The organism is Lentimicrobium sp. L6 (genome assembly GCF_013166655.1).
Lineage (GTDB): Bacteria > Bacteroidota > Bacteroidia > Bacteroidales > UBA12170 > UBA12170.
Genome location: NZ_JABKCA010000051.1, coordinates 1 through 43399, shown reverse-complemented (window position 1 = coordinate 43399; position 43399 = coordinate 1). Strand labels below are relative to the sequence as shown.

Here is a 43399-nt window from a genome sequence, read left to right as displayed (position 1 = left end):
GCTTTTTTGAGTGAAGCAGGTGGAGTCTTGACTTTTTTTGCTTCGTTTTTTGTGTTAAGACAAAAAATGATGAACCAAAATCACAAGGAATTCAAAAAAAAGTATTCTTGGGGCAACTATTACCAATAAAACTACGACTCCATAGATATGGAGTGGAACCAGTCTGACATCATTAAAGCATGTCGGAAACAAAATAAAACAGCACAAAAGGCTTTATTTCAGCGCTATAGTAAGCAATTCTATGGCCTGTGTCTCCGCTATGTCAATAATCGAGAGGTGGCTGAAGAAGTATTAATGGACGCTTTTATGGATATATTTAAGAATATAAAAAAGTATAAAACCAAGTCTTTTGAGGCCTGGATGAAGTCTATTGTGGTCCATAAATCTATCGATTATTATAGAAAACACAAAAATGACCCTATGTTTTCTGATGTGGATACTGTTTATGCTGGTGGTCTTTCGAACCCGCAAACCAATGATGTGGAAATGGATGAATTACTGAAAATGCTCTATACTTTGCCTGCTGGATATCGAATGGTTTTTAACCTTTTCGCTATTGAAGGTTACCAGCACAAAGAAATAGCTAAACAGCTAGGTATCTCTGAAAGCACATCGAAGACACAATTTTTAAAGGCTAAACAAAAATTACAAATCATAATGGAGAAAGGAGGATATCATGGATAAGAAACAAGATGTTGAAATGCTATTTAATGAAAAGTTCAGCCAATTTTCTCCTGAACTATCTCCTGATGCCCTCACTACTTTGGATGCTAAGCTCAAAACGGCCATGTATTTTCGTTGGGCAAAATATATTTTGATTGCCGGAATCATCTCTGTTTCTTCTTGGTTGGTTTATGAGGCCTTGCAAAATGAGGAACGACCCAATGAGGGAACTCATCTAGAACTCCCACTCTCAAATACTCAAAACACCATTACTAAAAGTGTTATAAAGGAAGAGAATGCAGAACCTATAGCTGAATCTCAAATGATAGACTCCCCTAAAATATCTGATGAAGAAATGATAACTCTACAAGAAGAGCAGTCAAATCCCTTACAGAAAAATGAAGAGAATATTTCCGAAACTATTATAGTGGATTCTGAACAAAAAGAAATTATTTCATCTAGTGAAAATCATAAAGAGCCTCAAGCTATTTTGCTAGATGAGGAACTTGATATTGAAGAAAAAACCTCATCTGAAATTCTGATAGCACCGGAGTTGACAAATGAATCAGAAGAAAAAACCAAAGAGAATACCAAGCCTGAAACTCCAATTTTTGAAGAAAATGAAAGCATTTCTTTAGAGGAGGCCATTCAAGAAACATTAGCAGAAGAATTAGGAATAGCTGTGAGCATTGAAATTGGAGAAGAAAGTGCTTTAACAAGTGAGGAGAGTAATACAAGTATAGATGGAAACAATAAAGAAATAGATTCAAAAGATAAAAAGAAAACAAAGCCCAAGAAGAAAGCTAAGAAGACAAAGTTTGCCAAAACTACAGATAGGAGTGCTCAAGGTACAAAAACAAAGAAACTAAATGCCTTTCTTGATATTCATGTAGGTGGATTTATGTTTGATAATACCGCATCTTCTCCTGCTTTATATAGTGATAGTTTAACATCAACAGCTTATACTCAAACGCCTCAGTTGTCCTACGAATTTGGAATGGGATTTCAGTTAAAATTAAAAGATAAACCTTGGTTATTATATACCGGAATCGATTATCAAGTTTTTAAAGAGAAAATAGACTATAAATGGTCACAGAGCTTCGAAGATATCGAACTGAGTTATTGGAATTACGATTCTACTTTTAGCATAGAGCAAGTAATTGATACCTTTTATATCATAGTCGATACCAATCACTTTGTAATAGATACCATTTTCAGGCAAGATACGCTTCTTTCTCATGTAGATTCAACCTATAACAAAGTGATGTCCACTGACGAAAATAGCAAGAAGTATACCAATACTTATACTTATTTAAACATTCCTTTGATGATAGGTTATGAGTTTAAAACCCATAATAAAAAATGGAGTTTCCAGGTATTAGGAGGAGCGGCTATTGCACTTAATCTGAGCAATGAGGGTTATTATTATAGCAAAGATGGAGGTATTCAGGAATATAGCGGAAAGGTGAATCCATCGCTTACCTGGCGATTAATGGCCGCAGCAAATATCAACTATCAATGGAAGAAGTGGCAGTTCTATATTCAACCCGAATATCAATATCAACTGAACGAAAGCCAAGTCCTCAATCAAGATATGAGAAGGAAATACCAATTATACAAAGTAAAAGCGGGTATTCGATTTAAATTGTTTTAAAATAGTTGTTTTAGGAAGCTCAGACTTTGTGGATTGATTAAGCCTCATAAAAAATAATTATAGAGGGTTTTTAATTATTTGCTTAGCTTAATGGGGTCTAACAAACTGTAGAACTAATTATTTTTGAGCATGCTTTTTTCGCTCCCCTTGGGGTTGGGGAAAATGAAAAAAGACTAAAAATCATTATGTTAGGTGTTTACCTTCTAGTTTTGAATAAGCACTTATCTAAACACCTCAATTAAATTAAATAGAAAATATTTTTAGAGACAGGCAACTATTGTGAGCAAATCCACGATTACCCCTTTGAAAAGGCAAAATGCCTAAAAGAGTGGCTTCACAATTTTAATTTAAAATAATTAATCATGAAACGTATTTATTTATTCTTTGTCCTAGTTTTTTTAGGAACGCAAATCATGGCATTAGATTTAGTGGTCAACGGAACGGTAGTTGATGAAAATGGAGATGCCATCTCTGGCCATATGGTCAATATTTATAGCAGCGACTCAATTGCTGGATTTTTCTATTCTAATTCTGTATTTACCAATAGCGATGGTTATTATATTGATGAAATTACTTTAGACGATGAAAATACTCAAGGAGAAATCATCCTCTCCACAGAAACTTGTAATGACTATTTAGTGGTTTCACAGTTTTTCAATCCTGGCAATATGGAAATCTATTATGATTTTGAAGTTTGTACAGATACTTCTGGTGGAGGTGGAGGAAATGATACCACCAACTATAGTTGTGAAAACTTCTTCTATTACATAGGTGAAGGTCTAGAATATCAATTTGCAGGTGAGATATTTAGCGAAGGTGATGCCATATTCTCATGGAACTTCGGTGATGGAACAACAGCTGAAGGAATGGAAGTGAACCATACTTTTGCAGAAGATGGAACTTATTCAGTAAGCCTAGAAACTGTTCTTAACGATACTTGTGAATATATTTCTACACAAACTATTTATGTGATGCAAGACACCACAGGTGGAGGAAACGATTCTACCAATTGTCAGAATGCATTTGAATTTGAAGTAGATGATATGACGGTTACCGTTTGGGGTTACGGACTCGATAATACTGAAATCATAGACTTTGCATGGAGTTTTGGTGATGGTACAAGTGCTGAAGGTCAAGAAGTCACTCATGAGTATGCCAATGGTGGTGATTATATGATTATATTGACTACTACTAATGTTGAAGGCTGTGTAGCAACATCTAGCCATTGGGTGAATATTGTAGGTGGTAGCTCTGGAGAATTCCTATGGGGGCAAGTATTTGCAGAAAACATGCCTCTTGACTCAGGAATAGCTAGCCTATATGGTATTATGAACGATACTGTTTCTGGTCAAGACTTTGTATTAATAGCTCAGTGTGTAATAGATTCTATTGGGGCTTACTATTTTGCTGATATACCTCAAGGTAGCTATTTAATTTTAGCAGAAGCTGACCAATCTTCATTACATTTTAATACTACTTATCCGACCTATTATGGCGATGCTATCTATTGGTTAGATGCAACTATTATTACTCTTGGTGAACTAGAGAACCCATATGATATTATTCTTCAGACTACTTCTGGTGCCAACTCTGGCGACGGTGTCATCAATGGAGATATTATAGGGGATGGTTTTAAAAGTCAGTTGTCAGCTGATGATATTAGTTTATTCTTATTATCTGAAACTGGAAATCCATTAGAGATTACATCTAGTATTGACGCAGGATTCGATTTCTCTAATATCGCTTTCGGCACCTATATGGTATATGCTGAAGTAATAGGTTTAACAACTCAGCCAGCTATTATTACCTTAAGCGCTGACAATCCTACTTCTCATGTGGAAATCAATATTACCGAAAATGGAGTCACCACAGGATTAGAAGATATCGCATCAAGATATATCGCTCGTATTGGTGATATTTATCCTAATCCAGTAGGCAATATAGCTTATCTCGAAGTAGAAGCTCAAGAAGCTACTCAAGTTGAGGTTTTAATTATCAATCAACTAGGACAAGTGATGTATGAAGCCCAAGAGCAATTAAGTATGGGAACACAAAGATTAGAAATCAATACCAATCAATTAAAATCTGGTTTATATTTCCTACAGCTAAGAAACGATGGAAAGAATATGATAAGCCAGAAGTTTATTAAATAATAAATACTCAAACTCTTTTATAATCCACTCTATCATTAGAGATAATGATGCACCCTTGCCAATTTTGGTGGGGGTGTTTTTTTGTTTTCAGTAGATATTTTGAAATTAATGTATTGGCAAGAAAAGTATTTTCTCTTAAAAACATTCTGGCCAACTATGCCAAGGGAATATATCTCAATCAAATGAAGGTATTTTAGCCACAAAAAAACTTATTGTTCAATAAAACCAATCTGCCAATTTCTGCTTCAAAAATCATCAAGAAAAACTCAAAAAAAACCCGGGCAAAGACATTATTTTCCTTTGTGCCTCTTTATGAAATCCTCTGAGTCAATTTGTGGTACAGCTATTCAATAACTTGTCCCGCAAAACAAGAAAGTTTCACAACTTGTCTCGAGAAACGGGAAAGGGGATTCAATTATATTGAAACGATTTATAGTACTCAATATGGTTTTTAATTGGTATAGTTGTACATTTACTTTTCCAAAAAAACACACAAACAAATCGCATGAAAAAAGTACTCTATTTCCTATCACTAATCTTATTATTATCCTGTGGAACATCAGTAAATAAAGAAGAACAACAAAAAGATTTACCTCGCATTGCCATAGCTGGAATTGCCATTGAATCGAGCACCTTTTCTCCGGCTCAAACCCACAAAGAAGCTTTTCATGCTCGTCGTGGCGAGGAGGTATATACCTATTATAATTTCCTTTCGCCAGATTCCATCAACAGAAAAAGAGCAACCTATTTCCCTAGCCTTAGAGGTCATGCCATCCCTGGTGGAATTGTTACCCGTGAAGCTTACGAATCATTACTCAAAGAAACGCTAGAAAGACTCAAAGAAAACCTTCCCTACGATGGTTTATTCCTCGATATTCATGGTGCCATGAGCGTGGTAGGTTTAGAAGATCCAGAGGGTGACTTTATCATCAAAATAAGAGAAGTAATAGGTTATGAAACCATCATTTCTACTTCAATGGATTTGCATGGAAATGTTTCGCCACGATTGGCCGAGAATAGTGATTTAATCACTTGTTATCGTTTGGCTCCCCATGAAGATGCCACAGAATCAAGAAAACGAGCTTTGACTAATCTTTTAGATAGATTAGAAAGTGGAAAAGGAAAACCAGCCTTTAAAGCTTGGATTCCTATTCCCATCTTACTTCCAGGAGAAAAAACCAGCACCAGAATTGAACCCGGAAAAAGTCTTTATGCGCAGGTAGCTCCAGTGGCTGATAAAGAAGGGATTTTAGATGCTGCCATTTGGGTCGGTTATGCTTGGGCCGATGAAAAACGCAATCATGCAGTGGTGATGGTTACGGGTGATGAAAAACAAAAAGTAATAGAAAACGCAGAAGCATTGGCACAAAGCTTTTGGGAGGTGAGAAATGATTTTGTATTTGTAGCACCAGTTGCCCCATTAGAGGAATGTTTAAATATGGCTATTGCCAGCAATAATCACCCATTCATCATTAGCGATATGGGCGATAATCCTACTGCTGGTGGTGCAGGGGATGTAACTTGGACATTAAATGAAATACTAAGCCATCCTGAATTTAAAACGGAGGAAGGTTCAAAATTAATATATGCTTCTATTCCTGGTCCCGACCTTGTTAAAAAAGCTTTAGAAGCTGGAGTAGGTGGACAAGTAAAAGGAGAAGTGGGAGCCGCTATTGATGATCGATTTTCACCACCAATTCAGTTAGAAGGAAAAGTAATGGCCATAAAGCATGGCGATAAATATGCTGAAACCGAAGTAGTGGTACAAGTAGGTTCTGTTTCAGTCATTGTTACCAAAATACGTAAGCCCTATCATCATGAAAGCGATTTCACCAATCTAGGTTTAAATCCTAGAGGTGCAGATATTGTCGTAGTGAAAATTGGATACCTAGTACCAGAACTTTATGATATGCGTGCCGATTGGATTATGGCCCAAACCCCAGGCGGTGTGGATCAAGACCTAGAAAGATTGGGGTATAAACACATAAAACGCCCTATGTTTCCATTGGATGCAGATATGGCAGATCCAGACCTCAGCGCGCGTTTAATCCCAATCTCTGGATCAAAAAAATAATGCTATGGAAATCAAAACTCATCTTACTCCCTCTACTAAAATTGCTGAGCTAATTTCCGATAAGAAGCTAGTGAACTCAGTTGAAGAGGGTTTTCAAATTATGATAGACCTTTATTATCAGGATTATGATAAAATCATCATGCAAGAGTATCATTTTAATGCAAAATTCTTCGATTTGAAAACTAGAATATTCGGAGACCTCCTCCAAAAATTCTCCAATTACAAAGTAAAACTGGCTATTATTGGCAAGTTCTCAAAATACGAAAGCAAGAGTTTTCAAGACTTTATAAAAGAGAGTAATCAACAAAAAAGAGTATTTTTCCTTTCAAATTTAGAGGAAGCTATTCATCAATTAAATTCTTAAAATTATAAATTATGGCAACAGATAAAGACTTTGTAAATTACGTGGCAGACCAGATGGAGCAGGCTGGAGAGATCAGAACGAGAGCCATGTTTGGGGAGTATGGAATATACTGTAATGATAAATTCTTCGCTCTGATTTGTGATAATAAGCTATTCATTAAACCCACAAAAGCTGGAAGAGCTTTTCTTGGTGAGGTCAATGAAGCACCTCCCTATGAAGGCGCAAAACCAAGCTTCTTAATTACGGAGGAATTGGAAGACAGAGATAAACTCGCCGAATTGGTGAAGGTTACTATTACAGAATTGCCAGCGCCTAAGCCTAAGAAAGAGAAATAGAATTTCTTGAAGTGTCTAAAGTATATCAAAGTACTTAGGGTTAATAGTCTGAGTTATCTATATAGTATCCCCTTCGCTAGAAGGCTTTAAGGGATGAGAGTCTCGTAAAGCATCACAACACTGGTTTTGGAAGTTCTCTTGTTCCTCTCGAAAGAAGATTTTTATATGGTCACCTGGGTTTGGGAATTCGCACTAGCTTGTCTAGAAACCTACTATATAACTAGATTCTATATTCAAGAATAAACCAATCCTAGTCTATATCCCAATAAATCCTAGAATGCTTTCATTTTCCACTATTACATTCATCATTTTGTTTAATTTAGTTAGCTCAAATGAAGCAACAAGATAGTAATACAAATAAAAGGATTTTCATAAGTAATATGTTAGGTTACTGTTGTATAAGGGTGGTTAAAGAAGATTTGACCAAGCTTGGTATTTCTGTTGTTGATATAAAATTGGGAGAAGCCACCCTCAATTATGATCAAGATAAGGTTAGTAAGAAACAAATAGAAGAAGTATTACAAAATTTAGGAATGAGTCTGATCATTAGTAAAGATGAGATAATGGTAGAGCAAATCAAACAAACTGTAATCGAGTTGGTTCACTATATGAATAATGTGGATTCTATCTCTAGAAAATCGGAATACTTAGTGGAGAAACTAGGCAAAAGCTATCAAGCCTTGTCCAAAGTATTCTCAAAAGTTGAACCCATAACACTTGAGCGTTATATCATCCTTCAAAAAATAGAAAGAGTAAAAGAGTTGGCTGTGGAAGACCATATTTCATTAAGCGAAATTGCTTGGATGATGGATTATAGCAGCCCCCACCACTTGTCTAACCAGTTTAAATCCATTGTTGGGGTTTCCTTGTCTGACTTTAAAAAAAGTCCTTCTTTCTATAAGAAGTCACTCAACAAACTCTATTAATTCGGTCAGTATCATTCATAAATCTTGACTTATTCTTAAATAAACCTGTTTTATTAATAACACCACATTTTGTAAAAAAAAGACCAAATTATGTAACAATTCCCTTTGTTGCATCCCGTATTTTTGTCTTATAAATTATTGAAAAATGAATATAACAGAAGAAATAAAGATTAGCGACAATGGATTCGTTTTCAATTCCAAAACTGGGGATTCTTTTAATGTAAATCCAACAGGTCTAGAGTTAATAAAACTAATTGCTCAAAACATTGACTTCGATAGCATTAAAGAGATATTTATCCAGAAATATGATATCGATGATTTGGCTTTTGAGAAAGATTACCATGAGTTTTGCGCCATGGTTAACTATCATCAGGTTGCCACTACTGAAGATCCGCTTGATTTCAAATAAAACAAAACCAGCATGTCAACTTTACAACTTACAATAGCCGTTACTGGTCTAAACAATACCGATAACCCTGGCCCTGGAGTTCCCGTAATTCGATCCTTGAAAGACTCCAAAGCCTTCGATATTAAATTTATTGGATTAGTGTATGAAACCTTAGAGCCGGGCATATATATGGAGGGCTTATGTGATAAAATTTACCAAATCCCTTATCCTTCCGCTGGCACTAACGAATTAATCGATAGGATTGAGGAAATCCACCGTCGTGACCCCATCGATATTCTCATTCCTAATTTCGATGCTGAATTGTTTTCCTTTATGAAGAATGAAGTCCGCCTATTAGAAAGCGGTATTCGAACTTTTTTACCTACGATAAAACAATTCCAAGAAAGAGATAAAGATAAACTGCCGGAGTTTGGCGAAAAATATGATTTAAAAGTTCCTGCAAGTCTTAACTTAGGCAGCCAAAATCAGATTTCTCAAATCAAAGATAAGTTTGAATATCCGGTGATGGTGAAAGGAAAGTTTTATGATGCATATATGGCATATAATTCGGAGCAAGTAAAGCAGTCTTTCAATAAAATCTCCTCAAAATGGGGTTTACCAGTGATTATTCAAGAGTTTGTAAAGGGCACCGAGGTAAATGTAATTGCTCTTGGTGATGGAGAAGGAAATACCATTGCCGCCGTACCTATGCGAAAACAATATATTACTGACAAAGGGAAAGCTTGGGGGGGAATTACCCTTGCCGATAAAAAAATGTTAGAAATCACAAGCAACCTAATCCGTAAAACAAAGTGGAAAGGTGCTATGGAGCTTGAGTTAATAAAAACCGTTAAAGGAGAATATTACCTTCTCGAAATTAACCCTCGTATTCCCGCATGGGTTTATTTAGCTGTGGGTGCTGGTCAGAATATTCCTGAAGCATTAGTAAAATTGGCTTTAGGTCAGGAAGTAGCCCCACTAGAAGCTTACAGTTCAGGAAAAATGTTTGTGCGCTATTCATACGACATTATTGTGGATCTAGAGAAGTTTGAATCAATAGCAATGAACGGAGAATTATAAAAGAAATATCATGGAAAAGTTAAAATATACAAAACCCTCAATTAGTAAGATAAATGCCGGAATGCCAAGTAAATTTGGATTGCCAGTAAAACAAAAAATAATTTCAGAAATTGATGGAATAGCCGTTCCAAGCTTATTGGAAGCATATGGCTCGCCACTTTTTGTTTTTTCTGAAAAGACAATAAGAAACACTTTTGCAGAGGCCAAACAAGCCTTTGAAACTAGGTATCCTAAAGTACAATTTGCCTGGTCCTATAAAACCAATTACTTAGATGCTATCTGTAGTATTTATCATGATGAAGGTTCTTGGGCCGAAGTGGTTTCTGGTTTCGAGTTTGAAAAAGCACTTTCAAATGGAGTGAAGGGTTCTCAAATTTTGTTTAATGGTCCAGATAAATCCAAATCTGACTTAATCATGGCTATAGAGCATAATGCCTATATTCATATTGACCATTTCGATGAACTCTATTTGTTAATAGAAATCAGTCGTGAATTAAATAAGAAAGCGAGAGTGGCCATTAGAATAAACCTAGATGCTGGAATTTATCCCATGTGGGATCGTTTTGGTTTCAATTATGAAAATGGGGATGCTTGGAATGCCATAAATAGGATTATGTTAGCCGATAGTCTTGAGCTCATTGGTTTACACACTCATCTTGGCACCTACATTATGGCGCCATCAGCATATGGCATTGCTGCTTCTAAACTTTCAAACCTCTATATGGCAGTTCACCATAAATTCGATTATTGGTTAAAATATATAGATCTAGGTGGAGGCTTTGCTTCGAAAAACACTTTAAAAGGCGCCTATATGCCTGGCAGTGAAACCTGTCCTTCTTTTGACGATTATGCCGAGGCCATCTCCAATGCTTTGATTTCTTCGGAAATTCCTCATGAAAAACTACCTGTCTTATTTCTAGAAACGGGTAGAGCCTTAATAGATGATGCCGGTTATCTATTGACAACCGTGATTGCAAATAAACGCTTGAGCGACAGAAGACGCTCCATGGTGATTGATGCAGGGGTGAATCTTTTGTTTACCTCCTTTTGGTATAACCTAAATGTATACACCACCCGAGAACTCGACCATGCTGAAGAATCCTCCATATATGGTCCATTATGTATGAATATTGATGTGGTTCGTGAAGCTATTGTCATTCCGCAGGTTGGTGTGGGTGAGCCTTTAGTCATAGAGCGCGTGGGAGCATATAATGTTACTCAATCGATGCAATTTATCACCTATCGCCCCAATGTGATTTTAATTGATGAGGAGGGTGAAACACATGTGATCAGAAAAAAAGAAAGCTTAGAGTCCTTTAAAAATACGGAAAACAACCCCAAAAGAAAATAAAGCCCTCATTGTAAAAAGTAATTGATTAAATTTATCTTTCACTACGAATAAGACAGATTTCTTAATACCATTATTAAAAACATCATAAAAACCAAAGAAAATCAGAATGGAAAAAAACATTAGAATAATAAGCAAGGAGATTATATTTACTGTTTTGAATAGTTATTCCCAGGTGTTTTTTTCCACTTCTAAAATTCTGGCCATTGTTTTATTATTGATTAGTTTCTTTGATTATGGAGCTGGAATCGGTGGTTTAACTGCAGTAATCATAGCCAATATTCTGGCCCATTTTCTTGGATATAATGAGTACTATATAAAATCTGGATTATTTGGATTTAATAGTTTGTTGGTTGGTTTGGGTGTTGGTTTAACTTTTCAACCCTCCATAGAATTATTTCTATTGATTGCCATTGCATCCACTACAGCCTTCTTTCTCACCATAGCTTTTCAAGGCGTGCTTGGGAAATATGGGCTTCCATTTTTAAGTATCCCTTTTTTAGCCACCATCTGGATTGTACTTTTAGCAGGAGGAGAACTCACAGCCCTCAATATCAGCGAAAGAGGAATCTATACCTATAATGAGCTCTATGGAATTGGTGGACAAGCCATGGTGAGTCTATACGATTGGTTGGACGGCTTAATCAGCTCTTCATTTCTTCGGATTTATTTTTATTCTCTTGGAGCTATATTTTTTCAAAAGGGCTTATTGGCCGGAATACTCATTTCACTTGGTCTTCTGATATATTCTCGAATTACCTTTGTTCTTTCAATTTTGGGATATACCATCTCCTACATTTTCTACATTTTTGTGGGAATTGAATTTAACTCACTGAGTTATACTTTTATTGGCTTTAATTATATTCTGACCGCTATAGCCCTAGGAGGATATTATCTTATCCCAGGCCGTACCAGCTTTGCATGGATAATGGTATTATTGCCCTCAGTGGTTTTAATAACTATTAGTACTCAGCAACTCTTTGCCCATTTCTACATTTCACCCTATTCTTTGCCATTCAATATGGTGGTATTGATGTTTTTATATTCTCTAAAACTAAGGGAGAAAAGAGCCAATAAGCTACTCGAAACACCAATCCAACTGGGCAACCCTGAGAAAAATCTTTATTTACAATCGGGTAATCTAAGGCGTTTTCCTGCAAGATTTCCAATTGCAGCTTCCCTACCTTTCTTTGGAGAATGGCAAATCAGTCAGGGGCACAAAGGAGAGATTACTCACAAAGGAGCCTGGCAGAATGCATGGGATTTTGTGATAACAGATAATAAGGGCGAACAATACAAAGGCAGTGGTGATTTTGTAGAAGATTATTTCTGCTTTGGAAAAGCAATAACTGCACCTTTTGAAGGAACAGTGGTAGAAGTCGTTAACTCCATATCTGATAATACTATTGGCAATGTAGACATCATTAACAATTGGGGAAATACCGTTATCATAAAACATAGTCACACTATATTTTCCAAGTTGTGTCATCTAAAGCACCAGTCCGTTGCAGTAAAAGTAGGAGACCAGGTGAAAAAAGGACAGTTACTCGGGAAATGTGGAAACTCAGGTCGCTCCCCTTACCCACATTTACACTTTCAATTTCAACCCACACCATATATTGGCTCTACAACTCTAGATTACCCCATTGGACACTATCTTCTAAAAGGTGAAAAATACAATTTCGAAACCTTCTCTATTCCTCAAAAAGGACAGGTGGTGGCCAATCCTAGGAAAAATAATTTACTGACAAAGCTCCTCCATTTTATTCCTGGTCAAGGTATTTCTGGTGAATTTAGAATTGAAAATACAAAGACTGGAGTTCAGGAATACCATGAAGAATTCAATTGGAGAGTAAATACTGATGTGTTTAACTCGATTTATATAGAAAGCGAAGAGGATCATACTTTTGCCTACCTGTACAATAATGAGGAACAACATTATTTCACTAATTATATTGGTAAGAAAGAAACTGCCCTATATTGGTTTTTCTTGGCATTATTTAAAGTTCCTTTAGGCTTCTTGCCCAATAGCAATATTAAAGACAATGTTCCTATAAACCTCATGTTTGGTGGTGTTTCTTTGTTCCTTCAGGATATGATTGCGCCCATATATCTTTTTCTAAAAGCAGATTACAAACTAGAAATTGAAGAGGAAGGCGATATCCTTTTATCAGACCATATATTATTGAAATCAGAATTGACTAAAAAAATCGCCGGACAAAGCACAGAAAAATATCATTTCAAAACTAAACTCGATGAAAGTGGTGTTTTCGATATTGAGCTAGTTAATAAAGATTTAAAAATACAGATTACATGTCAAAAAAATTAGTCGTCATAAGCTTTTTATTGATGCTTTTTTCTGTTAGCTATGCACAGGAAAAGATGAACGATAGGGTAGTTGATATACAATCCTATCAACTTTTTCGTGAGGAAAAATGGCCAGAATTGATTCAATTGTCAGAGGAGGCTAGAGCACAAGGAATCGACTTTTATTATCTTCAATATCGAACTGGCATAGCTTGGTACAAGCAAGGTAAATATCGTAAAGCTTGTCAATATTTTATAGACGCATATGCTAAAGACCAATCCGACAACTGGCTTCAAGAGTATGTTTACTATAGTTTATTGTTTAGTGGTCGAAAACTAGAAGCCAATAAATATATCAGCTCCTTTTCCCAAGAAGTGAAAGAGAAGATAGGACTTCGCAAAACTGCAGTCGATTTCTTGGCATATGAAACCAATTATGGTTTTAATCAGGATTTTGATGAGTTAAGAGGTCGTGACTTTAGCAGTGAAGTAAACCTTGGTGAAGATTATGGAGAAGGCTATTTCTTAAAGAGCTACACCCAACAATCTTTAGATCTGAGCCACCATATAGGTTCTAATTTCACAGTGAATCATAACCTGAGTTATTATCACGTAACTCGTGATGCCATTGTTAACTGGGGAAAACAAACGAGCTCGCCCATTCGTGTTAATCAGTTTAACTATTATATAAATCCGGTATGGGTGATCGGGAAAAAATTCAATATTTCCCCTTCCCTTCTCTATATTTGGGGGACAAGTGATGTATATGCAGGTAAACTCATCAACAATTATAAGGACAAAGTATTCGATCTGAAAGAGTTTAAGTATAGCGATTATGTTTTCTCTACTGCATTTTGGTCTGACTTCGGAAATGTTTCGCCAGGATTGGAGCTTAATATAGGTAATATCAATAATTTAGATTTTAAACAATTGTCTGCTTGGATAACTTATTACCCATTATCAAACACAAAATTATTTATTAGACCAAGGGTGTATTTTAAGTCAAGCCCAGAGGAGAGTTTCGCATTTAACACTTTCGAAATATCTGCTGGAGCCTCCATTGGAAAAATCTATATTTCAGGACAATACTTGCGAGGTGATATGAAAAACTTCGTGGAATCAACAGGATATACCGTCTTTAATCTTCCTGGAAAATCCGATTATAAAATCATGGGAAGCATATACTTTCCGATTGATAAAAAATATCAATTTGTCCTTAGATATATTAATAGAAGTGTAAAGGAAAACTATCAAGTATATACTTTAGGAGAAAAAAGTACAAATTTAGAATACAAATATTTAATACACACAATAACAGCTGGAATATCATGGAAATTTTAAAAAAATATATTAGTCTTTTTATATTACTAATTCTTGCCAATATTGCTTATTCGCAATCAACTAATAATGAACTAGTGGAAGCTTTTTCAGAGAGCTATACCTACGAAAGAAACAGTGACTTTAGCGCCTCAATGGATGCCTTAAAAAAAGTTTATGATGAATCGTCCTACGAAATAAACCTTCGTTTGGGATGGCTTAATTATAATGCTGGCTTATTTGATGAATCCATCATATACTATAACAAAGCACAAGAGCTCAAACCTTATTCAGAAGAGGCTCGTTTTGGTTTAATCCTTCCCCTTTCAGCACTTGGGAAATGGGATAATGTTATAAAAACCTATGATGAAATACTCGAAGTAAACCCTAATAACACCACCGCTCTTTATAGATTGGGTTTGGTATATTACGGAAGAAAAGAATACAATACTGCCAATTCCCTTTTTAAGAAGGTCGTCGATTTATATCCCTTTGGTTATGATGGTCTGTTGATGCTCGCTTGGACCTCCTACTTCATGGGCAATAACAATCAAGCTAAAGTACTATTTAACAAGGTAAATTTATTTAATCCTGGTGACAAATCAGCCACAGAGGGATTAAGCTTAATCAAATAAATAAAATACAATGAAAAGATTTTTTTTAAGTACAGTATTATTATTATTATCAATTATCGCAGGTTTTGCACAAGTAACTTTTGAAAAAACCTATGACTATTCAGCTACAATAGTAAATCTTGAAACCATAGGTTTTAAATATTATTTAATGGATGTTCCGAATAGCGAATGTCGTATGTACAATATGGATCATTCTCTTTACAAGACTATTGACTGCCCTGTTCCTAATGGTTATTTTTTAGCTGATATTAAATATGTTTCAGAACAATTATTTGATACTGATTCTGAAATTGAGTTGGCATTTACCTATTATAAAATTGTGACTACTTCAACATCTTATTATTATATTTACGGGGCTAAAGTGATTACAGAAAACGGAAATGTTCTTCAAACCATAGATAATGCTCAATATATTTATATCAACCAAACAGATAATTATGAATATAAACTCTTTGCCTATTGTTTCGACTATTCGGTGAGTCCAGAAACCGTGTGGACAAATATTTATGGAGTTCCTGGCACCTCTGTCTCTGTAATATCATCTCCAAATAGCCAAGAGGATATTTTTCTAAATGCTTATCCAAACCCAGCAAAAGATGTGATTAAACTAGAATATCAACTTCCTGTAAATGTGATAAATGCTCAACTTTATGTCATAGATTCCAATGGAAATATGGTGAAAGATTTTATGATAGATAGCCATTCAAATAATATTACCATGAATGTAAATGACCTTTCCACTGGAGTTTACTATTACCATATTAAATATGATAAGTATCAATCTGAATCGCGAAAGATCATCGTACAATGAAACGATTTCCTTTACCCGATTTACTAAAAGGATTTGCGGTCTTTTTGATCGTTCCAGTTCATATTCTGGAAACATTTATCAATCTTCCCGGAAGAGAAAGTCTGTTCGGTAGAATTCTTTTATTACTCGGTGGACCCATTGCTGTACCTATTTTTATGATGGTAATGGGTTATTTTATTGGTCTAAATAAAAAAAGCCCATTGCAAAATGTTGTGCGGGGGATTTTTATTTTTGTATTGGGCTTGCTGCTCAATATTGGATTGAATTTCCATTTGCTACTAAAGATTTTTACCGAAGGTTGGTCATTAGATCCGCTTCAATTTATATTTGGAGTTGACATTTTCTATCTGGCTGGCTTAAGTATTGTGATACTTTCGGTTTTAAAAGCGATAGAAAAAGGACAAAAATGGCTGGTTTTTGGATTAATTTTATTGGTTGTAGGAAGCACCTCGTATTTGAATGAACTATTAATGGTAGCAGAACGAAATTACATTCTTGCTTTTATTGCAGGTAAATATTCTTGGTCCTATTTCCCACTATTTCCTTGGTTAGCTTATCCTTTGCTTGGATTCTTATTTCAAAAAATTGAGTTGCAAACCAAAGAACTGATTCAAAAATTTAAAAAGGGCGCTATCATTGTTTTAGGTTCTATACTCATTTTTGTACTTGCTTTTTCTGAATTTGGGATAGAAACCACCATAAACCTCAGCGAATATTATCACCATGACTTCTACTTCTTCTTATGGGCATTGGGTTTGGTCATTCTTTGGGTTACCCTATTTTGGTTTATTGTACAGAAGTTTCCTCAGTTTCCAGTTATTGTATTTCTGCGATGGTTGGGAAAAAATATCACTGTGTTTTATGTCATTCAATGGTTAATTATTGGAAACATTGCAACAGCCATATTTCAAACACAAGAGCTTTCGATGTTTATGTGGTGGTATGTTCCCATCTTCCTTTTAACAGTAGTTCTCACCTGGGGATTAGAAAAGATTAGAAAAGTAAAAAATCATTCTGAACAATAGTTTTCCTTCTGCTATTGCTTCCTAATGTTTGGAATTGAATCTTTTTTTAAAGAAAAACCAATTGCCGCCTTTAGAAGGAAAGAACTCAAAATACAGTTAGAAACTTAGGAAATTGGGGTCTAAAGATTTTTGAAAAAAGTCAACTCCGCCATTGAGTAAAAGTGTTAAACGGAAGTGACATTTCAAAGTGAATAAAAACAAAACTGTTTGACGCTCATTAGTTTTTGTTGGTAAACAAAAGCTAAAAGTTGGAGTTTTTTGTTTTCAGGAAGTAAAGTCACTGGAGTAGCCTTTAATCAACAGCGGAAATTTTTCCTACACTTTTTCCAAAAATGTGTAAAAAGAAATATTGTATTCATGCTTTTAAGATAAAGCACATCAAAACATGCTTGTCATGATATAGTGTATTTTCATGGGGTTTCGGCAAGGAAAAAACATGGATTATTTAATCTCCTACTTTATAGCGCGTAATCGAAATTGCATTTCGATTATCACTCCTAATTTCCAATAAATATCACAAAAAGAAAAAATATTTTCCCTTGGGGTGTAATAATCTGTAATTTCATACACTAATTAATAAAAAACGATTTGAGTTACGATTTTTACAGAACATTCATTTTACCCTATGCGGCCATCATCATTAAGATATGCCGTGCTTATACCAATACTCAGGAAGACTTTGAGGATTATTATCAGGAAGTCAGTCTGCAGATATGGAAAAGCAAAGACAATTTCAATGAGCAATCGGAATGGTCAACATGGGTATACAAGATATCACTGAATGTATGTTTAAGCCTCCTCAAGAAAAACAAGAAAAGTAATGTGCAGTATTTTGCTTCCGATGCTATTCCGAATGAAGTATTTGAAGACAATGCCGCCTTTTCTAACGATGCCCTAAACCATTTATACGCAGCCATAAAACACCTGTCGGAAGTGGATAGAGGAGTCATCTTACTTTACTTGGAAGAGAAATCGTATCAGGAAATCGCCGATATCATGGGAACCAATCCCAATAATATAGGTGTGAGAATTAAAAGGATTAAAGAACGATTAAAGAAGATATTAGATGGACAAGACAATTGAAAACATCTGGAAAGAGGGATTTGTAAATGCAGAAGAAATCACGGTTCCCAAAATCAATAATTTATACAATCAGAAATCGATACATATCATTGAAAAAATAAAGAGGATGAACAAAATCAACCTCATTGCTATTGCTGTAGGAGCACCCATATTCCTTGTGATAACTTATTTTATGCATTTTCCCTTAACAGGAATCGCCACCTTCATCATCCTCGCAGTGATACTATATGTAAACCGGAATTTGATGAAAGGTTTTGACACCATCGATAAAGGGAATAACAGCTATGAGTATTTGAGCTCCTTTAATATCTGGTTAAAAAAACAATTGTCTATCAATAGAAAGATGGCTGGCTATTATTATCCAGCTCTATTTTTAGCAGTGGTAATAGGTTTATGGTTTAGTCCGGGCATACAACATGTGTTTCAAGAAATACTCGCCAAGCCCCATGAGATATACCTAGTTGGAGACTTCCCCATTCTTTGGACCATTCCAATTCTGATCATCACTATTGCTTTGGCATTTTTTGGAGGGCGTTTGTATAATTTCGATGTGAAATTGGTATATGGACCTGTATATAAAAAGCTAGATGATATTTTGGCTGATATGGAAGATTTGAGAAAATAATTGGTTGGAAGTCAGAAGCTCGAAGTGAGAAGGTAAAAAAAAAGTTAGAAGTAGGAAGTAAGAAGGCAGAAGTTGGATGACCGATGAGGGAAGAAGATGAGTATTATTGAGGCTTTAGGCTTCATATTTAAATAAGAAAGAAATGAAAATAGATAAAACCATTGACCTGTTTGAAGGTCTGAAATCAAGAACAGATAAAAAATCGGAAATTAAGATTTATACTAAATTTCAGAAACTACTAGTTAGTATCAAAAATAAAGGATTGGAGGAAAATCAGTTAACAGCCATTGAAGAAAAATTAGACTCTCTGGAACTGAATTCTTCACCCCAAAATCCAAGAAGGTTTTTCAGGAAAAAAATCAATGTTTTGGTGAATTTTCTCCAAAAAGAATTCTCCTATGTTCAAGAAGGTTATTATAAAAGCCTATACATGGCTTTAGGAATGAGCTTTGGAGTAGCAATTGGCGCCTCAATAGGAGCAACTGCTGGTCAATCGAATGGAATTGCTTTAGGTTTGGTACTTGGCATGACCATTGGAATTGTTTTGGGGCAAGCAAAAGATAAACAGTCTGAGAAAAAGGGATTGGTATTAAAATAATACAAGAGATTAAAATGCACCTTTATGACCGAACAGAATAATAGGTACTTTTTATTTATTCCCTGTCAATAAAAAAACTGGGTACTTCCCATAGGGTTTTTCAATGATGCTGGCAGATTGGATTTTCAAATTTTTAAACCCTACATGTTTTGCTATCTCTAAAAACTCAGCTCTATCAAAACCAAGATGATGCACTCCCGTATTCTCTTTATGAAAACTCCCATTTTCACTGTCCAAATCAGCAATAGCAATGATTCCATTTTCGGCTAACATATTGTGAAACTTCTTAAAAAGTGCAGAAATATCTTTCACATGATGTATGGTCATTGAAGAAATAATACCATCGAATTGTCGTTCTAGGTTTTCTTTGGTCAAATCCATTTCCATAATCTCTAGCTCACATTTTATAAGATCTCGTTTGCTTTCTAAAACCTCATTCATAGATTTTGAAATATCAATGGCTGTGATTTTTCCTACAGAAGGCGCAATGTCAGACAAAAGCAAACCTGTCCCTGAACCAAAATCCATGATGCTCATGCTTTGTTTATAATCCGCTTCTTTCATCATAAGTTGAGCTATATTGGAAACGTTTTTCCTTCTAGCTACTTCTCTATCGTAATCCTCAGCTTTTCCTTCAAAAAAATCTTTTGGGTTTACATTCATAGTTTGTCTTTCTATTTTTAGCGTACAAAGCTAATCATAATTGATGTTTCATTTCATTGAAATGCTATTGTGAATATCCAGCGACGGAAAGACCAAAATCCAAGCTCAAGTTTTGAAATAATTCATGAAAACTATTTTTTGATGCTTATTAGTTTTGAAAATCACTGTAAAGCTTGTAAAATAGCCTATTTTGTTCTTTTTGATGTGTTTTTGATGTAGTGTGAAATGACCTAAAAAGTAATAATTGCACGTATTTTTGTGCCAAATTATAAGTCAAACATAATCAAAATGAGATCAACTTTATTAATACTTTTAAGTCTAATTTTTTCTATCACTGCCTTTGCACAAACTCTTAGTGTTGATGAAAAAGTAGACAGTCTCCTTCAGCTCATGACCCTTGAAGAAAAAATTGGTCAGATGACTCAAGCCGAAAGAGGAGCTCTAGAAACCATAACTGACATTTCTTATTATTCATTAGGCTCTTTATTAAGTGGAGGAGGCTCTACTCCTGTACCCAATTCACAAGCGGCTTGGGCCAATATGTATGATGAATACCAAAACATCGCTTTAAATAGTAGATTAGGAATTCCTCTGGTTTATGGAGTAGATGCAGTTCATGGTCATAATAATGTTTATGGTGCTGTTATATTTCCTCATAATATTGGCTTGGGATGTACTTGGAATCCAAATTTAGTAACGACCATTAATCAAATTACAGCCAAGGAAGTGGCCGCAACAGGAATCGATTGGACTTTTAGTCCTTGCATAGCAGTACCTAGAAACGAAAGGTGGGGAAGAACTTATGAAGGCTTTGGCGAAACTGCAGAAGTTCAAAAAATGATGGCTTCGGCTTCGGTAATTGGACTGCAGGGAGAAAGTTTAACATCCTCCGAAACTATTTTAGCATGTGCCAAGCATTTTGTGGGCGATGGAGGAACAATGAATGGTATCGACCAAGGAAACACTGTTGTTTCAGAAGAGGTATTACGGGAGCTTCATATGGCCGGATATATTGATGCCGTCGAGCAAAATGTAGGAACAGTTATGGCTTCCTATAATAGTTGGAATGGCCAAAAATTACATGGTCATGATTACCTGCTCAATGATGTATTGAAAGAGGAATTGGGATTTGAAGGCTTTGTGATTTCTGATTGGAAAGGCGTAGATCAGGTAGATGAAGATTATAGAGAAGCGGTAAAAAGGTCGGTAAATGCAGGTATCGATATGGTGATGGTTCCAGACAGATATATCTATTTCATCAGCATTTTAAAAAGCTTGGTGGCAGATGGAGAAGTCAGTTTAGAAAGAATTAATGATGCGACCAGAAGGATATTAAAGCAGAAATTTCTATTAAATTTATTTGAGGAGCCTTTAACAGATCCAAGTTTAGCTGCCGATTTTGGTTCACAAGCACATAGAGATATAGCCAGACAAGCGGTAAGAGAGTCCAGCGTTTTACTAAACTCAAAAATAAATGTTCTTCCACTCCAAAAAAATAATCAGAAGATATTAGTTGCTGGTAAATTGGCCAATAATTTAGGTGCGCAGTGTGGTGGATGGTCTATTTCTTGGCAGGGTTCTAACGGGCAAATTACAGAAGGAACCAACATACTCCAAGGCATTCAGAATCTAGCAGAAACCAGTGAAGTTATTTATTCTGAGCTTGGTGATTATAACGAAAGTGTTGATGTGGCAGTAGTAGTAGTTGGAGAAAACCCTTATGCCGAAGGTGCTGGAGATAGAAACGATTTACATCTAGAATCTGACGAAATTAGTCTTATCAAGCGATTAAAAAATAAAGGAATCCCTGTTGTTACCGTATTGATTTCAGGTCGCCCTATGATTATTAGCGATGTGTTGCCCTATACCGATGCGTTTATTGCTGCATGGCTTCCTGGAAGTGAAGGCGAAGGTATTGCCGAAATCCTTTTCGGTTACCATAATCCCAGCGGAAAATTGGCGCACACTTGGCCCAGAAAAATGAGTCAAATTCCCATCAATTTTGGGGATAACAAACCAGGCCTTTTTGATTATAAACATGGGCTCCAACAATTTTCAAGCTTGGCAAACAGCACTCATTTATCACCTTATGCTGCCATTTGTCCTGGAGATGGTCAATCTGTTCTATTAGCAATATCGGATAAGATTTCTATTCTTGATTATGAAAATGAGGATTTTGTGATCAAAATAGACGGAGTAGCTGTCCCCAATATCATTAGTGATATTAGTATTTGGGAGGATGATGAAAGTATATTAGTGATAGCCCTAAACTCGGAACTAGAATCCTCTGATGAAGATTTGAGTATTTCATATATCGGTAGTGGTATTCAATCCAGCACTTTAGAATTGGAGCCATTTGAAGACTTCTATATCTGCAATGATATTGGCGCGTCACCTGGAAGCAATGATATTCCGGGAAAGATACAGGCGGAGAATTATTACGATATGTTGGGCATTCAAACGGAAGAATGTACCGATATTGGAGGAGGAATTAATGTGGGCTATATAGAACCTGGTGATTGGATGAAGTATGTAGTTGATGTCAAACAATCTGGAATATATCAATTAAAAAGCAGAATGTCAGGCTATAATTCAGGAAGTTTACGCTTTCAATTTGATGAAGGCATAGAGGCCAGCGTAAATTATACTTCCACCGATGGATGGCAAAATTGGGAGGATTTTTCCACAGAAGTATATTTAAATCAAGGAGAAACCATCATGACAGTATTGGCCCAAACCGATGCTTTTAATATTAACTATTATGATTTTGATTTGGTAGATGGTATCCTAGATAACACATCCTCTATAAAAGATATACAGGTGCTTCCAAATCCTGTTCGGTCTAAGTTTCAAGTAAAACTAATGAGCCAATCTTCAAAGGCTATTCATATCAATTTATACTATATGTCCGGAGTTTTAGCACAAAACCTTTATCATGGAATGATAAATACAGGGGGAAATACTTTTGATTTCATTATGAATTCGGATCTCCCTTCTGGTTTATATTTTGTTGAGATTAAAGACGATGAAAAGAGACATTTCTTGAAAATTATTAAGGAGTAATTGATTTCTTTTCAAACTAAAAAAAGAGTTTGCTCATCAGCTATGAATTACAAAACACATAAGCAATAAGCAAACTCTTCGCTACCATCGATATTATTTCAAACCAATAGTTTGGTCTTCCTCAACCACACCTTTAATAATTAAGGTATAGGGCTTAAAATCATTAGTGGTAACTCTTAATGACTTTCTAAATGCACCTAATTTTTTTGCATTATAAGTGGCGGTAATTGTGGATGATTCGCCTGGCATCACTGGAGATTTATCGTAACCTGTAACTGTACAACCACAAGAAGATTTCACTTTTGAAATGATAACAGGTTCCTTACTCGTATTGGTAAATACGAATTCAGCTTCTGCTGCTATGTTTTTAGGAATATTTCCAAAATCATATTCCTGAGAATCCCATTTTACCTTCGATGGACTTTCGGTTGTTTCACTAGTTTCTGTGCTCGATTTTACTTGATGAGCTGTTTGAGATAATACGGTTGTTGAAATAAATGCCATCAGGCATAAGCTTAAAAATAATTTTGTTTTCATGATCCTTTTTTTTGATTTTTAATTACAGAGCAAATGTAGGAGCAAGTTAGGCTGACCTATGTTAATGACTTTCAAATACTTGTTAATGAAGTGTAAATGGATTAGTATTTAAGCATTTAATCTTTAATTTTACACTGACGAAACGATTGGGAGGAAGCTATCAATAAGTGTAATTAGCCTGTTGCTATTTAAATATTAGCTTTGCCCCTACCCTTTAGGGAGACTGATTTTCAACGGATACTTCCTTTTTGTATAAAGGCAAATAGGCATTGGAAATCGATATTTATGAACTTTTTGGACATGCTTAAGATATAACAGATTTCAGAGGTTCTAGAAATAGTAAAATTCGAGGCGCAAATAAATTTCAAATCTGAGTTTACTATAGTAAATGAAGATTTTAAATTGATGAAGCAACGAAGAAGTTTGCATTTATAGGACCTCAAGAAAAAACCAAATATGAAGAAGAATAGGATATATAGTGTTATTATCTTAGGGAGTATTTCCCTAGTAGGCATCATTATATTCCAGGTATTCTGGATTTATAATACTTTCAGCTCAGATCAAAAACAACTGGATTTGAGTATCAAGAGTGCTCTTTTTAATGTGGCTCACCAAATGGCGGAGTTCAACGATTCTCAAAAGCCAAACATCAATCCCGTCAATCAAGTTTCCTCCAATAATTTCATAGTGAATATTGATGACATTATCGACCCTATTATCCTAGAGCATTTCCTCGAGACAGAGTTTGATAACAGCCATATCCACATAGATTATGAGTATGCCATTTACGATTGCGATAGCGATGCTATGGTTCATGTGAAAAGGATAAATGTAAGCGGAAAAAAGGAAAAACAACTGGAGGAGGGTGCTTTTAAAAAGTTCGACGATTTTAATTATTATTTCTCCATCCGGTTCCCAAGCAAAACCAGGTCGGTACTGCAAGATATGAATGTTTGGGCCATTTCGGGTTTTGTTTTAATTACTGCGTTCCTGTTTTTTATCTATGCTATTTTTGTCATCATTCGTCAGAAAAAACTCTCAGAGGTACAGAAAGATTTTATAAATAATATGACTCATGAGCTTAAAACGCCCATTTCTACCATTGGAATTTCTGCTCAAGTGATTTCGGAACCTAATATTGCCAATCAGCCAGAACGTCTAGCACAATATGCCAGCATCATCACTCATCAAAACCAACGATTGGAGAAACAAGTAGAGAAAGTATTGAAATCTACTTTGTCCGAAAAAGGAAAGATTCATTTGGAGCTAGAAGCATTCTCTTTAAATGATTGTATAAACCATGTGATTCGTGATTTTGAGCTGAAGGCCAAGGAGAAAGCAGGCGAAATCATTTTCCATTCCGATGATAATGTAGAGATCATCAAAGCCGACAAAAGCCATTTCGAAAATCTCCTGTTCAACCTTTTAGATAATGCCTTAAAATACTGTGATGTAAATCCGAAAGTAGAAGTATCTGCTCGATTAGAATCCTCAAAAATACATCTATCCATTGCCGATAATGGAATTGGAATAGATGATAAATTTAGAAAAAAGATCTTCAATAAATTCTTTAGAATTCCCACCGGTGACATTCACAATGTAAAAGGATTTGGTTTGGGATTAGACTATGTAAAAAACATAGTAAATGCCCATAACTGGAAAATTAAGGTGAAGTCAAGATCCGAAAAAGGAAGTATATTTACCATTATAATGAGTGCAAAATAACATGAGCAAAAAGCCAAAAATACTGTATGTAGAAGACGATATTTACTTGAGTTTTGTAACCAAAGATAACTTGGAGATTAAAGGATACGACATCAATTGGCAAAAAGATGGGGAGGCTGCTATTCAAGTTTTCTCTGAACAAGAATTCGATTTATGTATTCTCGATATTATGCTGCCCAAGCTAGATGGTTTCTCTGTGGCAGAGGCTATAAGAAAAGAAAATCAAGATATTCCTATTCTGTTTCTCTCGGCCAAAACCCTGAAAGAAGATCGCATCAAAGGATTAACCATTGGCGCCGATGATTATATCACCAAACCCTTTAGTATTGAAGAACTGGTATTGAAGATTGAGGTGTTTTTGAAGCGAAACAAAGTGAAGAAAGTAGAAACCCAAAGCAGTATTGCAGAGTTGGGTAAGTTCTATTTCGATTTTGAGAACCTCGAGTTATCCGAGAACAATAATGCCCAGCGGCTTACTCTTCGTGAAGCTGAATTGCTGCATCTTTTCTGTCAAAACAAGAATAAACTCCTTAAAAAAGAAGACATCCTCAATACCCTCTGGAAAGATGACAGCTATTTTCTGAGCAGAAGCCTCGATGTATTTGTATCCCGCCTTCGTAAACTCCTCAAAAAAGATCCTCGTTTAAATATTGAGAATATCCATGGGGTTGGATTTATTTTTAAGGTGGAAACGTAAATTGGATAGTTTAATTTAATGAACATAAGTTTTTATCCATAAAAATGAAAATAGACCGACACAGAATTCATGATGTTAAGGGTTCACAGTTTAAGAATGCCTGGAATCTTTATCATAGTTCTTTTCCCATTGAAGAGAGAAGAGAAATGAACAGCCAAAAAATGGTAATGCCTAAAAAGGAATATCACTTTGACTTGATATATACTGGGGAGGTTTTTATTGGAATATTTCTGTGGTGGAAATTTGAGAAATTGAGATATATTGAGCATTTCGCCATAGAAATAGAACATAGAAGCCATGGCTTTGGCTCCCAAATTCTAAATCATTTTATTGCAGAATCCAACAGTCCCATCATTTTGGAAGTGGAAAAACCCATATCACTCGTCCAGCAAAAACGCATTCAATTCTATAAACACCTAGGTTTCCATTTAAATAATCATGATTATCAACAACCACCCTATTCTAAATATCAACCTCCTCTCCCATTATTATTGATGAGCTGGCCTAATACTTTAGCTCTTCAAAATTATGATTATTTTATTCAAGAATGTCACCCTATTATTTTTCCAACTTGAAACTGGTCTCCGTGAATCCTCTAGATCTTCTAAATTCCCCACCAAAACTAAAAATATCCTTACTTTTGAGCTTCAAAAAACAGAAAATGAGCGAATCCAATATATTTCCCGAAACACCTATACAGCAAAGCTTTACCGATACCATGTTTAGCAATTTAATGCGCAATAGAATCTATCAAGTTCTATTGATTACTAGTGCATACGATGCTTTTATGCTAGAAGACGATGGAAGGATAGACGAGAAGATATTTATGGAATATGTTTCTCTGAACCTCCGCTATCCTCCTCAATTCATTATCGTGAATTCGGAAGAGGAGGCCATGCAGGTATTACATAGCGAAAATATTGATTTGATTATCAATATGCTTTCCATTGAGAATGAGTCGTCTACAGAATTTGCTCACATCATTAAAGAGGAATATCCTGAAAAACCAATTGTGGCACTAACTCCGTTTAGTCGCGAAATTTCATTACGATTTAAGCAAGAAGGTACAGAGCCCTACGATTATGTATTTGCATGGTTGGGGAATACTGACCTTTTGGTGGCTATTATTAAGTTAATCGAGGATAAAATGAATGCGGATTATGATATTAATGAAGTAGGTGTTCAAGCCATAATCTTGGTAGAGGATTCTATTCGTTTTTATTCTTCCTATCTTCCCAATATCTATAAAATCATTATGCGCCAGTCCATGAAGTTTATGCAAGAAGGGCTGAACGACCACCAGAAAATGATGCGAATGAGGGGAAGAGCAAAGATTTTACTGGCGACTACTTATGAAGAAGCCATTGGACTTTACGAAAAATATAAAGGCAACCTACATGGGGTTATCAGCGATATGTCCTATAACCAAAATGGGGTCATGAATAAATATGCTGGATTGTCACTGGCACGTCGCATCAAAGAGGATAATAAATATTTACCATTTCTCATTCAATCCTCCGATTATAAAAACAGCCTTTTTGCAAAGGAAATTAGAGTGGGTTTCATACATAAAAACTCAAAAAATTTAAATCGAGAATTACGAAATTTTATTGTCAATTATTTTGCTTTTGGGGATTTCATATTTTTAGATAGACACACTAAGCATGAAGTGGATAGAGCCACCGATTTGAAATCTTTGCAGAAAAAAATCTTCAAAATACCTGATGAAATTCTTAGCTATCACCTTAAAAGAAACCATATTAGTAAGTGGCTGAATAGCCGTGCCATTTTCCCCTTAGCCTCTGTTCTTAAACAATTTACACCCGATGATTTTAATAATTTGGATGCTTTACGAAAGTTTATCTTTGACAGTATTGCAGCCTATCGCATAAATAAGGGTAGAGGAGTAATTGCACAATTTAATCGTGATAATTTTGATGAATACCTCACCTTCATCAGAATTGGCTCTGGTTCTTTAGGTGGAAAAGCACGTGGATTGGCCTTTTTAGATAGTTTGGTAAATAGAAATAACCTGACATTTAAATATCCCGGTGTGGTTATTCGCATTCCTAAAACATTAGTTCTCACCACTGAGATATTCGATGAGTTTATGGAGGATAATGACCTTTATAAAATTGCTTTATCAGATATTCCAGATAAAGAAATTTTAGAACGTTTCTTAGCCGCAACCATGCCAGAACGTATACAGAAAGACCTTTCCGCCTTTATTGAAGTAGTTAAGAACCCGCTTGCAGTTCGGTCGAGCAGCCTGCTTGAAGACTCACACTATCAGCCTTTTGCAGGCATATATTCCACTTATATGGTTCCTTGCAATAATATTAATAATGAGGAAAAAATTACAGCCTTATGCAATTCCATAAAAGCAGTATATGCTTCAGTTTTTTATAAAGCCTCTAAGGCCTATATGAATGCCATTAGCCAAGTAATAGATGAAGAAAAAATGGCCATTGTTATTCAAGAAATGGTAGGTCGTAAACATGAAAACTATTTTTATCCCCATATTTCTGGAGTGGGAAGAAGCATTAATTTCTACCCTATCGATCCTGAATTGCCAGAAGAAGGTATTATAAATCTTGCCCTAGGCCTAGGAAAGCATATTGTTGATGGTGGTCAGAATTTAAGAGTATCTCCTTTTCATCCGAAAAAGATTTTACAATTATCCTCACCAGAGATGGCCTTGCGTGAAACTCAAAAGCATTTCTTTGCTTTAGACTTAAACCAACCTAATTTTACCCCTCAAACTGATGACTCCCATAACTTGGCCAGACTGAGGTTGAAAAAAGCTGAAGAACACGGAACTTTACAGCAATTAAGCTCCACTTTTGATCTACAGAACAACATGATAAGAGAAGGAAAACATGCAGTGGGAAAAAAGATTATCACCTTTTCAAATGTCTTGAAATATGATACTTTTCCTCTCTCTGCCATTGCTATCGATATGATGAAAACAGGGGAGAGAGAAATGAACAAACCTGTTGAAATTGAATTTGCCGTGGATTTGAATGATGCAAACGGTACACCGGGAACCTTCTTTATTCTACAAATTAGACCCATAGTTGAAAATCAGGAAGGTATTAAGGAGGATTTATCCAAGATTAAGAAAGAAGACACATTAATATATTCTAAATCCTCACTCGGAAATGGTATCATCAAAGATATTCATGATGTGATTTATGTAAAACCAGAGTGTTTTGATCCGGCCAGAAATGAAGAGGTTGCAAATATGGTTGGAGAGCTTAATGATAAAATGATAGCTGAAGACAAAAACTATGTTTTAGTGGGCCCCGGACGATGGGGAAGTAGCGATCCGTGGCTTGGTATTCCAGTAAAATGGCCGCAAATCAGTATGGCAAGACTGATTGTGGAGTCAGGTCTAGAAAATTACAGAATAGAACCCAGTCAAGGAACCCATTTCTTTCAGAATCTAACCTCTTTTAGGGTAGGATATTTTACTTTGAATCCATTTATTGAGGATGGGCATTACCAGCTCGATTTCTTAAATAAACAAACGGCTATTTATGAAAATGAGTTTCTTCGCCATGTGAGATTTAATGATCCATTGGAGATAAAACTCGATGGTAAGCATAATAGTGGCGTGGTCATGTTGCCTAAATAAATGATATTTATACTATTAACCTTCGACAGTAAATTAGCACACATTTTCAGATAATTAGCTCGTATATGCCACAGATTTATGAAGAGCTATCGGGATAACTCGATAAAATTTGAGGAAGTAGATGGGCAAATTATTAAAATCCAATATAGAAAAGACAATAATACATCATCTTATAACTAAAAACCATTTGATATAGCCCGCTATATCTTCATGATTTTCAGACTAAAATCTAATGCATTATTGTCTTTCTGTGTGATTAATTTATAATCGAACAGGTTATTAGAAACTATATTGATAGATATAAGCCCTTTCTATTTATCCATCATGAAGATATTTATATAGTAGGTTAGTAATATTTCTTTCAATAGCTCTACTTCAAATCCACAAACCAATCATTCTCCTGAGGCTCATTGCCCATTTCTACAATTTCACCTAATCTAGGAAGAGAAATATTAGCATTGGTTTTTTGAGCTTCAGCAGCATATCTTTCTACAGGCTCTTTCCAAGGATGCAATGCCAAAGGAAAACCACCCCAATGGATAGGAATACTCACTTTTGCTTGTGCATCTATTCCCGCTTTTATACTTTCCTCAGGGTACATATGTATTTGATGCCACAGCTCATTATACTGTCCACACTCCACAAATGCCCAATCAAAAGGGCCTAGCTTTTCACCAATTACCTTGAAATGTTTATCGTATCCACCATCACCAGTGCAATACAGACTGTGCTCGTCCCACTGAATTACCCAACCACCCCAAAGCGACTTACCACGATCTGTAAGTCCACGACCCGAGAAATGTCTCGAAGGGGTGAATGTGATTTTTAAACCATCCTCAGAAATTTCATCCCACCAATCGAACTCCTTAATTTGTGTATTTGGAATATCCCACTTCTCCAAATGACGCCCAACTCCCAGAGCTACATAATACTTGTTTACTTTCGATTTCAATTTTTTGATGCTGGCATAATCTAAATGGTCATAATGATCGTGAGTCATGAAAATGGCTTCAATGGGAGGCAATTCATCTATAATGGCCAAAACATTCTCTGTAAATCGTTTGGTTTTCATGGGTGCAATAGGAGAAGTATCATCACCTAACATGGGATCCATTAGATAATTTTTTCCATTGATTTGGATGAGTAAAGCGGAATGGCCCAGCCAAACAAATTTTGCCGTTTCAGGATTCTGAGCCCATTTTTCTTTGTCCAAAGGAATCATTTCCAAGTTCTTTTCAGGACTGCGTAAATGCTTATCGGTAAATTGTGCTCTTAATAAACCCGGCATATTCTTAAGCGTAATATCCATGGTGGTTTCTGTTTCATTGATGAATTTTTCACCATCCCACCATTTAGATTGTGCATAAATACTTTTATCAGAAGCCATGACATTGGCACCAAATTGCGGATTCAAATTGATATATAAGCCAATGGCCAAAACTATTGCTAATATGATGATAATAAACCACATAAAAAATTTCTTCATTTTATAAATACTTAATATTGGTGAGTTTCTCCGATACTTCCCATAATTGCTTGGCAATTTGAGTATCATGAGATAAAGGAGTTGATTTAGCAATTCCAGGCTTGCCTTTCATTTCGCTGAATCCTGTAGGACCAATATATTCTCCACCTTTTAAATCTTCTGCTAAAGCTGCAAATTGAGTAGGAAGGGCTGCGTCTTCTGGCCGATGCGACATCAATCTTATAACAGGTAGCAATAGGCTATAAAGCCATTTTGAAACATGTCTTCCTAAATCAGTATCAGAAACGCCAGGATGAGCAGCAATAGATTTCACATGACTTCCTTTTGCCTTCAATCGTCTGTCTAATTCGTAGGAAAACATCAGGCAAGCTAATTTGCTTTGACCGTAGGCTTCAATCTTTGAATAGCTCTTTTCGCTGTTTAAATTTTCGAAATTGATTTTAGCGCTTTTATGGGCTATACTACTCAATGAAATCACTCGTGAACCTTTTGTTTTCTCTAATATAGGGAGTAATAACCCTGTTAAAAGAAAGTGTGCAAAATAGTTCACACCCATCTGACTTTCGAAGCCTTCCTCCGTTTTGGCAAATGGAGGAATCATAATTCCAGCATTATTAATCAGAAGATCTAATTGTTGATGGTTCTTGGTGAATGCGCTTGCAAAATCTCTAACAGATTTCAGGCTGTTTAAATCCAATATCATGATCTCCAAACTAGCCGTTGGGAGAATCTTCATGATGGTTTCTTTGGCTTTTTGTGCTTTTTGAATATTTCGGCAAGCCATAATCACATGCATATGCTTATTGGCTAGAGCTATAGTGGTTTCATAGCCCAAACCTATGTTTGCGCCTGTAACTATGGCTACTTTCCCTTTTTGTGAGGGTATATTTGTTGGGTTAAAGTTCATGATCATCTTTTTTATTTCTTATTGAAAACACCATTGTCAATCATCTGCTGAAAGAAATCTTCCATTGTTTTTTCGATGGGAATATATTTAATGCCCAATGCTTTTTTGCTCTTGCTATTGTCAACCAGCCATTGGTAGCCAAAGTTTCTACTGACCATCTTGCGTTTAATACCCTGAAGAGGACCTACTAACCAAACCAAGAATTTAGGTAATTCTTTTTTCGGTAGCGGATAAGAATCGCCATATTTAGGCCTTAGCATTTCTGCCAATTGTAAAAATGTTTTATGTGTATTGGAAATAATATGACGCCCTTTGGCTTTAGGTAGAAACCCCGCATTGATATGGGCATCTGCCACATTTCTAACATCTACCACTCCAATATCTAATCCTGGAGCACCCATTTTCATGCTTCCGTCACCCATTTGTTTAATCAGGTTAAAGCTTTCTGATGTAGAGATTGGATTGATGCCAGGGCCCAAAACTAAAGTTGGGTTGATGACTACTAAATCCCATCGTCCTTGTTCTTCATTCATTTTCCAAGCTTCTTTCTCAGCTAAGGTTTTAGAGTAGCTATAGGCTTGGTGTTTGAGGTTAGAGGTGGTATTCCAGTTTTCTTCGTCTGCAATTCCTCCGGGTAAATCTAAAAGGTCTATGGTATCTCCAATGACGGCAGCACAACTACTGGTCAATACCACTCGTTTCACGCTTTCGGTCTTGTTCACCGAGTCCAATACATTTCTAGTTCCCAATAGCGCAGGATCTATTAAGTCTCTTTGAGGATCTTTTACCGAATTGATAAAAGGAGAAGCAGTATGGTAGACGAGTTCACAATCTTTCATGGCCTCCTCATAAGAAGCATTTTGCAAAAGGTCAGCTTTAAAGTATTTTATCTTACCTGATGTTTTTTCAGCAAGTTGATTAAGATATTTAAGTTTTTCCTTATTATCAGGGTTTCTAACGGCAGCATGTACTGTAATTCCATCTTCTAATAATTTCTTGATGATCCAGCCTGCCACATATCCTGTAGCTCCAGTTACCATGATAGGTTTTGTTTTATCTATAGTTTTCATTTTTTTTCTTTTTTTGTTTTATTGATGCTGCAAATTTATTGAGTAATTATAGTTTTTACTTGTCTAAAACCTTCAAAACAACTTGTCTATTCATGTCATTAAGCTAAAGCTTGAATTCGTGATGGAGGCATACCAAATTGCTTCTTAAAGGCACGGCTAAAATGGGCTAAATCTTCAAAACCGGCTTCTAGATATACTTCAGAAGGCTTTTGTTCTCCTTGAAGCAATCTGTTTCTGGCATAGTTTAATCTTTTCTTCATAATCCAGCGATGTGGAGTTTCATTAAATACCATTTTAAACTCTCTGTTAAAGGTAGATAAGCTTCGGCCAGTTTGTATAGCTAAGGTTTCTAAGGGTAGATTCTCTAGATAATTATAATTCATGAACTGAACAATATCAGCTCTTTCCGCCATGGAGTATTCTCTAAAGATAGCTGCATATTTAGCATTAGATTTAATGATGGCCAATAGCGCTTCTTTGGTTTTAAGTTTCACTAATTCAGGATCTAAATCATCACCAGTATCTACATAATCTTTAATAGATTTCATTAAACCCGATAATAAGGAATTAGATTCTAGAGGAACAATTCTTTCGGCAATGGGTTCGAGATGATTGGGGATGTGGATATTCCTGATGATTTTTCTGATAAAGTCATTGGTAAGTGCGAAGAAATAGGTTTTGGCTGCACCCTCTTCTTTTTTATAGGACTTATATACAGTGGCTTCCGTATATTTTCTAACCAATGCATATTCTCCAGCTGAAATAATATAAAACTGTTGGTCTATCCTAATATGCAATTGACCTTGCTCCACAAACACCAAATAGGAGGAGGGTAAGTAGGCAGTGGTCTCTTTTGAAATATCAGTTTCGCATCCCGCAGCAATTTCCAAGTCTCCACAATGAATATATTTAATATCAGAATTTTCCATTTGACAAAACTATTCAAAATTGGCATGTCCTATTTGTCTAAAAATGTCAAACTATCATAAGGGTTTGTTAAAAGTAGTTAGTACTTGGAGTATCTAAAGTACTTAAAGTTTGGCTTAGATTGTAAGTTACATATGTTTCCTTCCAAAAGGGATGAGTGCCTTCGGTCATTGAGCGTAGTCGAAGTGAGAGGATCGCGTCCCTAATATGTTCAGTGTAATTATGTACCAAGTAATGAGTGAACGTACTGTAAGTTTGTGTATTATGCCAATATAATCGCTTTTGAAGTTCTGCTATGCAAAACCTCAGCATGTTTTCCGAGGGCATATAATACTCAAAACTATTTTCATCTTTGACTGATAGCTGTCAAACACAATGGCCAGTTTAGGATTGAATCTTTTTTGTTAATTCTTATTGATGTATACACTCGGATTGCAACCTTAAATCCGCATGTAACAACAATGAGCTGTTAATATCTCCTTTTTCACAATTATAGCACAGGTATTGTTCATACAGCAGTTTAATTATTAGGATATTTTATTCAGTTTGTTTGATACAACCTAAATGAACACTGTTCTTGTAGCATTATTTTTAGGAAAAGACACAAGTCTTCCATCTCATTTTGAAACAAGGAGTGATTATCTTCAGAAATTTCATCTAATCCTCATTCTAAATCGCCATATAGCCTAAGTACATCATACCTACCAGTTCTGATCCACTTTGCAGGTATTGACAAGGCTTGGTTTTTGTAAAAATCAAGGAGTTGACTTTTGTCAATGACTGTTTTCAGAAAAAGCATAAGGTGTTATCGGAGTTTTCTTGCAGAGACTACTACCAAAACAAAACATAAAGCACCACCAACATAATTAGAATGGCATAGGCAGCTATATTGAAAATGCTGTCAGTTTTGAATATTTTATTGGTGAATTTGATGGCTTTAGGATCGTCGTCATAAGGATTAGTAGTTAAACTTACTCCAACAATAATAACTAAGGTCATGAGGAAAGTATAGAACATTTGATCCATCCACGGTAATTCCAGTGAGGGTGTTTTTAGCATTAATGCAATTGGAATAGATACTAAAATACCAACAATTGCTCCTTTATTATTTGTCTTTTTATAGAAAAGGCCTAAAAGAAAAACTGCTAATACTCCAGGACTCACTAAACCCGTATACTCTTGGATATATTGGAAGGCTTGATCGATGTTTCCAAGTAGAGGAGCAACAAAAATAGCAATAACTAAAGCTATGGCACCACTTATTCTTCCCACTTGTACATCATGATCTTTACCATCTTTCTTGGCTAAATAAGGTCTGTAGATATCCATGGTGAAAATAGTAGAAGTAGAGTTCACCATAGACGCTAAAGAAGAAACAATGGCTGCTGCTAATGCTGCTACCACTAAACCTTTGATTCCGGTTGGAATAAAGCTGGCTATTAACCAAGGATAGGATTTGTCGTAATTTACTCCTCCTCCAGCTTTGCTAAATGCATCTTGAACACCATCAACAATTGCAGTTCCTTCGGGTTGGTAAAACATCACATAAGCTATGATACCAGGAATAACTACGATTAAAGGAATGATCATTTTTAAAAATGCAGCGAAGATGATACCTCGTTGAGATTCTTTTAAGCTTTTTGCAGCTAAAGTTCTTTGAATGATATATTGGTTGAAACCCCAATAATAAAGATTAGCCACCCATAGTCCACCTACCAAAACTCCAATACCAGGAAGGTTCATGAATTCCGGGTTTTCCTTTTTCAATATCATATGAAATTTATCGCCTGCCGTGTCGTAAATATGATTTAATCCATTGACGATTCCTCCCTGGGGAGTCACATAATCCAGAGCAATCATAGAAGTGATTAGTCCTCCAGCTACAAGCAAGGTTACTTGAATAACATCGGTCCAGGCAACAGCTGCCAAGCCCCCATATAGGGAATAAGCAGCAGCAAAAAGGGCCAATCCAATAATGGCTGGCATAATTAAGGAGCCATCTCCTGAGCCCATAATGGTATCTAATGCCTTTCCTCCGAGGAATAGCACAGAGGTTAGGTTCACAAAAATGAATAAGGCAATCCAGAAAACCGCCAATATGGTTTTAAGCTGAGTAGAAAACCTTTTTTCTATAAACTCGGGAATGGTATACAATCCTTTTTCAATAAATATGGGAAGGAAATATTTACCTACTATGATTAATGTTAAAGCTGCCATCCATTCATAAGAGGCAATAGCCAAACCAACAGCCATACCGGAACCCGACATACCTATCATTTGTTCCGCAGAAATATTAGCCGCAATAAGAGAGGCTCCAATGGCCCACCAAGGCAATGATTTGCTAGCTAAAAAATAATCCTCGGCTGTTTTTTTAACTCCTTTCTTTCCTCTAGACACCCAAATCCCAACTCCAAGAATGAGGATGGCATATAGGGCAAATATGGAATAATCAAGTAATGTAAAGTTGGGGTTCATCGTGTTTTAGTTTTTATTAAATAGGTTAGTCAGATATGTATTTGCTTGTTAAAATCAATTTATGTATTTGATATACTTTACTTTATCATGTATTTCGACTTCCACATTTAAAAAGGAAATATCAATAAAGAGCACAAATATAGTGATTTAACTATATTATTTAAAAACGAAATTGCTTAAAACTAGAACGATATCACTATCGGATTCATTTATAATTGGATGATAAAATGGTGTCTTAAACAATAGAGTCGATCAGAGTTTTACCCAATTCCATCAAGGACATCAAACACGATAGTGATTTTAATAAATTTGCAGCAAACAAAAGCAAAGGAAATGGAAAATATATTGGTTATTGGAGCTGCTGGACAGATTGGTTCTGAACTCGTTATTGCATTGAGAAAGAAATTCGGTAGTGAAAATGTATTTGCTACAGATATCAAAGAGCCACCAACAGATGTTTTAGAGGGCGGTCCTTTTCAAATTATGGATGTAATGGACAGTAATCGTTTGATTCATTTTGTTATTCGTCATAAGATTACTCAGATTTATCATTTGGCTGCTGTATTATCTGGAAATGCAGAAAAGATTCCATTACAAGCTTGGGATATCAACATGAGATCTTTGATGAATATTTTAGAATTAGCTAAAGAAGTACCTGAGGTAAAGAGAGTATTCTGGCCTAGCTCTATTGCTATTTTCGGCCCCTCTACTCCTCGTCAAAACACACCTCAATATACCATCACAGAACCCAACACCGTTTATGGAATTAGTAAGTTAGCTGGTGAGAGATGGGTGGAATATTACCACCAAAAATATGGTTTAGATATCAGAAGTATCCGTTACCCTGGTCTAATTTCTTATAAAACAGAAGCAGGAGGAGGCACTACTGATTATGCAGTAGAAATTTTCTACGAAGCCATTCGTGAAGGGAAATATGAGTCTTTCTTATCTGAAGATACCAGTCTACCCATGATGTTTATGGATGATGCCATTCAGGCTACTATCGATTTAATGGATGCTGATATTGAAGACCTTTCTATCCATTCTAGTTATAATGTGGCAGGAATGAGCTTTAACCCTAAACAATTGGCAGAAGAAATCAAGGAACACATTCCAGAGTTCAAGATTTCATACAAACCTGATTTTCGTCAAGCCATTGCCGATAGCTGGCCAGCATGTATCGACGACAGTGTGGCTAAAAAAGATTGGGGATTAAATTATAAGTACGATATCAAATGCCTAACTAAGGTGATGTTAGATGGAATAAAGGAAAAACTTTCCTAGAAAGTTCTATCATATAGATAAATAAAAAGCCTGAAAACGAGAGTCGTTTTCAGGCTTTCTTCATATAAACTGAAACCTTAATTCTAACAAGTATTAATAGAGTGAATTAATCATTACAAAATCATACCCATTGTATCATGAAATAAGCTCAAAAAACATTTCATTATCTGTATTAGTGAGTTTTTCGAGGCAAATGGTAGCCTGTATTGAAATGGCGGTAGAACCAAGTTCTAGCACATTATGCGCCTTTGCTAAAAATAACAGGTGAAACTTATTTTTTAATTCTTACATAAACATGCTTTATTGATTTATGGTCCACATCTCTTTCTTCTATTTCAAACACAGAATCCAAAGATTTAATCATAGGAGTTAGTTTTACAAAACCATAATTTCTAGGATCAAAATCAGATTTCTTTTTATTCAATAAACCACCTACTCTTGCCAAAAAAGCCAAATCTGTATCAACAGCCAAATCATCGATAGTTGTTTTAATTAAATTAATAAGCCTTTTATCTATTTTATCGAATTCAACTACAGATTTTGCTGATGATTTCGACTTTGAACTAGAGAATCCAGATTCTTGATTCGCTTTTTAGATTTAGAGATAATTTCTATATAAATAAACTTGTCACATGCTACGATAAAGGGATAAGGAGTCTTTTTTTCTCCAATACCAATGGCCAGTTTACTAGACTCTCTAAGGCGTGTTGGCTATCTTGTAAAGTCACTGTCGCTTGAAACAATACAGAAGCCATCTATCTTTTCACGGTGAAGAATATCCATAGCATCAATAATCATTGCAGAATCAGTTGCATTTTTACCCGATGTATAACTGTATTGTTGAATTGGAGTGATTGCATGCTCTAATAACGCGGGTTTTTACCCTGATACCGTTGGTTTTATCCAGTCAACATAAATTCTCTTTATTGAAGGAATACCAAACTTTGTAATTTCATCAAGCATACCTTTAATATTACTATATGGAATATTATCAGCATCTATTAAAACAGCTAGATTCAAATCTGTATTATCTCTCATAACTTTTAATATTCTAATAATAAAATCTTTCTATCAATTTCCCTATCAATAAACAGCTAAAGGTAAACTAAATTTAAAAACACTCCCTTTACCCAATTCACTTTCAGCCCAAATTTTCCCATGATGATTTTCTGCAAATTCTTTACAGAGAACTAATCCAAGTCCCGTTCCTTTCTCGTTTTTTGTCCCTAGCGTTGAATGGCTTTCGTCGGTTTTAAATAGTTTATCTATCACTTCTTTAGGTATTCCAACACCATTATCTCTTACTGAGATAAGCAGCATATTTTCTACTAATTCAGTTGAGATAACAATTTTCCCACCAGAATGTGTAAACTTAATAGCATTCGAAATCAAGTTCCTTAATACAGTAGCTATCATTGCTTTATCTACAGATACTATGAGGTTATCAGGCAAATCCTTATCAATTATAATGTTTTTTTGTCGAGCAATATCTTCAAATAAGACTAAGACTTCCTCAAACAAATCGCTTATTACTATGTTTATTGGATTAAATTTAATTCCGCCAGTTTGTGATTGTGCCCAATACATTAAGTTCATCAGTAGGTCAACGGCTCGTGACGCAGATTTAAGAATAATATTTGCATACTCTTCAACTTTGTCTAGATTCTTTGCTTCTACTTCTTCAATAATCATTTCACAAAAACCTAAAATTGAATTGAAAGGGCTTCGTAAGTCATGAGCTATTATTGAAAAGAACTTATCTTTTTCAGCATTTGATTTTATGAGTTGCTTATTCTTAATTTTTATCTCTTCACCTGCCAAACGTAATTCAGTAATATCTGTTGTTATACCAATCATGCCAATAATCTCACCTATATAATCCAATAAGGGAACTTTGGTTACAATCTGATTAATAGGCTCACCATTTGGGTTGTAACCCGATTCCTCTTTATTGAGTATGGATTCGCCAAATTGTATGACTTTTTTATCGTCTGCAAAATATTCTTCTGATAGTTCCAAAGGAGTTACCTCAAAATCAGTTTTCCCTATAATGTCTATTCGAGGATCTAATCCTAGGCTTTTTAAATGAGCACACATACGGGATAAATGTGCTTTGTTTGCTAAAGTTTTACGGAACTCTTTGTCTTTTACAAAAACAGAAGAAGGCAGATTGTTGATGATGGTGTGGAGTAGTATCTTATCTTTTTGCTTTTGGGTTTCAGAAGATTTTTTCAAAGAATTGTATTCTTTACGTAATTCAGCTAATTCTGAGACAAGCTGTTCTTTAGTTTTTTCTTGGTCTTTCATTTCCGTGTTCCCTATCTGGTCATCTATTTATGCATTCTATTATTTAGAAATCATCACACTGAAGATAATTAGAGCTTCATTATTTGGGTATTAGAGGTACTAATTTATAGTTACTTGCAAACCATTAAATTATTATAAGAGTTTATTATTTCATCCAAAGATATAAAAAAAGCACTTAAATATGAAGCACCATTTGTAAATGAATGGCTTATACATATAATTATGATTCCACTAAAAGCCAAAATGTAGTTTTTATCGGTATCATAATTTTTAACCTTAATCTGAAAGCAATTCCGATTGTGAAAGTAAAACTTATAATTATCAACTCTTTCCTTGAATAAGTATTCCATAAAACATTAAACCACTACCAATTACACCCAAGGCACACCTGATTGTCTCGAAATTTGGATTAAGGACTTTACTTATGAATAAAATAGAAGATCCTCACACAAAATCTTTTTAAACAAACTCTTTTTTCTAGTATTCATTGCCATTTACTTTTTAAAACGTAAATTGCATTAAAAATAGTCAAGCTAGCTAATGATAAACTGTTAAAGCTAACAGCCATAACTATCAGACTATTCTTATTCATAGTAAACATCCTTAATAGTCCATATTTTGAAAAACAACCGGAGCTTCTATTTAGGCGTAGCATTACCCTCAGCATTGGCAATAGTTTTATTTATTGCTTCCATACATATTTTCTTTATTCCATTTTTTGAGAAAGCAATTATGGATGACAAAAAAGAAATGATTGCAGAACTAACTAATACAGCATGGAGCTTAATTAATGAATATGAGACTGAATATAAGAACAAAAGTTTAAGCCTAGCGGAGGCTAAGCAGTCAGCTAAAGATAGAGTCGCTCAAATTAGATATGGCTCTGATCAAAAGGATTATTTCTGGATTATCGATGAAGAACCAATAATGATCATGCATCCATACAGGCCTGAGCTCATTGGCTCTGAATTAAAGGATTATTACGATTCAAATGGTCATAAACTCTTTGTGGAAGCTGCCAATGTGGTAAAGAAGCAAGAGGAGGGCTTTATAGATTATATGTGGCAATGGAATGACGATTCCACCAAAGTTGTACCCAAATTATCCTGTGTGAAATCCTTTCAACCTTGGGGTTGGATAGTGGGAACGGGAATCTATCTTGAAGATGTGGAAGAAGAGCTTAATGAGTTGAGAGATTCGCTACTAATCATTTCATTATTCATTGCTTTCATTATCGCTATGATTCTGTTTTACGTGGTTCGACAAAGCTTAAGTATAGAAATGAAACGTCAAAAACTGACTGAAGAACTACACGAATCGAGACAAAAATATAAAACATTAGTGGAGGCTTCCAACGAAGGAACACTCATGTTTTTGAATGAATCCATCATATTTTCAAATGCTAAGTTTAGAGCCATTTGTGGTTTTGATGAAAAGGAAGTGAGTCGAAAAAAATTAGACGAGCTTTTTACCACCAATTGGGATAACATACATGCTAACTTCCTCAACAATACAAAGTCTTTTTCATTCGAATCTTCACTAATATGTTCAGGAAATAGCTTTAAAGAAGTAGTTTTATCTATTTCAAAAGTAGAATACGCAAAAACCTATGGCTATATCATAACTAGCAAAGAAGTATCAAAAAAAGAATTGGTAGAGCGTGAACACGATAAATTCTCTGGAGAGGTAAAAACATCGCTCTTGTTAATGAAACAGGCCATAAAACCTCTCATTCAATCCATTGCATCCTGCACTGCTGATACCACAATTCAAATGGCAGCCAACAAAATGGGACGTTTGAATAAAAATTTTCTCCTTATAAAGCAGAACCATAATATATTGGGTATTGTAAGTAGTCAAGATATTTCCATAAAATCTGTGGCTAAAGGTTGTGAGCTTAATAAGCCCATTACTAGTATAATGACGGCTCCTTTGACTACTATCTCCGAAACGGCAAGTTTACATGAAGCGCTATTGATGTTTACTTCCCAAAAGGTTTCCCACTTGGTTACTACTGATATAGAGAATGCCATCTCAGGAGTTATTTCCTACGATAGAATAATCTCTATTCAACACAATACATTGTCATACTTACTCTTTGAAATAGAAAATACAAATACAGTTGATGAATTGCGAAAAATTCATAATAAAGTACCTACTCTTATTCAGGCACTTGCAGAAAGTAATGACCATATCTATGATACCGTTGCTTTTGCTTCTTCTATTTCTGATAGAATCACACAGAAGCTAATAGATTTCGCCATTGAAACTTATGGCCCTGCTCCTTGTAAATTTGTTTTTATAGCCGTGGGAAGTGAAGGTAGAAAAGAACAAACCCTCCTCACCGATCAGGACAATGGATTGATTTATGAGGATGGCAACGACAATGAAAAAACACAAGAATATTTTCTAGAATTAGCCAATTATATTTCTGATTCCTTGAACGATATAGGATATCATTATTGTAACGGAGGTATAATGGCTTGTAATCCAAAATGGTGTCAACCCCTCTCAAAATGGAAAGAATATTTCTCATCTTGGGTTTTGAGCACCGAAACCGAAAGTCTGATTGAAGCCAGTACATTTTTAGATTTTAGAGCTATACAAGGTCATAGCCAACTTAGTAATGATTTGAAACAATATGTGCTATCACTTGCTAAGTCTAATAACGATTTCTTGGTCAAGCTAGCAGATATGACAGCTAATTTCAAATCCCCCCTCAATGCATTTGGGAACCTGGTGGGCAATGATCTTACTTCTAAAGTCAAAACCATAGACTTAAAAACCATATTAACACCAATTATAAAATACGCTAGAATAAATGCGCTTAAGCAAGGTATAGAGCATACAAATACTACTGAGAGAATTAAAGCTTTAAACCAAGCAGGTAAAATATCAAAGAACTTTTACAAGGACATAGATTTGGCCTATAACTATATGATGAAGCTAAGGCTTAAAAACCAGTCTAGATTAATCCAAGATGGAAAGGCTCCTCTAAATACCATTGAAATATCTGAGCTTTCAGTTATCGAAAAGAGTTTCTTGAAGAGTGTTTTTAGTTTGATTAATAATATTTCTAGTAGTATTACTAGTGAAGTTAAGAATGTGGAATAGGAGGATCTGTAGGTTTAATGAATTGATGAAAAAGCTAGTTTAGCTTTTGAGAAGAATACTCAAGGTACAGGGCAAACGCATACTTTGTTAAAAAGCTATATTTAGAAGAAAATAGTTTAAT

At 35.3% G+C, this 43399-nt stretch carries 36 protein-coding genes; 25 read left to right on the top strand and 11 right to left on the bottom strand.

Annotated elements, in window-relative coordinates; all coding sequences use genetic code 11:
• Positions 1-147: 147 nt before the first annotated feature.
• The 18 genes from HNS38_RS13380 to HNS38_RS13295 all read left to right on the top strand — a co-directional run bounded on the left by HNS38_RS13380 (position 148) and on the right by HNS38_RS13295 (position 19386).
• Entirely contained in the window at positions 148-684 is a 537-nt protein-coding gene (locus HNS38_RS13380; protein ID WP_172281136.1) for an RNA polymerase sigma factor, read from the top strand.
• Positions 677-2317 carry a hypothetical protein gene (locus tag HNS38_RS13375; protein ID WP_172346599.1) on the top strand — a complete coding sequence of 547 codons (1641 nt, stop codon included), beginning with the start codon at positions 677-679 and terminating at the stop codon, positions 2315-2317. Before HNS38_RS13380 ends, HNS38_RS13375 begins: the two co-directional genes overlap by 8 nt.
• A 362-nt stretch (positions 2318-2679) precedes the next feature.
• Complete coding sequence (locus HNS38_RS13370; protein ID WP_172281139.1) at positions 2680-4470, top strand: PKD domain-containing protein; 1791 nt, start codon at positions 2680-2682, stop codon at positions 4468-4470.
• 505 nt (positions 4471-4975) lie between these two features.
• Positions 4976-6544: a M81 family metallopeptidase gene (locus tag HNS38_RS13365; protein WP_172281141.1), complete on the top strand. Its 1569-nt coding sequence runs from the start codon at positions 4976-4978 to the stop codon at positions 6542-6544.
• Positions 6545-6548: 4 nt separating this feature from the next.
• Positions 6549-6908, top strand: a complete 360-nt coding sequence (locus HNS38_RS13360) for a DUF4180 domain-containing protein (RefSeq protein ID WP_172281143.1) — start codon at positions 6549-6551, stop codon at positions 6906-6908.
• A gap of 11 nt (positions 6909-6919) precedes the next feature.
• Positions 6920-7243, top strand: a complete 324-nt coding sequence (locus HNS38_RS13355; protein WP_172281145.1) for a TfoX/Sxy family protein — start codon at positions 6920-6922, stop codon at positions 7241-7243.
• A 332-nt stretch (positions 7244-7575) separates the two neighbouring features.
• On the top strand, positions 7576-8169 hold the full coding sequence (locus HNS38_RS13350) for an AraC family transcriptional regulator (RefSeq protein ID WP_172282702.1): 594 nt from the start codon (positions 7576-7578) through the stop codon (positions 8167-8169).
• Between the two features lie 145 nt (positions 8170-8314).
• Entirely contained in the window at positions 8315-8578 is a 264-nt protein-coding gene (locus tag HNS38_RS13345) for a PqqD family protein (RefSeq protein ID WP_172282700.1), read from the top strand.
• 12 nt (positions 8579-8590) lie between these two features.
• Positions 8591-9637 (top strand): ATP-grasp domain-containing protein, encoded by a 1047-nt coding sequence (locus HNS38_RS13340; RefSeq protein ID WP_172282698.1) that lies wholly within the window; start codon positions 8591-8593, stop codon positions 9635-9637.
• A 10-nt stretch (positions 9638-9647) separates the two neighbouring features.
• A complete protein-coding gene (locus HNS38_RS13335; RefSeq protein ID WP_172282696.1) occupies positions 9648-10988 on the top strand; it encodes an alanine racemase in 1341 nt (446 codons plus the stop codon).
• Positions 10989-11094: 106 nt separating this feature from the next.
• The gene (locus HNS38_RS13330; protein WP_172346598.1) at positions 11095-13314 is read left to right on the top strand and encodes an urea transporter; all 2220 of its coding nucleotides are present in this window, start codon (positions 11095-11097) and stop codon (positions 13312-13314) included.
• Complete coding sequence (locus tag HNS38_RS13325; RefSeq protein WP_172346597.1) at positions 13299-14633, top strand: tetratricopeptide repeat protein; 1335 nt, start codon at positions 13299-13301, stop codon at positions 14631-14633. Before HNS38_RS13330 ends, HNS38_RS13325 begins: the two co-directional genes overlap by 16 nt.
• Positions 14621-15244 carry a tetratricopeptide repeat protein gene (locus HNS38_RS13320; RefSeq protein WP_172282690.1) on the top strand — a complete coding sequence of 208 codons (624 nt, stop codon included), beginning with the start codon at positions 14621-14623 and terminating at the stop codon, positions 15242-15244. The genes HNS38_RS13325 and HNS38_RS13320 overlap by 13 nt, the downstream gene beginning before the upstream one ends.
• Before the next feature lie 10 nt (positions 15245-15254).
• Entirely contained in the window at positions 15255-16055 is an 801-nt protein-coding gene (locus HNS38_RS13315; RefSeq protein ID WP_172282688.1) for a T9SS type A sorting domain-containing protein, read from the top strand.
• Positions 16052-17080, top strand: a complete 1029-nt coding sequence (locus tag HNS38_RS13310; protein ID WP_172282686.1) for an acyltransferase — start codon at positions 16052-16054, stop codon at positions 17078-17080. Before HNS38_RS13315 ends, HNS38_RS13310 begins: the two co-directional genes overlap by 4 nt.
• A gap of 588 nt (positions 17081-17668) precedes the next feature.
• Entirely contained in the window at positions 17669-18163 is a 495-nt protein-coding gene (locus tag HNS38_RS13305; RefSeq protein WP_172282684.1) for an RNA polymerase sigma factor, read from the top strand.
• Positions 18147-18788 (top strand): hypothetical protein, encoded by a 642-nt coding sequence (locus tag HNS38_RS13300; protein WP_172282682.1) that lies wholly within the window; start codon positions 18147-18149, stop codon positions 18786-18788. Before HNS38_RS13305 ends, HNS38_RS13300 begins: the two co-directional genes overlap by 17 nt.
• 142 nt (positions 18789-18930) lie before the next feature.
• On the top strand, positions 18931-19386 hold the full coding sequence (locus HNS38_RS13295; RefSeq protein WP_172282680.1) for a hypothetical protein: 456 nt from the start codon (positions 18931-18933) through the stop codon (positions 19384-19386).
• A gap of 51 nt (positions 19387-19437) precedes the next feature.
• On the opposite strand, the gene HNS38_RS13290 is transcribed toward HNS38_RS13295, so the two are convergent.
• Positions 19438-20049: a class I SAM-dependent methyltransferase gene (locus HNS38_RS13290; RefSeq protein WP_172282678.1), complete on the bottom strand. Its 612-nt coding sequence runs from the start codon at positions 20047-20049 to the stop codon at positions 19438-19440.
• Positions 20050-20337: 288 nt separating this feature from the next.
• Between HNS38_RS13290 and HNS38_RS13285 the strand changes: the two genes are divergently transcribed.
• Positions 20338-23112 (top strand): glycoside hydrolase family 3 N-terminal domain-containing protein, encoded by a 2775-nt coding sequence (locus tag HNS38_RS13285; RefSeq protein WP_216663723.1) that lies wholly within the window; start codon positions 20338-20340, stop codon positions 23110-23112.
• A 93-nt stretch (positions 23113-23205) separates the two neighbouring features.
• Here the strand turns inward: HNS38_RS13285 and HNS38_RS13280 are convergent, their stop codons facing one another.
• Complete coding sequence (locus HNS38_RS13280; RefSeq protein WP_172282674.1) at positions 23206-23649, bottom strand: DUF1573 domain-containing protein; 444 nt, start codon at positions 23647-23649, stop codon at positions 23206-23208.
• A gap of 456 nt (positions 23650-24105) precedes the next feature.
• Here HNS38_RS13280 and HNS38_RS13275 point away from each other — a divergent pair, with 456 nt between their 5' ends.
• From HNS38_RS13275 to HNS38_RS13260, 4 genes are all read left to right on the top strand, one after another.
• Positions 24106-25374 carry a sensor histidine kinase KdpD gene (locus tag HNS38_RS13275; RefSeq protein WP_172346595.1) on the top strand — a complete coding sequence of 423 codons (1269 nt, stop codon included), beginning with the start codon at positions 24106-24108 and terminating at the stop codon, positions 25372-25374.
• A gap of 1 nt (position 25375) precedes the next feature.
• Entirely contained in the window at positions 25376-26071 is a 696-nt protein-coding gene (locus HNS38_RS13270) for a response regulator transcription factor (RefSeq protein WP_172346594.1), read from the top strand.
• Positions 26072-26115: 44 nt separating this feature from the next.
• Positions 26116-26646, top strand: a complete 531-nt coding sequence (locus HNS38_RS13265) for a GNAT family N-acetyltransferase (RefSeq protein ID WP_172282668.1) — start codon at positions 26116-26118, stop codon at positions 26644-26646.
• Between the two features lie 86 nt (positions 26647-26732).
• A complete protein-coding gene (locus HNS38_RS13260; RefSeq protein WP_172282666.1) occupies positions 26733-29708 on the top strand; it encodes a PEP/pyruvate-binding domain-containing protein in 2976 nt (991 codons plus the stop codon).
• Between the two features lie 370 nt (positions 29709-30078).
• On the opposite strand, the gene HNS38_RS13255 is transcribed toward HNS38_RS13260, so the two are convergent.
• From HNS38_RS13255 to HNS38_RS13235, 5 genes are all read right to left on the bottom strand, one after another.
• Positions 30079-31194, bottom strand: a complete 1116-nt coding sequence (locus tag HNS38_RS13255) for an MBL fold metallo-hydrolase (protein WP_216663722.1) — start codon at positions 31192-31194, stop codon at positions 30079-30081.
• Position 31195: 1 nt separating this feature from the next.
• Positions 31196-32101: an oxidoreductase gene (locus tag HNS38_RS13250; RefSeq protein ID WP_172282664.1), complete on the bottom strand. Its 906-nt coding sequence runs from the start codon at positions 32099-32101 to the stop codon at positions 31196-31198.
• Positions 32102-32112: 11 nt separating this feature from the next.
• A complete protein-coding gene (locus HNS38_RS13245; protein ID WP_172282662.1) occupies positions 32113-33171 on the bottom strand; it encodes an NAD-dependent epimerase/dehydratase family protein in 1059 nt (352 codons plus the stop codon).
• A 98-nt stretch (positions 33172-33269) separates the two neighbouring features.
• Positions 33270-34100: an AraC family transcriptional regulator gene (locus HNS38_RS13240; RefSeq protein WP_172346593.1), complete on the bottom strand. Its 831-nt coding sequence runs from the start codon at positions 34098-34100 to the stop codon at positions 33270-33272.
• An 829-nt stretch (positions 34101-34929) separates the two neighbouring features.
• On the bottom strand, positions 34930-36573 hold the full coding sequence (locus tag HNS38_RS13235; RefSeq protein ID WP_172282658.1) for a sodium/sugar symporter: 1644 nt from the start codon (positions 36571-36573) through the stop codon (positions 34930-34932).
• Positions 36574-36906: 333 nt separating this feature from the next.
• Here HNS38_RS13235 and HNS38_RS13230 point away from each other — a divergent pair, with 333 nt between their 5' ends.
• Complete coding sequence (locus HNS38_RS13230; RefSeq protein ID WP_172282656.1) at positions 36907-37857, top strand: NAD-dependent epimerase/dehydratase family protein; 951 nt, start codon at positions 36907-36909, stop codon at positions 37855-37857.
• A 271-nt stretch (positions 37858-38128) separates the two neighbouring features.
• Here HNS38_RS13230 and HNS38_RS20440 read toward each other — a convergent pair whose 3' ends face one another.
• The 4 genes from HNS38_RS20440 to HNS38_RS13220 form a co-directional block, all read right to left on the bottom strand.
• Entirely contained in the window at positions 38129-38329 is a 201-nt protein-coding gene (locus HNS38_RS20440; RefSeq protein WP_253916398.1) for an OST-HTH/LOTUS domain-containing protein, read from the bottom strand.
• Between the two features lie 239 nt (positions 38330-38568).
• A complete protein-coding gene (locus HNS38_RS20435; RefSeq protein ID WP_371742952.1) occupies positions 38569-38703 on the bottom strand; it encodes an NYN domain-containing protein in 135 nt (44 codons plus the stop codon).
• Between the two features lie 33 nt (positions 38704-38736).
• On the bottom strand, positions 38737-38895 hold the full coding sequence (locus HNS38_RS20430) for an NYN domain-containing protein (protein WP_253916396.1): 159 nt from the start codon (positions 38893-38895) through the stop codon (positions 38737-38739).
• A gap of 45 nt (positions 38896-38940) precedes the next feature.
• Positions 38941-40164, bottom strand: a complete 1224-nt coding sequence (locus HNS38_RS13220; protein ID WP_172282654.1) for a PAS domain-containing sensor histidine kinase — start codon at positions 40162-40164, stop codon at positions 38941-38943.
• Positions 40165-40782: 618 nt separating this feature from the next.
• On the opposite strand from HNS38_RS13220, the gene HNS38_RS13215 reads away from it, so the two are divergent.
• A complete protein-coding gene (locus HNS38_RS13215; protein WP_172346592.1) occupies positions 40783-43278 on the top strand; it encodes a DUF294 nucleotidyltransferase-like domain-containing protein in 2496 nt (831 codons plus the stop codon).
• Positions 43279-43399: the final 121 nt, after the last annotated feature.

Excerpts from the sequence above, each read along its gene's own strand:
- HNS38_RS13335 (WP_172282696.1), top strand. The coding sequence starts at position 9,648 with ATGGAAAAGTTAAAATATACAAAACCCTCAATTAGTAAGATAAATGCC.
- HNS38_RS13250 (WP_172282664.1), bottom strand. The coding sequence starts at position 32,101 with ATGAACTTTAACCCAACAAATATACCCTCACAAAAAGGGAAAGTAGCC.
- HNS38_RS20430 (WP_253916396.1), bottom strand. The coding sequence starts at position 38,895 with ATGAGAGATAATACAGATTTGAATCTAGCTGTTTTAATAGATGCTGAT.
- HNS38_RS13220 (WP_172282654.1), bottom strand. The coding sequence starts at position 40,164 with ATGAAAGACCAAGAAAAAACTAAAGAACAGCTTGTCTCAGAATTAGCT.
- HNS38_RS13245 (WP_172282662.1), bottom strand. The coding sequence starts at position 33,171 with ATGAAAACTATAGATAAAACAAAACCTATCATGGTAACTGGAGCTACA.
- HNS38_RS13340 (WP_172282698.1), top strand. The coding sequence starts at position 8,591 with ATGTCAACTTTACAACTTACAATAGCCGTTACTGGTCTAAACAATACC.
- HNS38_RS13255 (WP_216663722.1), bottom strand. The coding sequence starts at position 31,194 with ATGAAGAAATTTTTTATGTGGTTTATTATCATCATATTAGCAATAGTT.
- HNS38_RS13320 (WP_172282690.1), top strand. The coding sequence starts at position 14,621 with ATGGAAATTTTAAAAAAATATATTAGTCTTTTTATATTACTAATTCTT.
- HNS38_RS13270 (WP_172346594.1), top strand. The coding sequence starts at position 25,376 with ATGAGCAAAAAGCCAAAAATACTGTATGTAGAAGACGATATTTACTTG.
- HNS38_RS13285 (WP_216663723.1), top strand. The coding sequence starts at position 20,338 with ATGAGATCAACTTTATTAATACTTTTAAGTCTAATTTTTTCTATCACT.
- HNS38_RS13315 (WP_172282688.1), top strand. The coding sequence starts at position 15,255 with ATGAAAAGATTTTTTTTAAGTACAGTATTATTATTATTATCAATTATC.
- HNS38_RS13295 (WP_172282680.1), top strand. The coding sequence starts at position 18,931 with ATGAAAATAGATAAAACCATTGACCTGTTTGAAGGTCTGAAATCAAGA.
- HNS38_RS13280 (WP_172282674.1), bottom strand. The coding sequence starts at position 23,649 with ATGAAAACAAAATTATTTTTAAGCTTATGCCTGATGGCATTTATTTCA.
- HNS38_RS13275 (WP_172346595.1), top strand. The coding sequence starts at position 24,106 with ATGAAGAAGAATAGGATATATAGTGTTATTATCTTAGGGAGTATTTCC.
- HNS38_RS13360 (WP_172281143.1), top strand. The coding sequence starts at position 6,549 with ATGGAAATCAAAACTCATCTTACTCCCTCTACTAAAATTGCTGAGCTA.
- HNS38_RS13370 (WP_172281139.1), top strand. The coding sequence starts at position 2,680 with ATGAAACGTATTTATTTATTCTTTGTCCTAGTTTTTTTAGGAACGCAA.
- HNS38_RS13350 (WP_172282702.1), top strand. The coding sequence starts at position 7,576 with ATGAAGCAACAAGATAGTAATACAAATAAAAGGATTTTCATAAGTAAT.
- HNS38_RS13355 (WP_172281145.1), top strand. The coding sequence starts at position 6,920 with ATGGCAACAGATAAAGACTTTGTAAATTACGTGGCAGACCAGATGGAG.
- HNS38_RS13365 (WP_172281141.1), top strand. The coding sequence starts at position 4,976 with ATGAAAAAAGTACTCTATTTCCTATCACTAATCTTATTATTATCCTGT.
- HNS38_RS13290 (WP_172282678.1), bottom strand. The coding sequence starts at position 20,049 with ATGAATGTAAACCCAAAAGATTTTTTTGAAGGAAAAGCTGAGGATTAC.
- HNS38_RS13235 (WP_172282658.1), bottom strand. The coding sequence starts at position 36,573 with ATGAACCCCAACTTTACATTACTTGATTATTCCATATTTGCCCTATAT.
- HNS38_RS13300 (WP_172282682.1), top strand. The coding sequence starts at position 18,147 with ATGGACAAGACAATTGAAAACATCTGGAAAGAGGGATTTGTAAATGCA.
- HNS38_RS13380 (WP_172281136.1), top strand. The coding sequence starts at position 148 with ATGGAGTGGAACCAGTCTGACATCATTAAAGCATGTCGGAAACAAAAT.
- HNS38_RS13330 (WP_172346598.1), top strand. The coding sequence starts at position 11,095 with ATGGAAAAAAACATTAGAATAATAAGCAAGGAGATTATATTTACTGTT.
- HNS38_RS13230 (WP_172282656.1), top strand. The coding sequence starts at position 36,907 with ATGGAAAATATATTGGTTATTGGAGCTGCTGGACAGATTGGTTCTGAA.
- HNS38_RS13260 (WP_172282666.1), top strand. The coding sequence starts at position 26,733 with ATGAGCGAATCCAATATATTTCCCGAAACACCTATACAGCAAAGCTTT.
- HNS38_RS13310 (WP_172282686.1), top strand. The coding sequence starts at position 16,052 with ATGAAACGATTTCCTTTACCCGATTTACTAAAAGGATTTGCGGTCTTT.
- HNS38_RS13240 (WP_172346593.1), bottom strand. The coding sequence starts at position 34,100 with ATGGAAAATTCTGATATTAAATATATTCATTGTGGAGACTTGGAAATT.
- HNS38_RS13345 (WP_172282700.1), top strand. The coding sequence starts at position 8,315 with ATGAATATAACAGAAGAAATAAAGATTAGCGACAATGGATTCGTTTTC.
- HNS38_RS13265 (WP_172282668.1), top strand. The coding sequence starts at position 26,116 with ATGAAAATAGACCGACACAGAATTCATGATGTTAAGGGTTCACAGTTT.
- HNS38_RS13375 (WP_172346599.1), top strand. The coding sequence starts at position 677 with ATGGATAAGAAACAAGATGTTGAAATGCTATTTAATGAAAAGTTCAGC.
- HNS38_RS13325 (WP_172346597.1), top strand. The coding sequence starts at position 13,299 with ATGTCAAAAAAATTAGTCGTCATAAGCTTTTTATTGATGCTTTTTTCT.